Origin of the sequence: Helicobacter cinaedi CCUG 18818 = ATCC BAA-847, from assembly GCF_000155475.1 — a bacterium.
GTDB lineage: Bacteria > Campylobacterota > Campylobacteria > Campylobacterales > Helicobacteraceae > Helicobacter_C > Helicobacter_C cinaedi.
On the sequence record NZ_DS990394.1, the window covers coordinates 49031 to 106701 of the forward strand.

At 38.5% G+C, this 57671-nt stretch carries 61 protein-coding genes and 3 tRNA genes (1 of these 64 cut by a window edge); 21 read left to right on the forward strand and 43 right to left on the reverse strand.

Annotated elements, in window-relative coordinates:
- The 9 genes from HCCG_RS12650 to HCCG_RS10170 all read left to right on the forward strand — a co-directional run.
- Nucleotides 1-280, forward strand: a 280-nt coding sequence (locus HCCG_RS12650; protein ID WP_230197946.1) for a hypothetical protein, incomplete at its 5' end; no start/stop codon positions are given.
- 127 nt (nt 281-407) lie between these two features.
- Nucleotides 408-995: a hypothetical protein gene (locus HCCG_RS10135; protein ID WP_015453602.1), complete on the forward strand. Its 588-nt coding sequence runs from the start codon at nt 408-410 to the stop codon at nt 993-995.
- Nucleotides 996-1076: 81 nt separating this feature from the next.
- Entirely contained in the window at nt 1077-1268 is a 192-nt protein-coding gene (locus HCCG_RS10140) for a hypothetical protein (protein WP_002957448.1), read from the forward strand.
- A 50-nt stretch (nt 1269-1318) separates the two neighbouring features.
- Nucleotides 1319-1693 carry a hypothetical protein gene (locus HCCG_RS12275; protein WP_133247171.1) on the forward strand — a complete coding sequence of 125 codons (375 nt, stop codon included), beginning with the start codon at nt 1319-1321 and terminating at the stop codon, nt 1691-1693.
- Nucleotides 1671-1850 carry a hypothetical protein gene (locus HCCG_RS10150; protein ID WP_230197947.1) on the forward strand — a complete coding sequence of 60 codons (180 nt, stop codon included), beginning with the start codon at nt 1671-1673 and terminating at the stop codon, nt 1848-1850. Before HCCG_RS12275 ends, HCCG_RS10150 begins: the two co-directional genes overlap by 23 nt.
- Nucleotides 1851-1911: 61 nt before the next feature.
- Nucleotides 1912-2172 (forward strand): hypothetical protein, encoded by a 261-nt coding sequence (locus tag HCCG_RS10155; RefSeq protein WP_002957451.1) that lies wholly within the window; start codon nt 1912-1914, stop codon nt 2170-2172.
- Nucleotides 2162-2470 (forward strand): hypothetical protein, encoded by a 309-nt coding sequence (locus HCCG_RS10160; protein WP_015453598.1) that lies wholly within the window; start codon nt 2162-2164, stop codon nt 2468-2470. Before HCCG_RS10155 ends, HCCG_RS10160 begins: the two co-directional genes overlap by 11 nt.
- A 265-nt stretch (nt 2471-2735) precedes the next feature.
- Nucleotides 2736-3230 carry a hypothetical protein gene (locus tag HCCG_RS10165; protein ID WP_133247170.1) on the forward strand — a complete coding sequence of 165 codons (495 nt, stop codon included), beginning with the start codon at nt 2736-2738 and terminating at the stop codon, nt 3228-3230.
- Nucleotides 3220-3954, forward strand: a complete 735-nt coding sequence (locus HCCG_RS10170) for a DEAD/DEAH box helicase (protein WP_015453596.1) — start codon at nt 3220-3222, stop codon at nt 3952-3954. Before HCCG_RS10165 ends, HCCG_RS10170 begins: the two co-directional genes overlap by 11 nt.
- Before the next feature lie 283 nt (nt 3955-4237).
- On the opposite strand, the gene HCCG_RS10175 is transcribed toward HCCG_RS10170, so the two are convergent.
- The 8 genes from HCCG_RS10175 to HCCG_RS10210 all read right to left on the reverse strand — a co-directional run bounded on the left by HCCG_RS10175 (nt 4238) and on the right by HCCG_RS10210 (nt 11171).
- Nucleotides 4238-5149 carry a glycosyltransferase family 4 protein gene (locus HCCG_RS10175; RefSeq protein ID WP_230197948.1) on the reverse strand — a complete coding sequence of 304 codons (912 nt, stop codon included), beginning with the start codon at nt 5147-5149 and terminating at the stop codon, nt 4238-4240.
- A gap of 361 nt (nt 5150-5510) precedes the next feature.
- Nucleotides 5511-6659, reverse strand: a complete 1149-nt coding sequence (locus HCCG_RS10180) for a glycosyltransferase family protein (protein ID WP_230197949.1) — start codon at nt 6657-6659, stop codon at nt 5511-5513.
- Complete coding sequence (locus HCCG_RS10185) at nt 6656-7405, reverse strand: class I SAM-dependent DNA methyltransferase (protein ID WP_034548514.1); 750 nt, start codon at nt 7403-7405, stop codon at nt 6656-6658. The genes HCCG_RS10180 and HCCG_RS10185 overlap by 4 nt, the downstream gene beginning before the upstream one ends.
- 62 nt (nt 7406-7467) lie before the next feature.
- A complete protein-coding gene (locus tag HCCG_RS10190; protein WP_015453593.1) occupies nt 7468-7809 on the reverse strand; it encodes a hypothetical protein in 342 nt (113 codons plus the stop codon).
- A 162-nt stretch (nt 7810-7971) separates the two neighbouring features.
- Nucleotides 7972-8241: a hypothetical protein gene (locus tag HCCG_RS10195; RefSeq protein ID WP_015453592.1), complete on the reverse strand. Its 270-nt coding sequence runs from the start codon at nt 8239-8241 to the stop codon at nt 7972-7974.
- Between the two features lie 179 nt (nt 8242-8420).
- Nucleotides 8421-9227: a sulfite exporter TauE/SafE family protein gene (locus HCCG_RS10200; protein WP_002957462.1), complete on the reverse strand. Its 807-nt coding sequence runs from the start codon at nt 9225-9227 to the stop codon at nt 8421-8423.
- A gap of 35 nt (nt 9228-9262) precedes the next feature.
- Entirely contained in the window at nt 9263-10192 is a 930-nt protein-coding gene (locus HCCG_RS10205; protein WP_002957463.1) for a ribose-phosphate pyrophosphokinase, read from the reverse strand.
- 52 nt (nt 10193-10244) lie between these two features.
- Complete coding sequence (locus HCCG_RS10210) at nt 10245-11171, reverse strand: hypothetical protein (RefSeq protein ID WP_014666529.1); 927 nt, start codon at nt 11169-11171, stop codon at nt 10245-10247.
- Between the two features lie 90 nt (nt 11172-11261).
- Here HCCG_RS10210 and der point away from each other — a divergent pair, with 90 nt between their 5' ends.
- Both der and HCCG_RS10220 read left to right on the forward strand, forming a co-directional pair.
- Complete coding sequence (gene der, locus HCCG_RS10215) at nt 11262-12845, forward strand: ribosome biogenesis GTPase Der (protein WP_002957465.1); 1584 nt, start codon at nt 11262-11264, stop codon at nt 12843-12845.
- Between the two features lie 141 nt (nt 12846-12986).
- Nucleotides 12987-13892, forward strand: coding sequence for a PDC sensor domain-containing protein (locus HCCG_RS10220; RefSeq protein WP_014666531.1), 906 nt, complete (start codon nt 12987-12989; stop codon nt 13890-13892).
- Between the two features lie 38 nt (nt 13893-13930).
- On the opposite strand, the gene HCCG_RS10225 is transcribed toward HCCG_RS10220, so the two are convergent.
- From HCCG_RS10225 to HCCG_RS10250, 6 genes are all read right to left on the reverse strand, one after another.
- Nucleotides 13931-14620, reverse strand: coding sequence for a DUF2393 domain-containing protein (locus HCCG_RS10225; RefSeq protein ID WP_002957467.1), 690 nt, complete (start codon nt 14618-14620; stop codon nt 13931-13933).
- Nucleotides 14621-14628: 8 nt separating this feature from the next.
- The gene (gene hisIE, locus HCCG_RS10230; protein ID WP_034548517.1) at nt 14629-15372 is read right to left on the reverse strand and encodes a bifunctional phosphoribosyl-AMP cyclohydrolase/phosphoribosyl-ATP diphosphatase HisIE; all 744 of its coding nucleotides are present in this window, start codon (nt 15370-15372) and stop codon (nt 14629-14631) included.
- Nucleotides 15373-15375: 3 nt separating this feature from the next.
- Entirely contained in the window at nt 15376-16506 is a 1131-nt protein-coding gene (locus HCCG_RS10235) for an SPFH domain-containing protein (RefSeq protein ID WP_002957469.1), read from the reverse strand.
- Between the two features lie 9 nt (nt 16507-16515).
- Entirely contained in the window at nt 16516-17439 is a 924-nt protein-coding gene (locus HCCG_RS10240) for a branched-chain amino acid transaminase (RefSeq protein WP_002957471.1), read from the reverse strand.
- A 72-nt stretch (nt 17440-17511) separates the two neighbouring features.
- Nucleotides 17512-19512, reverse strand: a complete 2001-nt coding sequence (locus HCCG_RS10245) for an ABC-F family ATP-binding cassette domain-containing protein (protein ID WP_444542559.1) — start codon at nt 19510-19512, stop codon at nt 17512-17514.
- Nucleotides 19502-20974 carry a hypothetical protein gene (locus HCCG_RS10250; RefSeq protein WP_002957476.1) on the reverse strand — a complete coding sequence of 491 codons (1473 nt, stop codon included), beginning with the start codon at nt 20972-20974 and terminating at the stop codon, nt 19502-19504. The genes HCCG_RS10245 and HCCG_RS10250 overlap by 11 nt, the downstream gene beginning before the upstream one ends.
- 350 nt (nt 20975-21324) lie before the next feature.
- Here HCCG_RS10250 and HCCG_RS10255 point away from each other — a divergent pair, with 350 nt between their 5' ends.
- From HCCG_RS10255 to HCCG_RS10270, 4 genes are all read left to right on the forward strand, one after another.
- Nucleotides 21325-24555 carry a DNA translocase FtsK gene (locus HCCG_RS10255; protein ID WP_034548520.1) on the forward strand — a complete coding sequence of 1077 codons (3231 nt, stop codon included), beginning with the start codon at nt 21325-21327 and terminating at the stop codon, nt 24553-24555.
- A 77-nt stretch (nt 24556-24632) separates the two neighbouring features.
- A complete protein-coding gene (locus tag HCCG_RS10260) occupies nt 24633-26078 on the forward strand; it encodes a Do family serine endopeptidase (RefSeq protein WP_002957478.1) in 1446 nt (481 codons plus the stop codon).
- Between the two features lie 21 nt (nt 26079-26099).
- Complete coding sequence (locus HCCG_RS10265) at nt 26100-26930, forward strand: CheR family methyltransferase (RefSeq protein ID WP_230197953.1); 831 nt, start codon at nt 26100-26102, stop codon at nt 26928-26930.
- Between the two features lie 2 nt (nt 26931-26932).
- A complete protein-coding gene (locus tag HCCG_RS10270; RefSeq protein WP_002957480.1) occupies nt 26933-27625 on the forward strand; it encodes a CheB methylesterase domain-containing protein in 693 nt (230 codons plus the stop codon).
- Between the two features lie 103 nt (nt 27626-27728).
- Here the strand turns inward: HCCG_RS10270 and HCCG_RS10275 are convergent, their stop codons facing one another.
- Nucleotides 27729-28967, reverse strand: a complete 1239-nt coding sequence (locus HCCG_RS10275; RefSeq protein WP_002957481.1) for a GNAT family N-acetyltransferase — start codon at nt 28965-28967, stop codon at nt 27729-27731.
- Nucleotides 28968-29126: 159 nt separating this feature from the next.
- Between HCCG_RS10275 and HCCG_RS10280 the strand changes: the two genes are divergently transcribed.
- Nucleotides 29127-29201 (forward strand) — tRNA-Asn (locus HCCG_RS10280).
- A 445-nt stretch (nt 29202-29646) separates the two neighbouring features.
- Here the strand turns inward: HCCG_RS10280 and HCCG_RS10285 are convergent.
- The 7 genes from HCCG_RS10285 to tatB all read right to left on the reverse strand — a co-directional run bounded on the left by HCCG_RS10285 (nt 29647) and on the right by tatB (nt 33470).
- Nucleotides 29647-29734: transfer RNA gene (locus tag HCCG_RS10285), tRNA-Ser, on the reverse strand.
- A 27-nt stretch (nt 29735-29761) separates the two neighbouring features.
- Nucleotides 29762-30163, reverse strand: a complete 402-nt coding sequence (locus HCCG_RS10290) for a hypothetical protein (RefSeq protein WP_002957483.1) — start codon at nt 30161-30163, stop codon at nt 29762-29764.
- Nucleotides 30160-30366 carry a PP0621 family protein gene (locus tag HCCG_RS10295; RefSeq protein ID WP_002957486.1) on the reverse strand — a complete coding sequence of 69 codons (207 nt, stop codon included), beginning with the start codon at nt 30364-30366 and terminating at the stop codon, nt 30160-30162. Before HCCG_RS10295 ends, HCCG_RS10290 begins: the two co-directional genes overlap by 4 nt.
- A gap of 22 nt (nt 30367-30388) precedes the next feature.
- On the reverse strand, nt 30389-30985 hold the full coding sequence (rsmG, locus tag HCCG_RS10300) for a 16S rRNA (guanine(527)-N(7))-methyltransferase RsmG (RefSeq protein WP_014666540.1): 597 nt from the start codon (nt 30983-30985) through the stop codon (nt 30389-30391).
- Nucleotides 30982-32103: a tRNA preQ1(34) S-adenosylmethionine ribosyltransferase-isomerase QueA gene (queA, locus tag HCCG_RS10305; protein ID WP_002957489.1), complete on the reverse strand. Its 1122-nt coding sequence runs from the start codon at nt 32101-32103 to the stop codon at nt 30982-30984. Before queA ends, rsmG begins: the two co-directional genes overlap by 4 nt.
- 2 nt (nt 32104-32105) lie before the next feature.
- A complete protein-coding gene (tatC, locus tag HCCG_RS10310) occupies nt 32106-32900 on the reverse strand; it encodes a twin-arginine translocase subunit TatC (protein ID WP_002957491.1) in 795 nt (264 codons plus the stop codon).
- 3 nt (nt 32901-32903) lie between these two features.
- Nucleotides 32904-33470 (reverse strand): Sec-independent protein translocase protein TatB, encoded by a 567-nt coding sequence (gene tatB, locus HCCG_RS10315; RefSeq protein WP_002957492.1) that lies wholly within the window; start codon nt 33468-33470, stop codon nt 32904-32906.
- 519 nt (nt 33471-33989) lie between these two features.
- Between tatB and serS the strand changes: the two genes are divergently transcribed.
- Both serS and HCCG_RS10325 read left to right on the forward strand, forming a co-directional pair.
- Complete coding sequence (serS, locus tag HCCG_RS10320; RefSeq protein ID WP_002957493.1) at nt 33990-35267, forward strand: serine--tRNA ligase; 1278 nt, start codon at nt 33990-33992, stop codon at nt 35265-35267.
- Between the two features lie 32 nt (nt 35268-35299).
- A complete protein-coding gene (locus tag HCCG_RS10325; protein WP_034548524.1) occupies nt 35300-37783 on the forward strand; it encodes a tetratricopeptide repeat protein in 2484 nt (827 codons plus the stop codon).
- 44 nt (nt 37784-37827) lie between these two features.
- Here HCCG_RS10325 and HCCG_RS10330 read toward each other — a convergent pair whose 3' ends face one another.
- The 7 genes from HCCG_RS10330 to secG form a co-directional block, all read right to left on the reverse strand.
- Nucleotides 37828-38985, reverse strand: coding sequence for a metallophosphoesterase (locus HCCG_RS10330; protein WP_034548526.1), 1158 nt, complete (start codon nt 38983-38985; stop codon nt 37828-37830).
- Between the two features lie 235 nt (nt 38986-39220).
- Nucleotides 39221-39574, reverse strand: coding sequence for a 50S ribosomal protein L20 (gene rplT, locus HCCG_RS10335; RefSeq protein ID WP_002957497.1), 354 nt, complete (start codon nt 39572-39574; stop codon nt 39221-39223).
- Between the two features lie 81 nt (nt 39575-39655).
- A complete protein-coding gene (gene rpmI, locus HCCG_RS10340; RefSeq protein ID WP_002957498.1) occupies nt 39656-39850 on the reverse strand; it encodes a 50S ribosomal protein L35 in 195 nt (64 codons plus the stop codon).
- A gap of 21 nt (nt 39851-39871) precedes the next feature.
- Nucleotides 39872-40396 carry a translation initiation factor IF-3 gene (gene infC, locus HCCG_RS10345; protein ID WP_002957499.1) on the reverse strand — a complete coding sequence of 175 codons (525 nt, stop codon included), beginning with the start codon at nt 40394-40396 and terminating at the stop codon, nt 39872-39874.
- On the reverse strand, nt 40393-42204 hold the full coding sequence (gene thrS, locus HCCG_RS10350) for a threonine--tRNA ligase (RefSeq protein WP_002957500.1): 1812 nt from the start codon (nt 42202-42204) through the stop codon (nt 40393-40395). The genes infC and thrS overlap by 4 nt, the downstream gene beginning before the upstream one ends.
- A 2-nt stretch (nt 42205-42206) precedes the next feature.
- On the reverse strand, nt 42207-42764 hold the full coding sequence (gene frr / locus HCCG_RS10355) for a ribosome recycling factor (protein ID WP_002957501.1): 558 nt from the start codon (nt 42762-42764) through the stop codon (nt 42207-42209).
- Between the two features lie 3 nt (nt 42765-42767).
- Nucleotides 42768-43163: a preprotein translocase subunit SecG gene (gene secG / locus HCCG_RS10360; protein WP_002957502.1), complete on the reverse strand. Its 396-nt coding sequence runs from the start codon at nt 43161-43163 to the stop codon at nt 42768-42770.
- A 369-nt stretch (nt 43164-43532) separates the two neighbouring features.
- Between secG and HCCG_RS10365 the strand changes: the two genes are divergently transcribed.
- From HCCG_RS10365 to HCCG_RS10375, 3 genes are read left to right on the forward strand one after another with little or no spacing between them, the layout of a single operon-like run.
- Nucleotides 43533-44753 (forward strand): glycosyltransferase, encoded by a 1221-nt coding sequence (locus tag HCCG_RS10365; protein WP_015453583.1) that lies wholly within the window; start codon nt 43533-43535, stop codon nt 44751-44753.
- A 26-nt stretch (nt 44754-44779) separates the two neighbouring features.
- Complete coding sequence (locus tag HCCG_RS10370) at nt 44780-45406, forward strand: GtrA family protein (protein WP_230197950.1); 627 nt, start codon at nt 44780-44782, stop codon at nt 45404-45406.
- Complete coding sequence (locus tag HCCG_RS10375) at nt 45403-47499, forward strand: hypothetical protein (protein WP_015453581.1); 2097 nt, start codon at nt 45403-45405, stop codon at nt 47497-47499. Before HCCG_RS10370 ends, HCCG_RS10375 begins: the two co-directional genes overlap by 4 nt.
- Nucleotide 47500: 1 nt before the next feature.
- On the opposite strand, the gene HCCG_RS10380 is transcribed toward HCCG_RS10375, so the two are convergent.
- From HCCG_RS10380 to atpA, 14 genes are all read right to left on the reverse strand, one after another.
- Entirely contained in the window at nt 47501-48292 is a 792-nt protein-coding gene (locus HCCG_RS10380; protein ID WP_002957506.1) for a UDP-N-acetylmuramate dehydrogenase, read from the reverse strand.
- 18 nt (nt 48293-48310) lie between these two features.
- Nucleotides 48311-48577 carry a flagellar biosynthesis protein FliQ gene (fliQ, locus tag HCCG_RS10385; protein WP_002957507.1) on the reverse strand — a complete coding sequence of 89 codons (267 nt, stop codon included), beginning with the start codon at nt 48575-48577 and terminating at the stop codon, nt 48311-48313.
- A gap of 34 nt (nt 48578-48611) precedes the next feature.
- Nucleotides 48612-48710: transfer RNA gene (locus HCCG_RS12040), tRNA-Sec, on the reverse strand.
- Nucleotides 48711-48746: 36 nt separating this feature from the next.
- Nucleotides 48747-49307: an FKBP-type peptidyl-prolyl cis-trans isomerase gene (locus tag HCCG_RS10390; protein ID WP_002957508.1), complete on the reverse strand. Its 561-nt coding sequence runs from the start codon at nt 49305-49307 to the stop codon at nt 48747-48749.
- Nucleotides 49304-50149: a tetratricopeptide repeat protein gene (locus tag HCCG_RS10395; protein WP_002957509.1), complete on the reverse strand. Its 846-nt coding sequence runs from the start codon at nt 50147-50149 to the stop codon at nt 49304-49306. Before HCCG_RS10395 ends, HCCG_RS10390 begins: the two co-directional genes overlap by 4 nt.
- A gap of 20 nt (nt 50150-50169) precedes the next feature.
- A complete protein-coding gene (locus HCCG_RS10400; RefSeq protein ID WP_002957510.1) occupies nt 50170-50643 on the reverse strand; it encodes an OmpA family protein in 474 nt (157 codons plus the stop codon).
- 61 nt (nt 50644-50704) lie between these two features.
- Nucleotides 50705-51958, reverse strand: coding sequence for a Tol-Pal system protein TolB (gene tolB, locus HCCG_RS10405; protein WP_002957511.1), 1254 nt, complete (start codon nt 51956-51958; stop codon nt 50705-50707).
- Nucleotides 51959-51967: 9 nt separating this feature from the next.
- Nucleotides 51968-52660, reverse strand: a complete 693-nt coding sequence (locus HCCG_RS10410) for an energy transducer TonB (protein WP_002957512.1) — start codon at nt 52658-52660, stop codon at nt 51968-51970.
- 1 nt (nt 52661) lies between these two features.
- A complete protein-coding gene (locus tag HCCG_RS10415) occupies nt 52662-53063 on the reverse strand; it encodes an ExbD/TolR family protein (protein WP_002957513.1) in 402 nt (133 codons plus the stop codon).
- A 5-nt stretch (nt 53064-53068) separates the two neighbouring features.
- Nucleotides 53069-53632 carry a MotA/TolQ/ExbB proton channel family protein gene (locus HCCG_RS10420; protein ID WP_002957514.1) on the reverse strand — a complete coding sequence of 188 codons (564 nt, stop codon included), beginning with the start codon at nt 53630-53632 and terminating at the stop codon, nt 53069-53071.
- A gap of 3 nt (nt 53633-53635) precedes the next feature.
- Nucleotides 53636-54028 carry an ATP synthase F1 subunit epsilon gene (gene atpC / locus HCCG_RS10425; protein WP_002957515.1) on the reverse strand — a complete coding sequence of 131 codons (393 nt, stop codon included), beginning with the start codon at nt 54026-54028 and terminating at the stop codon, nt 53636-53638.
- A gap of 12 nt (nt 54029-54040) precedes the next feature.
- Nucleotides 54041-55441: a F0F1 ATP synthase subunit beta gene (atpD, locus tag HCCG_RS10430; RefSeq protein ID WP_002957516.1), complete on the reverse strand. Its 1401-nt coding sequence runs from the start codon at nt 55439-55441 to the stop codon at nt 54041-54043.
- Between the two features lie 20 nt (nt 55442-55461).
- Nucleotides 55462-56355 (reverse strand): ATP synthase F1 subunit gamma, encoded by an 894-nt coding sequence (atpG, locus tag HCCG_RS10435; RefSeq protein WP_002957517.1) that lies wholly within the window; start codon nt 56353-56355, stop codon nt 55462-55464.
- Nucleotides 56356-56367: 12 nt separating this feature from the next.
- Nucleotides 56368-57671, reverse strand: partial view of a F0F1 ATP synthase subunit alpha gene (gene atpA, locus HCCG_RS10440; protein ID WP_002957518.1) — the 3' portion only. Its footprint extends 211 nt past the window's final position; the window shows 1304 of its 1515 coding nt (coding positions 212-1515); its start codon lies off the right edge, out of view — the gene reads right to left on this strand; it ends in the stop codon at nt 56368-56370.

A 57671-nucleotide genomic window follows, 5' to 3' on the forward strand; every position in this document is an offset into this window, starting at 1 on the left:
GGCTTGGGATAAGGCTTTTAAGGAAAAAGTGATTGAGAGGTTGTCGAGCGGAGAGAGAATACACGCCTCCATATATCCAGATATTGTTAGCAAGAGATGGGTAGAACTTATCACTTCAGGAGAGATCAAGCTCATTGCCAATATAAATACCCCCGATACCTTGCGATATATTTGGACAAATATGGAGTGTGAATATGCACAGAGAGATGGCTATAAAGAGTTTTATAAAAAAGATGTTGAACCGTGCCTTAACAATAGCTCCTTTAGGATTGTTTCTTAAAATGTTGTGAGGATTAATTCTTGTGTATAAAAGTGCTATATTATAACTAAAAGCAAGGTGATTTTTTTTGTGCTTTAAGTGAAAGTTTGCTATATTCCCGCCCTAATTTAAAAAAGGAATGTGGAATATGAGAGAGAATATAAAGGAGCTTTTTAGATACTATGATTACCTACTAAAGGTTGAGCATCTGTTTGATATTGATTTTGGAGCAAATTTGGAATGGCATAAATTTGAGAGCAAAAATGCCAACGACACATTTGTTTATCGACTAGACAAAGAGGGTTTTGATGAATTTGTGAGTGGAGTTAATAGGTTTATTGACAGTAAAAAGAAAAATGAGGATTTCGCATATAGTTTTGCGATTTTGGGTGGAAAAGCTCGGGATATTGAAAATGAAAATAACAAAAAGGAAAAATATTTCCCGATTTTTGTAGCCCAGTTGGCAGATGTAGGTGATTTAGATATTGGTCTAGAGAACAAAAATCAAAAAGAATCTCAAAAGAAAAAAATCAAACATACCTTATTAAATTTGGAGTTTCTTGTAGGAAATGGTGGGACATGTCCAATGGAAATGCCTTTTATATTTCTTTCTCCAAAAATTATTCAACACATAGATGATGAACAAATTACCCAAAACACAGACAATGATGCTTTGTCTGCTCCTCAACTTCAGGATGGAGAAATAAGCGGTATCGAGAGAGGATATTGCCTTTAAAGACATTTTAAGTAGCAGACTTGAAAACTTTTTGCAAAAAGTGGGCTAGATGCGGCTTGTGGGCAAGATTGGTATATCTGTATGTATAAAAGCTCATTTACTGCTGGATTGCGTAAAATTTATAAATATTTGCTTAAAGAAGAGAAAGACGAGAAAAGTAGGGATATTGGGCTGCTCGATGAGTATTTTAGTTTCAAATACCCAAAGACCCAAAAAAGCCTTTTTGGCATTAAGCAAGAACTTGAATATTATAAAGACATTTGGGAAGCCTAGATGCAAAATATCTCCTTATGCCATCACAAAGGATAGCTGTTTATACCTTTTTGGATGAAAAACTCAATATTGCTCCGATTAATGGCGGACCCGGGACAGGAAAAACTTCTGTTTTGCGAGCAATGTTTGCCGATTTTGTTGTAAAAACAGCAATGGATTCAGCAAATCGTTTTCTTAAGAATGGGCAAATCCCAAACACCGCCCCCTTCGTCTGTACATCAACAAACAATCAAGCTCTAATCAATATCAATGAGGGCGTTGCAAGTCAGTTTCCAGACAACGCCCTACACAACAACGGCGATTTGCTGTATGAAAGATGGATTTCCGACAAAGACCCAAAAGAGAAGCAGGAGATTCTTGACAACAAGTCCTTTTTGGTTCCAAACCTTAAGACCAAAATTGATGAGAAAAAAAGGTGTGGATAAAAGCAATAAGTCTATCAATGATATTGTTAATGCGGCAAATAGAGTCAAAGACAATGAGACATACTATATAGAGAAATGCGAGACCTTTTTGGGCATAAAATACGAAACCCATATTCCCATAGAATTTTATAAGATAGTATTTAAAAAGCTTTCTTGATAAGATTCGTGCAAACAAAGAGCGAATCTGTGCCGATTTTGACAAAGTAACAGCAGATGAGTTGGAGCAGATTGAAAGCTTTGAACAAGAGATTCTTAAACTTGTAGATAATAATCAAAAACACGCATTGAATCTCCGCACATTTCTTAGAAAATTTAGGGAAAATCCAGCTAAGTTATCCCATTTTAATGGGTGGAAAACAAAACGCCACGAGATTGAGAAATCTATTAAAGATGATAGAGAAAAGATTACCAAAAAAGCAAATAGGCTGGGAGAGCAGAATAGAGAGCTTACCAAAACGCTAAGGAAGCTTGAGATATAAAGACAAATTGCCCAAGACACTATTCCAAAAAATTCTTATTAAGCTTTGCTATTGTTTTATCCAAAAAATATGTATCCCAAAACTGGAAAAGAAAAAGGCTTTTAGAGAAGAGATTATAAACAAAATAGAGCAAGAACAAAGGGTGCTACAAAAGAAAATAGATACTCTAAAGCACATTGACAGAAAATTGGTTGAGCTCATTAAGCTCCACGAGGAGAACTGGCTCGGTAAATTTTCACCAGAAGCTCGAGCCAAGCTTGAGGCAATAAAAGACAAAAAAGGAGCAAACATTTTTTGATAAAGGCAATGGGTTTGCCAAGGCTTACAAAAATGCCATAGATGAGCTCAAGGAAAGAGAAAAACTCGATACAAAAGAAAGGGTTGAAAACTTTTATTACTCGTTACATATACTAGAAGGGCTATTTTTTGTAAAAGATAAACTTTCTGCAAACAGAGAATGTGAGTATGCGTTTTATTGTCCATGTTGCATTGATTCCAAAATGAATAAAAAGCAATCGGAAAAATCTAGCGAAGATTGTTTTGTATGCCATTCATGTGAGCACATGTTAGCTTTTGCAAATTTAAAAAGAAATTCTAAAACAGAGCAACTTACCGACAACGAGGATTTGCTTAGGAAATTGTTGCTAGATTCTGTGGTTGAATGCCCAGAGGGAGGATATTTTACTCTTGAAGCCACAGAGGACTTTCTAAATGTACAATATAGGGACAAAAAGGAATATGCGGATATAGTCTCATCAAATCTGCTTCTTACACAAATATTTCCAATATTCCCTATCATTAGCGTTACATGTAATAGCTTTGGCTCTATTATTAAACCACGAAGAGACTTTTTGAAGTATTTATTGGTGGATGAGGTTGGCACAATACCACCAAGCAAAGCTGTTGTTTTATATAGTGCAAAAAAGGCAATATTCTTTGGCGATACAAAGCAGCTAAAACCAGTGTTTAGCATTACTCACACAATGGAGCAAGATTTGTTGCGCCCATTTATCAAGAATGAAGACTTACTTTGGCTGTGGAGATTATTTGGGCGATAAGCAATATAAAGCTAAAGAAGCAGATAATGGAGTGCGAACTGACGCTGGTTATGATAAGGAAAGGTTTGCAAATAATGTGATGCATATTGCAAACAATGCTGCCCCTCAAATTGTCTTGCCATATAACCCTAGCAAACTTAGGGGTGATATTTGGCTAAAAGAGCACTTTGGGTGTGGCAAGCCTATCGCAGATATTGCCAATAAGATGACTTACAATGAGGAAATGATTATCAAAACGCCACATGAGTGGTCTGTCATTTGGGTAGAAAATGTTGGTGAAAAAAGAGGAACGAGCAATGAAGAAGAAATCAAACAGATTCGTGATTATCTTTTGAGAGAGCTTAATGAGCTTAGAAAAAGAGTTGGAGCATCTCCTGATCTTGATAATGCTGATTTCTGCGAAAAACATATTGGCATCATTACGCCTTTTGCAGAGCAAGGCAGAAAAATAAAGGATGAATTTGAAAGTGATAAGCGGCTCTCTCATATCAAAATAGGAACTGTCCACACTTTTCAGGGCAGTGAAAGGGACATTATCGTGTTTTCCACGGTTTATGGGAAAAATGCCGGAGATCCAAAAAACTTCTTTTTTAACAGAGGGGAAACGGACCTGCTTAATGTGGCAGTTACACGGACTAAGAAAGTTTTAATTATACTTGGCAACAAAAATCTGTTAGGGCAGAATGGCTGCCACTCAAAGTATCTTTGCGATGCGGTCAAATAATATTCTTTGTCGCTTTAATGGCAACAAAGCATCAATATTGCTTTGTTGAGCTAAAGAGAACTGTCAAAATAACAAGAAATATCATCACGCTTTTTTTAGGATGGAAAATTAGTCACTCCTCCTGTTACTCCCCCTCCAGCACCTCCAAGTGGTGTTTGAGCTTCTCCCTTTAAGAATCTTTCAAATTGTGTCAACCTATTTGGAGACATATTACCAAGCTCTCTTCTAGGCATCACTTTTTATTCTTGTGTTCTTTTATATAAAGATGCCAAGAAAATTGGCTTTATTCCCAGCACTTGCGTTTTATGCGAAAATCTTCAAGGATTACAGAGAGAATGTCCGTTATGCTTGTGGCATTGAGCTTCTTTAGCTGCTCTCTTCCTTTTTGTGCAAGATCTGCTCGCAAATGCTGATTATCAAGAAGTAGCTTGATTTGTTGCGCTAGGTTTGTGGGGTCGCACAAATCGCATAGTAAAGCCGCATCGCCTACTTGCTCTTTTAAATCGGGTAGGTCAGAGTAGATTACTGGCACCCCTAAGCTAAAGGCTTCAAGTGGGGGGATATTGGTTGGTCCAAAATAAGTTGGCATAACTAATGCTAGAGATTGTGTATAGAGAGATTTAATTTCATTATTTGGTGCAAAGCCAATATAATGGACAAGGTCTTCAAGCCCCATTGCTTTAGCCATTTCAAGGATATATTCAAGGTTACCCCTATTAGACCCACTAAAAATAGCATTGATACAAATTCCTTCATTTTTAAGAACCTGCAAGGCTTCTAATATGTAGATATGATTTTTATGCGACCAAAATTGCGCAGGATAGTAGATGTAGTCACCGGATATATTGTATTTTTCTTTGATATTTATATTAGAGGGGATATTTTCATCTGTTGTATTGATAGATGGAGCAAAGTGGCAGGCATAGATTCTATGTGGTGAAGCGTTATAGTAGGTTATGGCATTATGACGCCCATATTCAGAATCAGTGATAACAGCTACGGCTTTGTGGATAGCATTGCGATAGAGAAATTCTCTGTTGTTAAACTCATTATTGTGATAAACTTCTGGAAATTCTACAAAATCTCTATGTGATAGATCCCAAATTGTAAAAATGAAATGGTGTTGAGACAGGCTAAGGCACTGACTTGATGGAGTAAGAAAGTAGCAAATATCTATATTTTGTGCAAAAAGCACTTTTTCTAATGCGCTTAGTATTCTTATGCGATGTAGAAAATATTTAATTATCGAATGCCTAATAAAAAGCTCTTTTATCCTAGATAATAACCCCCTGTGACAAAGGATGGATTCTATATTAAGAGTATGGAGTATTTGTTGATTTTGTTTGGAAAATACAATTGGTATGCAATCAAAATTACAATTATGATAAATCTCTTTTAGCACACTCAAAGGCTGCTGGAAGCCACCGCCAACAGTTAGCTCTCCCTCAAATACACAGGCAACCCGCAGCTTTTTGCCAATCATGCCGCATTTCCCAAGTGATCATAGGAGAAGTTGCAATGATAACTCTCGCTTACAAAAGATAGGGTATCGGCGATTATTGGTTTATATTGCCCCCCCCCCCTAGAGCATTTTCTATACGCCTCATAAGTTCATCTTTACAAGTTTCAAATGATAAAAATTTGTCAAAAAAATCGAGGCAATTTTGTCTATACTCTTCTTTTTTGAAGCTTGTTAGGTTAATCGATCGCAAATCAGTCGTCCCAATACCAAGTTTGTATTGCTGTGTGAGCTTGGCAAGATATGATGGGTAGATAGCTAAAACAGGCAAGCCGTGCTGTAAATAAGTGTTGAATTTGCCAGACGATAAGCCAATATAGCCAATGTTTTTACCGCGATATACATCCATAAAATCTGGATAATAACATACTAGCCCCAAATCAGCACTATATAAAAGCTTGGAAAAGTCGTGATAAGTAGGAAGATGGATTTCAGAGTAATACACTTTCTTTAACTCAAAATTCGGCTTACTTTTAGCTATGCCCGGGTGTTTAAAATGTATAACAAATACCCAATCATCTGGAAGCATAGATTCTAGGATATAAAACAATGCCGGAAATCCGCTCCAGCCATCAATCCCTCCAGCATAAAGCAAAATCTTCTTATCCCTAGAAATATGCAAACGATCGTGCAAAAAGTATGTGTTTGGGTGGGGCTTTGCTATTCCAGCAGCCACAGGCATAAGCATAACTTTCTCTTTAGGAATATGGTTTTGCTCACACAAATGCACTCTGCACAGCTCATCTTGCACTATAGCAAACGATATGTTTTGACACGCTTTTCGCTCTTTTTGCTTAAACTTAGCACTTGTCTCATCTTCAAAAAATATCTCATACGAAAGCAACGCATAAGGTGTTTTGGTCATTTTAGAGAGGATAGAGGCTTGGATGATAGATTCTCTATCCACACCTATGATAAGGTCATACTTTCTCCTACCAAAAAGGTAAATATTAAGAAAAATATAACGCAGTATATTGGAGTCAAGGTATTTAAATAATCTTCTCCAGCCACGGAAGTAGTAAATGATATGGCGACCAAACTCATCATTATGTTTATTTTTTCCACCCTTGTAGGCTATCGTGAGAATGGTTACTTTATAAGATTTTCTTAAAAATTCAACCATTTCATAGAAATTATGGTTGTCATAAATATTGCCATCTGGATGAATAATGAGCAGGGATTTCATTCTGGTTTTCTTAAGCAATATCCCCCCCCCCAGCTGTTAAAATTAAGCTTTTTCCCGCTAAGAAATTCTTCGCTAGATTCTAGTTTAAAGCCACTTCGCCTTGCCAAAAGATCAATCTCCGGGGTAAAAAAATAACGCATCTTGTGAGTTTCATTGAATGTTTGCGTGAGCTTGTTTGGTGTATTTATGATGATTTCATAATTGACATCAACGATATTTTCATCAGGGTGTAAAGTAGGTTCAGCCAAACGCACAATAGAGACCCGCCCATCACTTACACGCTTGATTCTCACACTTGGCTTCTCGTGTAGAACAGCAGGACCATACCAGCAGTCAAATAAAAACACTCCTTTGGGCTTAAGGTGTTTAAAAATATTGGCAAATGAAGCACATAAAGATTCGTTACTGCATTGATAGCTCATAACGTGAAAGAATGAGATGATGGCATCAAATTTTTCATCTAGGGTAAAGTCTGTGATATTTGCCACTTTGAAAGGAATTTGTGGATATTTTTTTTGTGCTATGTCAATCATTGATGAAGATAAGTCTAAGCCACACATATCATAACCATACTTCGCAAGAATAGAAGTGTATTTCCCACTCCCACACCCAAGCTCTAGAATCCTTTGAGCCTTTGGGGCAAATCGCTGGATCAAATTGTGGATATAGGCAGCTTCTTTTTCATAATCTTTGTCATTATAAAGCAGATCATAATACCTAGCGTACTCTTGATTAAACGAACCCATAAAACTTTCCCTTTGTGTTTGCAACCAACTTTTACGGAATACTAACACAAAAGATTAACAAATTAGCCTATCTGAACAAACTCCATATTTTCTATAAGCTTGAAACGCTCTTGATGTGGCATTCTAAACTTTCTAAGCTCATAGAAGTTTTCTTGATACTCCAATCCTTTAATATTGTCTAGAAATGATTGCTCAAATCTATCCATCTTGACAAAAAACGCATTAACCCCACGACTATCGCAAGTGATGAATTTATATCCATACTTACTTAAAAGCCTTTTCCACGCTTCTATTGAAACACCATAGTAAAGCATTGTTGGATGGGCGAGAGAATAAGAGAAGTCATCACGATATTTGATTGTTATGGATTTATCTGCTCCATAGGTTGAGTTATATTCTGCCACAATGTATAGATGGGCTAAAGCCAGAATCTAAAAATAACTTCATCATATAATAATCATTCCCATCAATATCAATACAAAACACGTCCATATCTTTATAAAGACACATTTCAAGGAGTTCGTGGATATTGTTTTTGTCAATAAATTTCTCTACGACTTCTACGCCTAGGCTAAAGAGATTTGAGAGGTGGATTCCCCCCCCCCTTCTATAATCTCACTTTCTTCCAGCATATAGAATCCGTGCCCTCCAAAGGCGAGCAATATCACATCACCTTGCTCAAGTATGGAGCTTTTAAGATAGTTTTGCTTATCATCATAAAAATCCACACGCACCTTGCCACTTTTGATAAATAGCACTTCTTTTGTGTAGAGCACTTCTCTAGGCACAGCATTATGTATATGTGGCGGGATAAGATAGTCCTTGGGGCGTTTCATATAGGCCAGTTGCTGTGAAAAATCATTGGGAGTGAAAAACTCTATCCCATCTTTATGAAAATTATGCCTAATGATAATTGATAGGATTTAATCATTGTGTGTGATATGTTGCAACATTGCAATCCTTCATAAATCAGTAAATTCATATTTTGAAAAGGGCGTATTCTAACATTAAATATTTATGAAATCAAGAAAAAATACCCAAGTGATTTATAGACTTCATAACAACCAAAGATTATCATACCAAACGCACCGAGGCGTAAAAAGAGAAGGCGTTTGTTTTGCAGGGCTGCACTTAAGATTCCAAGTGTGAATAGTGGCGGAATGGTTGTAGCTCCAAAAAGAATCATTACAATCGCTCCATTTAGCCCATTCCCAGCGATTGTAGCTGTAAGTAAAAAATAATACACAATGCCACAAGGCAGTAAGCCATTGAGCAAACCGAGTATGTATATACGCCAAAGTGAAGGCTTAAGTAAAAAAGGACGAGTGAGAGTAATGAGCTTTTGCAGGGGCTTTGGCGTGAGAGAGCTAAAAAGGGCATTAAGCCTAGTAAAATTAAAGCTAGAAAGTCCAAAAAGCACAAGCAAGATTCCCACTATAAGTAAGATAATAGCCTTAATCTGCTCGTTTAAGCTAAGAAAATGTCCTAAACTTCCAGCGATAAAACCAAGTGTGGCGTAAGTAGTGATTTTGCCAATGTGATAGCTTAGGTGCAGGGGGATTTGAGTGAAAAATTGCGTGAATAGTGATGAGAATTTAGAATCTTGTAAATTTTGCCCTTGTGTCTGTATAGTGGCATTTAAGGAATCTTTGCTAGATTCTAAAGAGTGAGTTTTAGCGTTCTTATGGGTTTTATGGGGGGTTCTATGGGCTTGATACAAGCTTGTATAAGCTACCACAATGCCCCCACACATTCCCACGCAATGCCCTAAAGAAGCAAAAAAAGCAATGCTTAAAAGCGTGGCAATTTCTATATGCTCCATTGATAGAATCCTGCACTTGAGCTTAGAATCTAGCCTTAGATAAAGAGTGAATTGACACTTTCATTGTGATAGATTCTGCGTATGACTTCGGCAAAAAGCGGTGCTACGCTTAAGACTTTGATTTTGGGGTGGGCTAGTCGCAAGGGGATAGAGTTTGTTACCACAACTTCATCAAGTGAGCTTTTAGCAATGCGTTCAATGGCTGGTCCGCTTAGCACGGGGTGTGTGCCTAGAGCCATTACACTATTTGCCCCACGCGATTTTAGCACATCAGCAGCCTTACACATAGTCCCCGCAGTATCAATCATATCATCTACTAAAATCACATCTTTCCCGCTCACATCGCCGATGATATTCATCACTTCACTTTCATTTGCCCTTTCACGCTTTTTATCCACAATCACTAAGTCCATTCCCATTCTATCGGCAAAATACCTAGCCCTTGCCACACCACCAATATCAGGTGAAGCGATAATGGGATTTTTAAACGGCTTTTGTCGCAAGTAATCAGCAAATACGATTGAGCCATAAAGATTATCCACAGGTATATCAAAAAAGCCCTGAATCTGCCCGGCGTGCAAGTCCATCGTAATCATCCTATCAATACCGCTTTGCTCAATGAGATTTGCCACAAGCTTGGCACTTATTGGCACGCGAGGGGCAGCCTTCCTATCCTGCCTTGCATAGCCAAAGTAGGGAATGACGGCATTAATGCTATTTGCCCCACTGCGTTTTAACGCATCTGTCATAATAAGAAGCTCCATAAGATTATCATTTGTTGGAGCACAAGTGGGCTGAATGATAAAAATATCCTTGCCACGCACAGATTCGCCGATTTGGATATTGATTTCGCCATCACTAAAACGATTGATTGTTGCTTTTGAGAGAGATATATCAAGATATTCGGCAAGTTCATTGCTAAAAAGTGTGTGGGCTGACCCACTAAAAATTTTAAAACCACGCATAAAAATAGCCTTTGGAATGAGATTTTTGCATTATAACAAACTCCTTTTACATTTAGCTAAAAATGTCTTCATTTTCAGTGATACTGCATTCTAAAAATAGCTCTAGTTTCCCTTCGCTTAGCAATCGCGGATTGATTTTTCTATCAAGGTTGATTAGCATTTCACTTTTATTTCTATCACGGATAAACTGCCGTGTTTGCACGATATGACAGGGCGAGTTTAGAATATTCTCATCAAATTGCGTAATAGCATAAACTTGCTTAATCTCTTTTGGCTCTTTATTTGGCTCACTTAGCTCTTCAAGTATGAGTTTGAAGCGTTTTGGGGCGATTTTGTCATAAAGGCTTGAGCCTTTCTTGCTTGAGTAGTAAAAGAGTATATCTTTGCCTTGATTATAGATTTGTGTCGTGCTAGAGCTTGATTTGAGTGTGCGGACATTGAGCTTAGAATCTTGCTGATTAAGGAATGAAAGCAGGGCTTTAGATTGTGGCACAAGCACATAGGTGTTGCCATAGAGTAAAATCTCCGCATCTTTATCCTGCAAAGGGAAGATTCCACCCTCATTCACAAATATTTCATTTTCCAAAGAAGCAGAATCCGCTTGTGTTTGGGGTTTTGAATCTTGCTGGGATTCTAAACTCACACTTTGTAAAGAATCTGCCAACACAGAATCAAGGGTGGAATCTACAAAAAGTGCTGGGGATTGCTCTTGTGAATTAGATTCTAAACTTATAGATTCTGGATTTTGAGCTTCTGTATTTTCTGTTATATTTTGTGAATCTTGCAGGGCTTCATCACTTGTATGAACTTGATTTGCGTGAGTTTGAGATTCTGTATCTTTTTGAGAATCTAGCTTTGTTTCTACTTCATTAAAATCAGCGATGATAGAAAATGTGCTGTTTGGCGATGTGGTGTCTAAATCTTTTGCAATCCCAAAAGAAAGCCAACATATCCCAACACATATAAAAAACTTCCGCATTTTTAGAATCCTTTTATGAAGTTTTATTAAGAAAAAACACAACTTTAGCTAACATATCGTTAGAAAAAGATTTTATTTAAGAGTAGTGTAATGAAAACAATAGCGATTTTAGGCAAACCAAATGTCGGCAAAAGCTCCCTTTTTAATCGCCTTATCAAGCAACATTTGGCTATTACTTCAAATGTGAGTGGCACAACGCGTGATGTGAAAAAGGCGTGTTTTGAGATTAGCGGTGTTGATGTGGAGCTTATTGACACAGGTGGGCTTGACAAAGCTCAAGGGCTATTTGCTAAAGTGAGTGAAAACTCACTCAAAGCTGGGGCAGAGGCGGATTTAGTGCTGTATATGGTAGATGGAAGCCTTTTGCCACAAGATGATGATATAGCTTATTTTCGTAAGATTCAGCGTTTGCAAAAGCCCTTGATACTTGTAGTCAATAAAGTGGATAATGATAAGATAAAGCAAAGGGCGTGGGATTTTAGCTCCTTTGGTGCCAAAGATATGAGCTTTATCTCCGTGCAGCATAATCGTGGCTTAAGCCTTTTGCTGGAGATGATGTTTGAGCTTTTGGATTTAGCAAAGGAGCAGAATCTTAATGCTATACTGAAGTCTCAATTTGAAAATGATACAGAATCTAACGATGAGAGCTTGGAGGAGTTTTTAGATACGCTAGATTCTAAGGAGCAGGATAAAGATAGTGAAGAGTGCATTGCCGTTGGGATTATTGGGCGTGTGAATGTCGGCAAAAGCTCACTGCTGAATGCCTTGCTTGGCAAGGAAAGAAGTGTGGTGAGTGAAGTGGCGGGGACGACTATTGATCCTGTTGATGAAACGGGGGAGATTTTAGGACAAAAGGTGCGTTTTGTAGATACGGCTGGAATCCGCCGCTCTAGCAAGATTCTAGGGATTGAAAAGTTTGCCCTTGATCGCACAAATAAGGCTTTGGCTCAAAGTCATATTGCCATTTTAGTCCTTGATGCGAGTGAGCCTTTTGTAGAGCTTGATGAAAAGATTAGCTCTCTTATCCCCAAACACGCACTAGGCGTGATTGTGGTGCTAAATAAATGGGATAAACGGCATAAGGAATTTAAGGAGATTATGGCGGAGTTCAAACATAGATTTGGCTTTTTATCCTTTGTGCCGGTGATGACTTTATCTGCGTTAAATGGGCGGAATATTGAGAAGCTAAAAAGCGAGATTCTAAAGGTATATGAGCGATTTTCATATAGAATCCCAACGAGTGTATTAAATGAATGTGTAGAAAAGGCGACACAAGCTCATCATATCCCAAGTGATCACGGCAAGATTGTGAAAATCTACTATGCTACGCAATATGCCACACACCCGCCACAAATTGCCCTTGTGAGTAATCGCCCACAGAGTTTGCACTTTAGCTACAAGCGATATATCATTAATGTATTAAGAGAGCATTTTGACTTTCAAGGTGTGCCTTTGCTGCTTAGTGTGCGGGGGAAAAACAATAAGGCTGAAGTGGAAAATGAAAATACAGAATCTCAAAAAATAGAGCCAACAAAACAAAAAGACGCAAAATTTGGTAAGAAGCGAGATGTGAAACAGACTAAGAATGTTAAAGGTGCTAAAAAGGATTCTAAAGATTCTAAAAAAGACAAAGAAGCAAAAACAACAAAAAGTAAAAATACGCGTTTTGTGTGAGTATGCTTATGTATTGAAACACAGGGGCAAAATAAAAGAATTTGCCAAAGTTTTACACAAGGACATACAAGGCTGTAAGGAATACATTATAAAATCAAGCTAGAATCTGCCCTAAGATTCTCAAATCAAAAAGGAGTGAAAATGCTATCAAAAGATATTGTTACCTATGCGAAGATGCGTTATGAATTACGTGCGTATCTTACCTTTCTTTTTACGCAGAATATTAAAAATTTTATGCCGGAGCCTAGCTTTGAAGTCGTGCTAAGTGGGCTAAAACGCATAAAAGATGAGATTAAAGTTTTTGATGCGATGTATATTTTGGATAAGAATGGAATGCAGATTAGCGATGTGTTTCAAAGCAATGGGATTATTGAAAATGCGGGGGCGAACTTCTCAAATCGTGCGTATTACTATGAGGCATTGGACGAGCAGCGGTGTATTATCACAAATCCTTATCCTTCAAAGATTGATGGGAATCTTGTCGTAACGGCTGCCTATCCTGTGTATAATCAAAATCACGAGTTGCTATTTGTGGTGTGTATTGACATTCATCTGCGCGATGCGTTAAAAATCAGCTCGCCTAATCGCTTTTTTCATATTTTTTCAATGTTAAGTGTGGGAATGTATTGCGTGCTTTCACTCGCCTTAAGTTTTATCGCAGTTTTGCTTATGGTGGAAGGGGTAGTGCGGTTTTGGTCAGAGGATATTTTGCGTTTTCAAAGCTTTGATATTAAAGATATTTTTGAATCTACGATTTTGCTAACCCTTGCTCTAGCGATTTTTGATTTAGTCAAAGCGATTTTTGAAGAAGAGGTTTTAGGCAAAAATGTCGGCAGAAGCTACACGGTGCATAAGACGATGATACGCTTTCTTGGCTCCATCATCATAGCCCTTGCCATTGAAGCTTTGATGCTTGTATTTAAATTCACCTTTTCAGCCCCGGAGCAGCTTTTATATGCGGTGTATCTCATCGGCGGCGTGGCATTTTTGCTCATCGCTTTGGCTATATATGTGAAGTTTGCCTATGGGGTGGGTAAGAAGGTGTAGAAATAAGCAATTTATGCCGACTTGGCATTTTGAGTGGCTTACTGATAGTTTGTGTCTTTTGCCTGTTCGCCAATATTTCCTTGAGTTTCTGTTTCTATGGAATCTTGAGTTGTGATTTGTAGGCTTGGCTCTTTGGGAGTGATAATATCTTTGCTAGGTGCTTTTTTCTTCTGCATTTTTTGGGCAAATTTATTTGATAGATAGCAATCCACATATACCCTAAACAACAAAGGCTCTTGTGCTTCAAAATTTGGCACAATCACAGAAAAATCAGCATTATTATCAGGCTCAATATCAATGTCAATACTCGTGCTTAGGGAACTTTTTGGAAAAATACTATTAAAATATCTCATAAATTTGCTATCTTTTTCATCACGCACAGAATCTACGCTAATCAAACATTCATTGATGGGTGCTCTGCCTTTATTTGTAATATTTCCTGCGACAAAGAAACCTTTTGTATATTGCATAGGATACGCACTCATCAAAGTAACATCTATCTTATACAGCACATTTTTCATCACAAAATGCAAAACAAAAGGTGCGGCAAGAATGGTGATAATAGACAAGAAAAAGAAAAACCTTGCAATGAATCTCCGCCCACGCAAAAGCAGCCCTAAAGTAAAAAGCATAATAAAAATAAAAAAACCAATAAGGATTAAGCCAATCTCATAAACGGATAAATAAGACACCATTTGGATAAGCAAAATCTTTAGCCTTTCAAACATCATATATCCTAATGCGTTTGACGCGAAGCTTTCTCTTCTATGCCACTTTGCCCTTTGCGTCTTTGAAGCTCCTGCAACACACGCTCAGGGTTGATATGCTCTAAGGCTAAGCCCACCAAAATATGATAGAGCAAATCCGCACATTCATAGATAATTTCAGATTCCTGCCTATCTTTAATCGCAAAGCACAGCTCCCCCGCTTCTTCAACAATCTTTTTACAAATGCCATTTGCTCCTTTTGCAAACAAAGACGCACTATAAGAAGTTTTGGGATTTTCGTGTTTTTTTTGCTCTATGATATGATATAGCTCATCAAGGATATGATAGATTCCACAAGGGCTTTGAATTTTTGTGCTTACCTGACTTGCACCCTTGGATTCAGCAGTTTCACTTTTACATTCATCTTTATATTCACTTTTCATTTCGCTTGGGATAATGCGTTGAAAAAAGCAACTTTTTTCTCCCGTATGACAAGCCACACCCTTTTGCTCCACGAGAAAAATCAAACTATCATTATCACAATCAAGTCGCACTTCTTTGATTTTTTGTGTATTGCCACTTTGCTCACCTTTTTGCCAGATTCTCTGCTTTGAGCGAGAAAAATAATGTGCCAACCCACTTTGTAAAGAAAGCTCTAAAGATTGTTTAGAAGAATACGCAAACATTAAAATTTCATTGCTCCCCCACTCTTGAGTAATCGTAGGGATTAGCTCATATCGCTCCCAATCAATCTTTTCTAGCACATCACGCATATATTACTGCCCTACGACACTGCTTTTTTGCTTATTTTTAGAATCTACCCAAATATTTGGCACAGCCCCACCGGGAGTTAGGAATATTTGTGCGTTTGTGTTTTCTTTTAACGCCTCATTAAACTTGCCCTGCGTTTCAATTTGCCGTAATTCAAGCAATCGTTGAGAGAGGCTTTCATTCACAAGGCGGTTTGCTTCACTCTGTCCCTTTGCTTCAATCTCTAGTGCATCTGCCTTACCCTTTGCCCTTTCACGCAAGGCATTTGCCTCTTCTTTTGCCTTTTGTGCATCTCTCTTGGCAAGTTCCACACCTTCAATTCTCGTTTTCACTTGCTCTGGCAGCACAATCTCACGCAACTGGATAGATACAAGCTTTACAGGCTGATTTGGCGTTGTATCAAGTTTGCCTTTAAAACCATTATAGATAAGATTTGCTACTTCATCGCGTTTTGTCGGTAGCTCCTCTGTGGGGTAATTCCCAACCGCACTTCTTACCACATCACGAATGACGGGATTGATGATTTTTTGCTCCCACGCCATACCATACTCTGCAATAGTCGCAGGGACTTTTTCACGCTCAAGCTGATACTGCACGGTAAGTTCAATTGAGATTGTCATACCGCTTGTATCCATAACATTAATCGCATCATTACGCAAAATGCTTGATTCTCGCCCTACATTTCCCATATCCTCACTACGAGAGAAGTTAATAGTCCTTACCTTTGTATCCACTAAAATCACATCTTGGATAATAGGCATAAAAAAGTGAAGTCCGGGATCAAGCGGCTTAGGATCATACTGCCCCGTAGTTACTTTAATGCCAACCTCTCCCGCATTGACAATCACAAAAGGACGCGCAACGATAAAAATCACAATCAATAAAACAACGATAATAATCACGCCAAGCGACTTGCCACTAGGCATTGAGGGCATAGGCATATCAAGGTTAAATCCACCGCCACCGCGATTGCTATTATTATTTGGGCGATTATTTCCACCATTATTACCACCACCATTATTACGATTGCCACCACCACTATTTTGGTTTCTTGGTTGCTGATTATCACTAGAGCCTTTTTTTTCATCAAGCTCGGCTCGTTTTTTCTTCAAATGCTCGTTTAAATCAATAGGCATTGCTACTCCTTAGTCTATATAAGTTAAATAATGAGAATATTTTGGATTTTCACCATTGACAACATCAAAATACGCTTGTTGCAATTTCTTTGTCAAATCCCCAGCCTTGCCATTACCGATAATCCTTGCATCAAGCTCACGCACAGGCGTAATCTCCGCTGCGGTTCCCGTAAAAAAAGCTTCATCAGCGATATATACTTCATCTCGTGTAATGCGTCTTTGCTCTACGCTTAAGCCCATATCTTTAGCTATCTCAATGGTTGTGGCTTGTGTGATAGATTCTAGTGTGTTATCATAAGGGGGCGTGATGAGTTTGCCATTCCTTACGATAAAAAAGCACTCGCCACTACCTTCTGCCACAAAGCCATTATCATCAAGTAATAATGCCTCATCGCACCCACAAGCTAATGCTTCGTGCTTTGCCATTTGTGAGTTAAGATAATTTGCTGCCGCCTTTGCCTTACCCATAAATGACTTTGTAGGATTCCGCACAAAGGAGCTTGTTTTGACTTTGATTCCATTATTTAAGCCATCTTCACCAAGATACGCTCCCCACTCCCACGCAGCAATCGCAACATTTACCGGTGCGTTAATGTGATTTAGCCCCATAACACCATAGCCAAGATAAATAATAGGGCGGATATACACATTGCCCTTATATTCATCTTTATTTGCCCTCAAAACCTCTATATGAGCCTTTTCTAGCTCATCTTGCGTAAAGGGCGATTTAATACAAACGATCTTAGCTGAATCTAAAAGCCTTTTTGTATGCTCTTTTAGACGAAAAATCGCCAAACCCTTTTTTGTCATATACGCCCTTGTACCTTCAAAAACAGCATTTCCATAATGCAAAGTATGGCTTAAAATATGCGTGGTCGCATCTGCCCACGGGATAAGCTTACCATCTTTCCAAATATATTTTGCTTCTTTCATTGTGGATACTCTCCTTATTTTTGAATCTAAAACAATGTCGTGGATTGTAGCAAAAGTTTTATAATATTTTAACTATGCTAAATCGCTATTTTTCTGCTCTAATTCCAAATATTGCGTGATTTTAGAATCTAGCTCCTTTTCCACTTCTGCTAACTCTGCTGCTAAGACACTAATGCCTTGCTGCTGATAGGTTTGTGGGTTGCTAAGGGCAGTTTGCAGGGCTTTTTGCCTAGATTCTAGCACTTCAATCTCTTGGGGCAGAATCTGCAATGCCCTTTGCTCGTTGTAGCTTAATTTTTTTGCTTTTTTCACAGGGGCAGATTCTATGGGAACAGATTCTGTATGCTGTGATTGAATCTTGGGCTTAGAATCTGCACTCAAAGATTCTAATCTCTCAAGTTCCAGCAAATTTTCATTCATCTCCAAATACTCACTATAAAGCATATGCGTTTGCACCACTTTGCCGCCCCCTTCAAAGACAAGCAGTTTTTGGGCGAGTTTATCCACAAAATACCTATCGTGGCTCACAAATACAACCGCACAATTCAAGCTCAAAAGATATTCCTCCACAATATTAATCGTTTGTATATCTAAATCATTTGTTGGCTCATCAAGGATAAATACATCAACTTCCTTGGTAAAAAGCAAGGCTAGGGCTACGCGGTTTTTCTCCCCACCGCTTAGAGAGCTAATTTTTTGCGTTAAAAACTCTTTTGGAAATAAAAAGTTTTTCAAATACCCATATATATGCAAATGCTTTCCACGCACTTCAATATATTCCCCACCATTTGGACAAAAAGTCTCTAGCAAATCCTTATCATCTTCAAGCAAAGCCGTGTGCTGGTCAAAATAGCCTATGCGTATATCACCCACCTTTACTACACCAGAATCTGCCCTGTCTTGCCCGAGTAAAATTTTTAAAAAGCTTGACTTGCCCGAGCCATTTTTACCAACAATGGCGATTTTATCATTCCGCAAGATTCTTAAATTTAAATCTTTTATTAGAATCTTGCCGCCTATATTTTTACACAAATGCTCTATCTCAAAAAGGCATTTTTGATTATTTACATTTTCAGTTTTATTAAAGCTTTTCTGCTCTCTTTCAAGCTCAAGCCGCATTTTGCGTATCACAGATGGATTATGCTTTGCCTCTTCACGCATAGCTAAGATTCTATTTTTTCGCCCCTCATTGCGTTTGAGCCTTGCTTTTACACCTTGCCGTAGCCATTGCTCTTCACTTTTTAGAATCTTAAGAAGTTTTTGATGAGCTTGACTTAAATGCCTTAAAATCTCCTCCTTTTTAGCCAAATAATCCAAATATCCGCCTTCAAAGCTTGTAAGATGAGCAGAATCAATCTCAATAATGCGTGTAGCTACCCTATCAATAAAATATCTATCGTGGCTAATGAATACAAGTGTAAAACGGGACTTTAAAATAAAATCCTCCAAAAATGCCACCATTTGCGTATCAAGGTGGTTTGTAGGCTCATCAAGCAATAAAATATCACAAGGTTGCAATAAAATACTTGCCAATGCGATTTTTTTCTGCTCCCCTCCACTTAGGGAATTTGCAAGTCTATCTCTAAAAGCCTGTAAGCCAAAATGCTCTAAAATCTCTTCTGCCCTTTTCTGTAAATCCCAGCCATTATTGTCATCTAAAAAGGCACTAAGCCTTGCGTATTCATTTAACATCTCTTTACGCGTTAGGGAATCTTTAATAGAATCTTGTATCATTGAAAGCTTGTTGTTTATCTCTTGCAGGGCGTTATGAGCTTTTGTTATCTCACTCATAGATTCTATAAGCACATCTTGCACACTTGCATTTGCCTTAAAGATAGGCTTTTGCTCTAAGGATAGAATCTTAAGATTTTTGATACCTATCCTTTCACCGCCATCTATCTCTAGCCCTCCGGCAATAATCTGCAATAAGCTTGACTTGCCCGAGCCATTTTGACCAATAACCGCAATGCGTTCATATTGAGAGATATTAAGATTTGCCTGTTTGAGAATGATCTTATGATCGTATTGCTTATGTATGTCTTGGAGCGATAAAAGATTCATCTCAAAATTCAAAAGTTTTGATTTGTGCGAGTGATAAAAGGGCGAAATTTGTTTGCTTATTTTTCTTAGATTCTTTACCAATTTTTATGATAGAGGCTGGTTTTTGGAGTTTCAGTTCAGAATCTATGTAGATAAGCTCAAAAGTCTGGCGATTTACCGCACTAAAATATTCAATCTCTTTGTGGTAAATCACAACATTATGAAACTTACTCGCTGACATAATCTTAATTTTCAAATCCAAGCTAAAAGCGGGATTATCCGAAAAAATCAAAAAATTCTTAGCATTTTTTGCCATATACTTGTTGTAATATTGATAAACTTGATATTCATTATCGCGTAATTTACCCTTATCAAGCATTTTAGTGTGATTGCCCAAAAATGTCATTGCACAAAATGGGCTATTGATATTATGCTTAAAAAAGACATTTTTAATCGCTAAAGATGACATACCTAGCTTCCATAGCTTATTGTCAATATGTGTGGCACAAATATCCATTGCATCTTTTGTTTTATTGATAAGTATCTCATACATCTTATTAAACACGCCCTCAAACTTTGTGAGATTTTCTTTCTTAAAATTCTCCGCAAGAGCTTTTAGTCTATCAATAGTCGCACTGATAATTTTAATATCAGATTCGGCTTTTGTAATCACCGCTCTTGTTCTCACCTTACGCTCTTCTAGCGCCTTTGGATCGCCCCTTTTAGCATCAAGCTTGGCTTGGATTGAACGCAATTCCATTGAGCCTACACGAATCTTATTTTGCACAGAGAGCTTTTTTTCATTAAATGTTTCAATCGCCCTTATCACACCCTTATAATGATACTGCACATCAAGGAAGCATTCTTGGTAAATTTTATCAGGCGTCAAGTTAGTGTTTGTTTGAAACTGCCTATAAGAATACTCTAATTTTTTAAGCACCTGCATATCATCAGCAAAATTATCAATCGTAATATGTCTATCATTAAACACAAGATAATCAATCGCCTTTGAAAGATAGGGCTTAACAATGATATAATTTATCTTCGTCTGCGGGTCCTGCCCCTCTTCTTCCATACCAGAAATAGCGGTAAGTGCGTGAAACTCTTCTTGAAAATAGTCTTTTATCGTTTCAGGGATTGGTGTGCTTAGCTGAATGCTATTGAGTTTAAGGTAATTTGTCTCGGCAAAAATCTGCTTAGCAATGGCAGCCTTTGCATCTGCCTCTTTACTTTTTAGCTCATCATCAGTATTTGTCCGCCAAAAATCAATCTCGCGTATCAGCCCATTCTCTGGGAAACTTTGATACCTAGAAGCCTTGCAATCCGTAATGACATATCCATTATCATCAAGGCGAAATTCCACAAGCATTCCCGCACTTGGCATCATTCTTTGATCGTGCCAACTTGTATTGCGTAGCTCAAAAATCTTCTTAGAAGCATTCACAACAACGCCATTTTTGGTTTGATTAGAATATCTCAATATCTTGCCGTGCATATATATTCCTTAACAAAACGAATCTTTAAAACTTTATCCCACAAAAAAAACACAAAGCCCATATTCTAGCCAAATAAAAATAAAAAACTCATTAGTAAAAATCTCAAATTCTTTATGATATAATGCCAAATTTTTTAGCCCAATGCGTGAAACTCCGTGAATCTCATAGAGCAATCTTAAGAAATATAAGAAGAACTTAAATGAATTTTAAATTTTTCTTATATTTCTTTAAGGAGTCTCAAAGATTCCAAGGCTCATTCAAAGCATTCTTGTAGGCTAATTAACCAGCATTATTGAATACTAAAGGATAACTCATCAAAAAACTATACTTATATATCGCATTAAATATTGTGCTTATTTTTCTCTCCACCGCCACGCTTATTGGCGATTTTGGGCTTGTTGGCGATTTTGGAATGCGTTTTGCCACCCTAAACATAGGCATTTTTGGATATGTGGCATATATCTTTTTACCTTTTTTGCTCTATCCGCTTTTTTGTTTGTATAAAAATCATCATCTTACTTTTAGGCGATTAGAGCTTATTATCTCTTTTTCTCTCTTTTTTATCGCACTTTTGATTTTTCAATCTCTAAGCCTTGAAAAAGGCTCATTTGGCAACTCTCTTGTGTTTTTTCTTAAAGATTACATCGGCTATTTTGGATTATGGGTGCTTGATATTTTTCTTTTTATTTTTTCTTGGCTTATCTCCACAAAACGCAATATTGATCTGCTTTTAAAACAGCTTAAGCACAAACTTCTTGTAGCTTATGATTTTATAAAACTTATTTTATCTATCCTTTATGCTCGTATCAAGGCATTTGTCAAACGCTTGATTGAAGCGATAAAGCCAAAGATTCAAAATCTTTTTGCCAAAAAAACACAAGATATTCTTGATTTGCAAAATGCCAAGCAGGAGACAACCACACAGGCACATTATGATTTTAAAGATGTTTTTATAGACAAAGCCTTTGATGAAATGCCACAGAGACCCACCACAGAGCAGAATCTACCACAAAATTCGCAACCAATTTTACACAAAGATTCATATCCAGCACAGAATCTACAAGCCCAAGTCCAAGAAAGTCAAGATGAAAATCAAGATTCTCCCATTTCCATTTCAACACCACATTTGACACCACAAGAGCCAAATACACCCAAACAGCCCCATTTAGAAGTCGTGCCAAGATCGCAAGATGATTTAAAGCTTGAAGAGTTTTTAAGAATCCAAGCTGAAAAATACCGCAACGCATTTGCAAAAAATGTCCAACACACAGCCTTAAGTGATCCAGCCATTAAGCCAAGACAAGATTCTATCCAGCTTGTAAATCAGCCAAGCACTCCCCAATCAGCCAAGCACTCGCAATCTCCAGCAGATTCTATCCAGCAAACAACATCACAACCCACAGCACCATCACAAACCAGTCCAGAATCTTTGCTAGATTCACAATCTCACACAAGCCTATCAAAAGAGATTCCTACACCTCCATCGCGTCCAATTAACCCTAATGTCTTTTTAAAGCCAAAGGAAACAAAAAAGCCTTTAGACACACAAAATCCACATCAAGAAATAAAAATAGATTCTATCTCTACACAAAACACGCATTTACCTTTGCAGGAGACATATTCACAGCACCTAGCACAAACACAAGAAGCTTTTATACAAGAATCCACACAACAAAGCCTAGCACAAACCCACGCACTACAGCATACACCAACACCCAAAAAAATTACGCAAGATGAAATTACACAAGATTCTATCCATACACACACGCCACAAGCCCAGCAAAGCCAAATGCTACAAACACCAAACTTCCCACAGCAAGAATCTACACTTCCCCAAACACCTATAAACACCACTTCACACGCCACATCACAAAATACACAAGCCCCACTTACACCACAAATGCTAGATCTTGAGATTAAAGAGATTACGCCTAATCACACTAGAGAACAAGCCCCACAAAATGCAAATTGGGCAGATTCTATCGTGCAAGAGATTATCCCAGAATCTCCACTGCCAAGCACAGCCATACAGCCAACGCATACGCCACAAGCACAGCCATACAGCCAAAATTTTCATAGCATTCAAGATTCAAAGCCCATTTACACACGCGTAACCGAGCTTGATGAGAATAAAGCCCTGCTGAATAATTTAGATTATGGCGATGTGGCTAAGCCTTTGCATTTTAAGCTCCCTACAACAAGTTTGCTTAATCAGCCACTAACAGAAAAAACTGAAATTGATGAAAGCGAGATAGATCGCAAGATTGAAGATTTATTAGCTAAACTTAGGACATTCCGCGTTGAAGGCGATATTGCGCGCACTTATTCAGGTCCCATTGTTACAACCTTTGAGTTCCGCCCAGCCCCGGGCATTAAAGTAAGTAAGATTCTTACATTAGAAGATGACTTAGCAATGGCTTTGCGTGCAAGATCTATCCGCATTCAAGCGCCAATCCCGGGTAAAGATGTTGTAGGGATTGAGATTCCAAATAACACTACACAGACGATTTATCTGCGTGAAGTGCTAGAATCTGATTTGTTTAAAACTTCCACTTCACCACTCACCTTAGCCCTTGGTAAAGACATCGTGGGCAATCCTTTCATCACGGATTTAAAGCGACTTCCGCATTTACTTATCGCTGGGACAACAGGTAGCGGTAAAAGTGTGGGGCTAAATGCGATGATTCTCTCACTCCTTTACAAAAACTCACCGGATAATTTAAAGCTTTTGATGATTGATCCCAAAAAGGTGGAATTTAGTATTTATGCAGATATTCCCCATCTCATTACGCCCATTATCACACAACCTAAAAAGGCGATTGTAGGGCTAAATAGTGCGGTAGCGGAAATGGATAGGCGGTATGATTTAATGAGTGAGCTACGCACAAAAGACATTGATAGCTATAATCGCAAAGCGGGGGCTGAAGGAATGGAGAAATTCCCATATCTTGTGATTATTATTGATGAACTAGCAGATTTAATGATGACAGGGGGTAAGGAAGTGGAATTTGCCCTAGCGAGAATTGCTCAAATGGGTCGTGCCTCTGGGATTCACATTATCGTGGCTACACAGCGACCAAGTGTAGATGTCGTTACAGGACTGATTAAGACAAATCTCCCCTCACGCATTAGCTACAAGGTAGGAAGCAAAATAGATTCTAAAGTGATCCTTGATACCTTTGGGGCAGAATCTTTGCTTGGCAAAGGCGATATGCTTTTCACACCGCCGGGTGTTGGGGGCGTTACACGGCTTCACGCTCCGTGGAACACTGAAGAAGAGATTGAAAGAGTGGCAGAGTTTATCAAATCCCAACAAGCAGTGGTGTATGATAAAAACTTTATGCTTGATGAGAGAGACAATCTTGTGAGCGAGAATCTAAGTGAGAGTGGAGAAAATAGTGACCTTATCAGCGAGGCAAAAAAAATCATTCTCCAAGATAAAAAAACTTCAGCAAGTTACCTGCAAAGGCGTTTAAACATAGGCTACAACAAGGCAGCAAATCTCGTTGAGCAATTAGAGAGAGATGGCTTTTTATCCGCACCCAATGTGAAGGGTGTGAGAGAAATTTTAGGGAGCTAAACTCGCTTTGCCTAGCATTTAATTTAAGCTAATAGAATCTCCTACTTAAAACAAACACTATTTTTAAGGAGTATTCTATGAAATACACACAATATGTTTTCAGCAGTATCATTTTTTTTATTTTGACTTTAAGCAGTGCGTTTGCCATAGATTTTAAAGAAGCACCAAAGATTCAAAAACGCATTAATCCACAAGAAGGCAATAATGCCGTATATTCTTTTAATTCCTCCATTGAACAGGCAAAAAAATCTGTCGTTAATATCTCTACACAAAAAAATGTAAGCAATCAATTTGCTAATCACCCTATGTTTAATGACCCATTCTTTCAGCAGTTTTTTGGCGATATTTATGGGCAAGTGCCAAAAGAACGCGTGGAGCGAAGCCTTGGCAGTGGCGTTATCATCTCAAGTGATGGCTACATTATCACAAATAATCACGTGATTGAAGATGCCTCTAAGGTGCTTGTCTCGCTCTCTGATAGCTCAAAAGAATATGTCGCAAAAGTCATCGGCACAGATTCTAGAAGCGATTTAGCAGTCATTAAAATAGAGAAAAATAATCTCCCTCCCATCAGCTTTGCTCAAAGCTCAAATGTGCTTATTGGCGATGTTGTCTTTGCCATTGGGAATCCTTTTGGTGTGGGAGAGACAATCACACAAGGCATTGTTTCAGCACTTAATAAAAGTGGTATTGGCATTAATGATTATGAAAACTTTATCCAAACTGACGCGTCAATCAATCCGGGCAATTCCGGTGGGGCGTTGGTAGATTCACGCGGGGCGTTGATAGGCATTAATACTGCCATTTTATCTCGCACGGGTGGGAATCACGGCGTAGGCTTTGCCATTCCCTCAGATATGGTCAAAAAAATCGCTAAAGAGCTTATTGAAAAAGGCAGTATTAAACGCGGATTTTTGGGCGTTGGGATTCAGGATATTAATGAAGATTTGAAAGAAAGTTATGGCGATAATAGCGGTGCAGTTGTCATTAGCCTTGAGCCACAATCTCCAGCCGCAAAAGCAGGACTTATGGTGTGGGATCTTATCACGCATATTAATGGCAAAAGAGTTTCAAACGCAGCGGAGCTAAAAAATCTCGTTGGTATGCTTTCGCCAAATGAAAAGGTAATTGTAAAATTTATCCGCGATAAGCAGGAGCGTGTCGCACAAATCACTCTAGCAGAATTGCCCGATTCTAATAAAGATACAAAAGCAAATCCTTCTTCAAATGCTCAAGGTTCAAGTGCGACCATTGAAGGCTTAAGCGTTGAAGAGCTTAGCTCAAATATACGCCAACGCTATGGGATTCCAAACAATATTAATGGCGTTGTAGTAACGCGTGTCAATGCAAACTCAAAAGCCGCTCAAGCGGGATTTGAAGTGGGCGATATTATCGCACAGGTTGAAAATATCGCTATTAAAACTCCTGCGGATTTAAACAATGCCTTTACAAGATTCAAAGGCAAAAATAAAAGAGTGCTTGTGTATAGCTCAAGTGGTACAAAAACAATACTTATCAAATAAAGGGGGAAACCATAAGTGGTAATGCTAGACAACAAACAGCTTTCGCTTATACAAGAGCGTTTGTATAAGTATTGCGGTATTTTTTTGAGCGATTCAAAGCTTACAATGATAAAAAATAGAATCTACCGCCTTATGCGTGATACACATATTGATAACATAGACACGCTACTTGCAAGTATTGAAAGTAACCCTAAGATTCAACAACAATTTATCAATAGCTTTACAACAAACAAAACAGATTTTTTTCGTGAAGACTTTCACTTCCAAGATATGATTGATCGTGCTTTGCCCTTACTTTTCAAACGCAATAAGCCTATTAAAATTTACTGCTGTGCGAGTTCCACGGGGCAAGAGCCTTATTCTATCGCAATGAGTGTGCTGTATGCTAAAAAGCTCTATGGTGCAAGCACACCGGTGAGTATTATTGCCACAGATATTGATACTGGTGTCCTACAAGAAGCAAAAGAGGGTATTTATACGATTGATTTTAAGATAGAGAAATTCCCAAATTGGTTTGAAATGGAGGAATATTTTACCCCACTTGATGATGGTAAAAACCCAAATGTGCGACTACTCAAAGCCAAAGACAAGCTTAAATCAATGATCACTTTTAAGCAAATGAATCTCTTTGATAAACGCTATCCATTTATGCGTGAAGAGTTTGATATGCTCTTTTGCCGTAATGTGCTGATTTATTTTAAGCAAGAAGATCAACAGGAGATTCTATCCTGTCTCATTGACACACTAAGAATTGATGGCACTTTTTACTTAGGGCATAGTGAAAGTCTCTACCACTTAACTGAAAAATTTGAAAAGCTCGGTAACAAAACTTTTGTTAAGATAAAGGCGTAATTATGTTAATGGAAACGACAAAACACCACCCAGATACCATTCTCAAAAGTAACCCTTGCAAAATCACGCGAAGCAAGCTTGTTGTTATCGGTGCTTCCACAGGGGGTGTTGATGCACTCTCTTATATCTTTTCACGCCTACCTGCACAGCTCCCACCCATTGCCGTTGTGCAACATATCCCACCGACTTTTGGCTCATCTTTTATTAAACGCTTAAACACACTCTCTGAACTAACGATCTGTGAGGTTACAGACAAAACTCCTCTTAAAGACAATCATGTCTATGTAGCAGGGGGTGATAAACATATGACAATTGATTTTGCTATGGGTTCATATTATGCCAACTCTTTAAATGAAGAGAGACGCATTTCAAGGCATAAACCAAGTGTTGATATTTTATTCCGCAGTGCCAATAATGCCGCTGGACGCTCCGCTCTTGGGGTGATTCTTACAGGAATGGGCGATGATGGTTGCATAGGACTAAAAGAAATGCACGATAATGGAGCGCACACTTTGGCTGAAAATGAAGAGGATTGCGTGGTGTTTGGTATGCCTAAAAAAGCCATTGAAATGGGTGCGGTGAGTGAGATTTTAAGCCTTGATATGATAATCCATAGAATCATAGACTACGCCAAAAAGCCAATCAAAGCCCTAGCAAAAGATAGCAACGACCCAGCCATTTTTCCTGATGAGTAGGATAGACTAGAATCTAAGTGAGATTCTAGCATTTGCTTAGATTTTCAACTCTCTTAGATTCTAGCACTCTGTTCTGTTTTTATATCTCACACCACAAACTAAATCAAAAATAATCACTAAAATACGCCTTGCCCTCTGGCAGAATCTCTTCTAACTTATCAATACTCTCATCGTTTGCTTTCAGGCGATTAATACTGCGTAAATATAGCGGACGCTTATAGCCTAAAAGCATTGTTGCAAGCGTTTGTATATCAAGCTTGATGTAATATTCCCCCAGTTTCTGCTTTTTTTCACTCGCCACAACTTGCAAAGCCAACTCTCCATCTTTAAAATGTAAAATAAAATCCCTATTATTCCATTCCAAAAGTGGATCGCTCACACTGAATCTTAAGCACATATTTGACTTAACAAACTCAAAAGGATATTGTGTCAAAAACTGCTCCACATCAACGATACGCGCCATAATATAAGGCTGAATGCTTTCTTTGATATGCCCATCTTCAAGCAAAAAAGCAAGATTATGATTACTAAAATTTGCCCCTTCAATACTATCAAACATTGACTGATGGGCGTTTATGTAGCCCCACAGCCCATATCGTGCCTCTTCATTCAAATAAATCATCTCTTTAATCTTAAAAATATCATTTTCCAAAAGATAGACAATATAGCCCGTTGGCTTATCGCATTCATCATAATAAATCGCTACAATCGTATCCTCCACATCCCAACGCCAATACTCATTCCACGCTAGAATATCACGCACCAAGCAGCCGTGCGTCTTTGCTGCAAACTCATTATGCAGGGCTTTTAAATCGGGGTGATCTTCTGTAACCCTTTGCATCATACCGCCAACTTGAGGGGGCTTTGGAAATTGATTATCCTTAATGACAAAACTCATCTTATCACTCACTATCTCCCACCCACGCGAACGATAATAAGGAATAGAATACGGATAGAGACAAGAAATGCTCTGCCCCTTTTCTCGCATCATTTTTAGAATCTCACGCATTAAATCCGCCATAAGCCCAATGCCAGAATACTCCGGGTAAGTCGCCACCCCTGTAATCCCACCCATAGCATAGATTCTATTATAAATATTCATCTGCATAGGATAGAGTGCGATTTGTGAGATAAGCTTTTGTCTATCAAACCAGCCTAGCACGATTGCATTTTGTAAAATAGGGTATTTGGAGCGTTTAATCTCTTCATTATTCCAACCAAACTCTAGCAAATCACTATCAGTTACTTGAAAGGCATAACGCAAAAGCTCATTAAACTGCTCAATATGGCTAATATCAAGCTGTTGCATAGTAAGCCGTTCTCGTATTTGTGTTTTTTTCATCTTTTGCCCCTTTGTGTGGAATCTTTAGGAAATCTTGCTTCGCGGAGTATAGCAAAAAGTGGCAATATCAGGCAAATATAGGCATTTGTGCTTAGGCTAAAAGGGGTAAAACCCTTGACAATAGGAATAATTTTATATATAATCTCGCTCTTTGTTTATTCCGGATTAGCTCAGCGGTAGAGTAGGTGGCTGTTAACCACTTGGTCGCAGGTTCGAATCCTGCATCCGGAGCCACTCCTTAGCAGAAGATCATAGATTTTAAACCATAAAGCAAGTGGGCATTTTGCTCTTAAGGACTTTTGATTCAATTAATTTTTGTGGCTTTTGTTTATTCTTTAGGATTTTTATATGCAGAAAGAACCCTGAAAGTTTATAGGGGGCTTGTTACCACACTCTTTCCATATCATTAGTCTCTATCTTTGTAGGTGTTTTAGTGGTGTTGTAACCTTGAGTGTTTGTTATGTCTTTCATTTGATTTGTATTGCCGTCTCCTGTCAGTAATGATTGAGCTGTATAGAGTTTTGTAACATTTATTTAGATTATCAAATAAAGCAGTTTAAAAAGTATGGGTCATTATTATGGGTGTAGGGTAAAATAGGTTCATCTTGTGGGTAAAAAGTTTAAGGTTTTTTTGAGATAGGACTATTGAGTCTTGTTCAAATTGACTCTTAAGAATAAATGGCAGAGGGGAAGGGATTCGAACCCTCGAAAGTTTGCACTTTACACGCGTTCCAGGCGTGCTCCTTCAACCACTCGGACACCCCTCTTTAAAAATAACAAGGGCGAAATCTTACCTAAACTCTTTCTAAAACTTGCTTAAAAATCACGCCATCAATGCCAAGTTGTGCGATTTTTGCGATTTGCTTTTGGGATTTAATGACGCAAAGCAGTTTGCAATCAAGCAAATAATGTTCAACAATCTTTTGAAAAGCCTTTGCCTTATCAAGCTGATCAAGCAGTAAAAATTGCGGCATAAGACTAGCAAACAGCACAAGCTCTTCTAAAGAATATATTTTCACAGCATATCTAACCTGAAAGTTATAGCAATGCTTGGCAATCTCAAAAGCATTCTCTTGTTTCAAAGCAGATGTGTCAAACCACACGACAGATTCAGTTCCAACCTTGGCAATATCTTCAATGCTTTTCACTTCCACAAATGGAGCAAAGTCAATGGCATAATGCCCGATAATAATCATCTCGCCCCCTTTTGCAGACATTCTTTAGAGCAAAAACACTTTCCATTTGAGAGAAAAGATTCATTGACAGAGACATACACGCCGCAACACGCACATTCCTGCATTTCTTCAATGCCATTGGGGGTTTTGTTTGTCTTAAGCAATGGGCGTAAGATAAGATAAGCTAACGCTAAAAGTGCGAGTAAAATAACAAAAAACTTCATATATTTCCTTTAAGACTAAGATTTATAAATCGCGACTATGTTTGTAATAGTAGATTCTATTTTCCCGCACGAAGCACTCTTCCACACTCATGCTTGGCATTTCCTGTCTAAAATTTGTGCCTTTGTAAAAGAGAAAATACCCATCGCTTTGCAAAAATTTCCTTGAAAGAGCGATAAGATTCCTAGCGTCCATTAACGCACGAGAAGTAATAAGGGCGATATTATTGACTTCACTGATTGGCACTTCTTCAATCCGCATTGAATGCACCTTTACATTTTTTAGCCCAAGTTGTACGCTGATATTTTGTAAAAATGAAGCCCTTTTAGCACGCGGCTCTATAAGAAAAAATTGCGATTGCGGTTTAGCAATAGCAAGGGGCAGGGCAGGGAATCCCCCACCAGAGCCTATATCCATACAAGATTCAAACTCATCAATAAACTTCAGCGGATACAAAGAATCAAAGATATTTTCAAGCACAGATTCCATACAGCTAGCCCCTGTAAGATTGTGAATCTTATTCCACTCTAAAAGCTCTTTGCCAAAGGTTTGAAACTGCTTAAAACACTCATCTCCTAGCATAATGCGGTGTTGTTGTAATTTATCTTGTAAATCTATCATAGTATCAATATCCCATCTCCATAAGAGTAAAATTTATAGCCTTTTTCCAAGGCAATATTATAGAGTTCAAGGCATTTTTCTCTCCCCACCATCGCACTTACTAGCATAATCAATGTGCTTTTTGGGAGATGAAAATTTGTCAGCAGATAATCTACCCGCTTAAACTCAACGCCCGGATATAAGAAAATATCGCACTCTCCGCATAAAACTTTATATCTCATCATATATTCCACGCAACGTGCACTTGTCGTGCCGACACATAGCACCTTTTTAGCGTGAGTGATAGCCTTAGCACTTGAGCTTGAGATTGAAAAATATTCTTTATGTATAGCGTGATTGCGGATATCTTCACTCTCCACATTTATAAATGTCCCAGCCCCGATATGCAGGGTAACAAAGCAGGTTTGAAAAGATTTTTGCAAGGATTCTAAACTTTGTTTGCTAAAATGCAAAGACGCCGTAGGAGCTGCCACAGAGCCTAGCTCCTTTGCAAACACACTTTGATAAAACACGCTATCTTCTTGTAGATTTTGATTAGCTTCATCGCGTTTGATATAGGGCGGTAACGGGATATAGCCGTGATTATTAAAAAGCTCAAACACTTCTTTGTCATTTAAGATTCTATTTTCTTGCGAACTATGAGTTTTTGTAGATTCCATAAACTCCACAATCCGCATACCATCCTCACAGCATTCAAGCACTTGGGCGATAATGGGGCGTGTGAAAGCCTTGTGAGATTCTAAAATCAGCCTATCACCGCTTTTAACCCTGCCTTTAATTTGGACTAAAAATCTAAAAGAATCTAGCGCTTTGTGGAAAAATATCTCCATACGCTTTGGGTTAGGTTTGGCTTGTGAGTTGAGCTTATGAGCGTAGATTCTAGCATTTATGACTTTGGTATTATTGAAAACAAGCAATGTGTCTTTGGGGATAAAATCGCTAAAATGATAAAAATCACTATGCGTAATTTTGTCGCTTTTTCTTTCATACACAAGCAGTTTTGCACTCTCTCTAGGAATGCTTGGGCTTTGTGCTATGGCACTTTGTGGCAGAGCATAATCATAGCTTGAAAGCAAAAAATCTTCAGAATCTTTAGAATGGGCGTTGTGGTGGGGCATTGCTATTCTTTATTAGAATCTTGCGTTGTAGGTGTGGTAGGCGAGGTTTCATCGCTATCATCTATCTCAAAATCAGCAAGTTTTGAAGCGGGATTCACAAATTTTAAAATCACAATAGAAATCCCATAGAGCATAACAAGCGGAATAGCCAAAAGCACTTGTGAAATCACATCAGGCGGGGCGATAATAGCAGCGATGATAAAGATAATCACCACAGCGTATTTAAAAAATCCTTTTAAACTCTCATCAGTGATAAGCCCCACTTTGCCAAGGAAAAAGCATAGCACAGGCAGTTCAAAGGCTATGCCAAAGCCGATAATCAAGCGGATAAAAAAGGCAAAATAATTCTCTGCTGTAATGTAGGCTTCAAACTGATCATTACCAAAAAGCAAAACATTTTTAATAATAAAAGGCAAAACGCCAAAGTAAGAAAATGCAACGCCAAGGGCGAACATAAATGTGCCAAAAAACACAAAAGGAATGACGATTTTTTTCTCGTGTTTATATAAGCCCGGAGCGACAAAAATCCAAATCTGCCAAAAAATCACAGGCATAGCGATAATGAGTGCAGCAAAAAGAGCGGATTTCATCGCGATAAACACGCCCTCTATCATACCCGAAGCGATGAATTTCCCCCTAATCTCACTGCCTAGCACATCTACAAGGGGTAGCTTAATGTAGTGAAATATTTGCTCCCAAAAGCCCAAACACACGCCAAAAGCCCCCAAAAGCACAAGAATACTGATAATAAGGCGTTCGCGTAAGTCTTGGATATGGGGTTTTAAATCTTCTAGCATTGTTTATCCTATGTGTTGGGGGGTGGAATCTTGCGACTTTGAGCTTGTAGCATTTTTGTATGTAAGGGTAGAATCTTGCGTAGCAATAGAAGTTTGAGCAGATTCTGCAGATTCTAGGTTTTGAGCTGTGGCGTGTGGCATATTAGACTCTGCATTTTTAGAATCTAGGCTTTCATAGCTAAGCTCTGTATTAAGGCTTTTAAGTGTGCTGTGCAAGGCATTGGCTTCTTTGTCAAGCTCCTTTTTTGTGTCTGTCAGGCTCTCTTGCAGGGGTTTAAGGCTATCGCTTAAATCATTGATGTTAAGCTCTCTCAACTCATCAAGCTTCATATCTTGGGTGAGTTTATCCACTTCATTTGAAATGGTATTTTTGTATTTGAGTGCTTCCTGTTTGATTTCACTAAGCTCTATCTCTTTGTCAAAGCTCTCTTTTGCTTCCGCCATAGTTTTTCTTACCGCACGGAAAAACTTGACAATATCAATGATAGTTTGGGGGAGTTTGTTAGGACCAAGGGCGATAATCGCCACAATCAAAATTACAAGCAACTCAAAAATACCAATGCCAAACATACCCTGCCTTTTTGCCTTATCTTAGAATTAAAAAAAGCGTATTTTATACTAAGTTTAGTAATTTTATTTCATTCCTAGATAAAAAACATTTTTGTTTTTCATATTGAAGCCAATTTGATGAAACAAAGCTAAAAGTTAAGTAGCTAAGCGTTAAGTAAGAGAGTAGAGTAAGACTAGCCTACCCCCTTAACGACCAAAGGCTTTATAAGGTAGGCTATGGATTATCTTAGTAGCACTTGACTATTATTATACATAGCAGTATAATGCCGACTAAGATTCTTGTGCAAATCTTACTCATCGTAACCTCCTTTTTATGAAGTAGGCTACGCCAAGAGAGGCTCCACTTTCTTGGGCAACCTCTAATCACAATTCTACCACATTAACTACAAACTTTCCAACTCGTTTCTTAAGACTTAAATCACTCTTTGACTTTGGGCTTTTTAGGGAATAAAAAATGCTTTTTTAGGCTAAAATACGGCTGAAATTGTTTGCAAATTTAAGAAAACTAAGGATAGGGATATGATTGACACAAAGGCTTTGATAAATGATTTTGATAGGGTGAGTGAGCTACTTTGTATAAAAAAAGTGAGTGAAGATACACTCAAAGCACTAAAAGATCTTGCCATTGCGTATAAAAGCACAAAGCAGGAGCTTGAATCTCTCCAAGCCTTTCAAAATAAAGGCTCTCAAAAGCTTGGGCTATGGTTTAGAAGTGATGGGTGTCAAGATTTGATTGATGATTTAAAGTCACAACTTGATGAAAATAAGAAAAAAATGAATAATGTAGAATCTAGGCTTAAGACTATTGAAGCAGAGCTTGAAAACCTTGCCTATACTATTCCAAACTTGCCCGATTCTGCTACGCCAAAGGGCGAAGATGAGAGTGATAATATTGAGCTAAAAAAGGTACTAGAGCCTAGAATCTTTGACTTTACCCCAAAGGAGCATTGGGAGCTAGGTGTGGATAATGGCTGGATTGACTTTGAATCTGGGGTGAAGCTTGCTAAAAGTCGCTTTTCTGTCCTGCGTGGAATGGGGGCAAAACTCAATCGCGCGTTAATTAACTTTATGCTTGATTATAATGAAAGGCAGGGCTTTGAATCCGTGGTAACGCCTGTGATTGCTAATGCTAGGACGCTTTTTGGCACCGGGCAGTTGCCGAAGTTTGAAAATGATATGTTTAAGGTGGATTCTCATTTTGATGAAGAGGGGAGCGAACACGATTTATACCTTATCTCTACTTCGGAAATCACGCTTACAAATCTCTATCAAGACAGCATTATCCCAAGTGAGAACTTGCCTATAATGCTGACTTCTCACACACCTTGTTTTCGCAAAGAGGCTGGTAGTGCGGGGCGAGATACACGCGGTATGATACGCCAACATCAATTTGACAAAGTGGAGCTTGTGGCGATTACTCATCCAAGCCAAAGTGAAGCTATGCAGGAAAAAATGCTAAAAACAGCAAGCGGGATTCTAAGTGAGCTAGGACTCCCGCACCGCTTTATGCGGCTTTGTGGGGGGGATTTGGGCTTTAGTGCGAGTAATACTATTGATATTGAAGTGTGGCTACCCGGGCAGAACTGCTACCGCGAGATAAGCTCTATTTCAAATACGCGGGACTTTCAAGCACGAAGGGCAAAAATCCGCTATAAAGAAAATGGTAAAAACGCGTTAGTGCATACGCTCAATGGCTCATCATTAGCAGTAGGCAGGACACTCATTGCCATTATGGAAAATTACCAAAGGGCTGATGGGAGCATAGAAATCCCAAAAGTGCTAGAAAAATATCTATAAAGAAAATATCGCAAAAAGGCTAAGGGGAGAGTATGGCAGAAGAAGTAATAAATCTTGATGAAAATCTAGAGATTGAAGATTCTGCAACACCACCACAAGAGGGTGCAAAAGAAAGCGATGAGCAAAAGCCAAGTGAAGCTACCGAATCTAAAGAGAGTAAGCTGCAAAAGATTCTAGCTCCCTTGAAAGCAAGAATTAACGCTTTTCTAGCAGCTTTAAAGGAAAATAAGATTCTAATGATTAGCACGATTGCCATTGCGGTGCTTGTGCTTGTTTTTTTAGTGCTGATTGTGATTTTAATCTTTAGTGGTGGCAAGGAAGAGCAAAAAACAGAATCTGCCCCCATTTCACGAAAGATTATCCAGCCAGCTCCTATTTTAAGTAGCTCAAAGCGTCCTGAAATAGATGATACAGAGCTTGGTAATATGATACGCAAGGCAAATATTCTTTACACACAGGGCGATAAAATGGAGGCTTTGGATTTGTTTAATAATATTGCTGCATATTCTCAATCCCTTGCTGCGTATAATTTGGGCGTGATTAAGATAAATGAGAGTGAGTATAAAAAAGCTATCAGCTCCTTTGATAGTGCCATTTATTCTGGGGAAGATATAAGTGTGAGTGCATTTAATGCCGCATATAGTGCGTATATGCTGGGTGATATGAATCTGTATGAGTATTATTTAGGCATTAGCTCAAGCTATCTGTATTATACGGCAAATCAGCCGTTGTATTCTTATCTATATGGGTTGTTGCAATATTATAAAGGTTTTTATTTTGAATCGCTCTCTCCCTTTCTTAATCCCTCTTCGCCAGATTATACCAAAGAGAGTAAAAAATTTGCTGCGGAAGTGTTTTTGATTTTTAACGATGAGTATAATGCGTTAGCTCAACTCAAGCAAGTAGCAGATAAAGAGGATAATCTCTCCATTGGCTTACTGCACGCAAGGCTTGGGGAATACACACAAGCAAAACAATATTTGTATGAATATCTTGGGAGCAATGTGGGCGATCCACAGGCTTTAATGGCATTGCAACTGATTGAGACAAAAAGTGGGAATTTTAAAGAAAGTGCTTTGATTCTTGAGCGATTAAATGCTGCAGAAGAGACACAAAAGGTCTTTGATGAATATCCTATCAAGGCAAAATTGCGTGATGATTTGTTTGATGTGAATCTCGCACAGGAAAATTTCTGGAATCGCCGATTTGAGCATAATAAAATACTGGGCTATAAGATTCTTTTCTATTACGCACCTTTTTTGGTTTTTGATGCAAAAAATGCTTTGGTGATTATTGATGATGGAAATTTAAATGCTCATATAAATAACATTGAGAGTGCGAAAAACACGCTGCAAGAGGGGCAAAAAGTTTCACAAGTCAATCGCTCAATCGCACAGAATCTGCGTTACTTGATAGCAAATCAAGATATACGCGAAGCGGTTAAATCTATGGAGCAGTCTCTTGCGACTTACCCAAATCACTCTGTTTTGCATTATAATGTCGGGCTTTTGTATGCGCAAATGAATGACTTTGATAATGGATATTTGCATTTTATCCGTGCTTATCATTTGGATAATAACAACACAATGGCTGGAATCTTCGCCCTTATGTGTGCAGAGCTGACTTATCGCGACACTTCTCGCTTGAGTAATACTATCTCTACTGATTTGGCAGAGATGAATTTTACTAATAAGCTAGAGCACGATTTTTTACTTTCTTTATTCCGCTACACAAGCGATTCGCCCACAGATTCTCTTTCTTGGTTTGATACGCTAAAACAGCGACCATCTTATGAGCGGAAGCCCATTTATTATGCGTTAAGTGCGGTGTATGGAATCTATGCGGCTAATGGAGTGCAAATAGCAAATGCTTTTGAATCTTTAAAGGGCTTTTATCCAAAAGATGCGGTTACGCATACGATGTTTGAGCTTGGCAAGAGATTTGGGAGTAATTTGAAGGATTTTGCCTTACAGATGAATATTATTTATAAAGAAAAGAATCTTGATATGCGTTCAATCTACTATGGACCCTCTTTGGCAAGGGAATTATATGTGTATGTGGGTTTTGTAACAGGCTCGTTGCGATCAGTCCAAGAAGAGTTAGAGGCAAAGCTTGTTGTTGAGACGCACACAAGCAATGGAATCTTGCAGGCTTTGGCACTTTCAAATATATACAGCAATGATTTTGAAGAGGCTTTTGCGATATATAACTCTCTGCTTGATGATTTAGGGGAAGGGGATTCACAAACGCGATTTTTGGCGGCTATTGCGGCTATGGGAGCTAATCGCCACGAGAATGCCGTAGCTCTTTTGCAACTTGCCAAGATAGAATCTGCTACAAACTTTGAGGCTAAATATGCCCTTGGGCTACTCTACCAAGAGGGTAAAAATATAAAAGCTGCTATCCAACATTATGATCAAATCTCACACACAGGCTTTGAATCTGAATTTTTTGACTTTGAGATTGACACGAGTGAGCTACTCAACCCACAAAAAGATGACAAAAAAGAGAGATAGAGTCTAAAGCCACATAGTGATGTGGCATATATTCTCTTGCTTGATTATTTTGGAGGTAGGAGTTCAAGGAGAGTGATCTCTCGCTCACTGCCTATCCGCATAGGTGGTCCCCAGAATCCTGCACCTTGGGAAACATACACTTGTGTTTTACTTAAATTTTCAAGTGTGTGGAGTCCGGAGATATAGGGCTGTTGCAAGAGCATTGCTAGGGAAAATGGGAAAATCTGCCCCCCGTGTGTGTGTCCGCTCACAACAAGGCTGACTTTATCATAAGGTGGAGTGAGATAATGTATCACTTTTGGTTGATGAGAAAGTAAGATAATAGGCAAGGCAGAATCTACGCTTTCAAAAGTCTGCTTGATGTTAGGCTCAAGATAGCCTACACGCCACCCCATAAAATCCGCTATTCCAGCAATATTAATGGTATTATCAAGCACATAATTTTGATTAATAAGAATATGGAATCCTAGAGTTTCTAGTTTTTCAAGGATATTTTCAACATCGTGAAAATACTCATGATTACCTAATACATAAAACACACCCTGTGTTGCCTGAAGATTCTTAAGTTCATCTACACTGCTTTCAACATCTTTTAATCTTGCATCTACAATATCGCCCACAAGAAAAATTACATCGGCATTAAGGGCATTTGTCATCTCTACAATTTGCCTTGTTTTGCTCTGCTCCATAAGCCCACCGATGTGAATATCACTTAGCACCACTGCCCTAAGAGGTGTGCTAAGCCCTTCAATCTCAAGGCTAAGCTGGATAATATCTGGCTTCTTTGTGCCATTGTAAGTGGCAAACACAAGCATTACAAGGCTAAGGCAAAATATTCCTACCTTTGCTCTATGTCGCCACCTACTGCGCGCAGATTTTGTGCGGAGTGTCATAATAAAAAGTGAGCAGATTTGATACATCAAAGCCGCCATAACAAAGAAAAAAGTAATACCAAGACAAAGTGAAAGTAAAAAGTAATACACCTGCGGCACATTGGCATTATCACGCAAGAAGAGATATGCTACACAATGCAAGGCATTAATGATGGTAAAAATTTTCCACACTAGACGAATAAAAGGCTTGGTGCTAAGGGATTTTAACAATGCTTTGTAGATATAAATATGGAGAATAATAAAAAGCAAAGAACCCATAAAGGGAAAAATGGCACTTTGCATTTGGGCAAATTCAGGCACATCTTGCATAAAAATCCTTGTTGAAGTGGTTTGAAAGCTTTAATAAATCCTTGTTGCGTGGTAATTTACAAAGCTTATGGGTTGATTTCTAGGGGAGTATTGTAAGATAGTAATACTCAAAAGTCCATTAAGGCTATCATTTTTTTGTGGAAAAACACTTTGTTTAAAGAGATTGTTGAAAATTGATTGAAGTTAAGTAGATTCTACAATGTGGCATAAGCTCTAAATGTAGAATCTAAAATCCTTATTTAATCCTATCCTTGACACTCGCGACAATAGTGTTAAATGTCTGTATGTCATTCATCGCCATATCAGCAAGAATCTTCCTATCAAGGTCAATATTGGCAAGTTTCAAAGCGTGGATAAAGCGAGAATAGCTTATCCCATTCATCTTACAAGCCGCATTAATACGCGTAATCCATAGCTTTCTAAAATCACGCTTTTTTTGCTTCCTATCGCGGAAAGCATAGCACATACTGCGTTCTAGCTGCTCTTTTGCCTTTCTAAAATGTTTGCGGCGTCCGCTGTAAAAGCCTCGCGCAAGTTTTAGAATCTTTTTATGTCTTCTTCTTCGGACAACGCCTGTTTTTACTCTCATTTTTTCTCCTTTACCTTTTTAGGTGTAAGCTTTTTTGCTTCTCTTTCCCATAATGCTTGGCATAGTGGGGAGTTTAGATTCTTAAGCCATACAAAGCAGACTTTTTATAGAATCAACATTTGTGCTGTGAACATATTTTGGTGCATTCAAATTTGCCTTACGCTTATGCGATTTTTTTGTTAAGATATGGCTTTTAAACGCACTTCCGCGTTTAATGGCGTTTTTCTTTAGCTTAAAGCGTTTGGCTGCACCGCGATTTGTTTTCATCTTTGGCATTATCTCTCTCCTTTCATAAGATTAATGTTTGTCTTTTTTCTTTGGCACATAAAGCACATTCAAATATTTGCCCTCAAGCTTTGGCTCTTTGTCGGCAACAGCAATATCTTCAAGCATTGCTGCAACTTTGTGAAGTGTATCCATACCCGCTTGTGGGATACTTAGCTCTCGTTGTTTGAGAAACACCTTAAACTTCACGTGCTTACCAGATTCTAAAAATTCAATAGCGTGTTTGACTTTGTAGTTAATATCGTTTTGTGCAATTTGCGTTGAAAGCTTTATCTCTTTAATTTCAATTTGCTTTTGCTTTTTGCGTGCTTCTTTTTGCTTTTTTTCAGCTTGATAGCGAAACTTGCCATAGTCCATAATCTTACACACCGGCGGCTTGGCATTGGGCGAAATCAGCACAAGATCAAGTCCGGCTTGATTGGCTAGATTCAAAGCTTCTTTGGAGGAGATAATCCCATACACCTCTCCATTATCGCCTACACAACGCACTTCTTTAAAGTTTATCTCTTCATTGAGTAATGTTTCTTCTCTGCTCAAAAGCGAATCTCTCCTATTTTTGTTTTTAGTGTCGTAATAAATTCAGCTTGAGAAAGCCCATATTGAGCCTTCTCTCGCCTATCGCGGATTGCTAAAATCTTCCTTTCCACTTCCTTTGCTCCAATCACCACAATCAGAGGGACTTTTTGTTTTTCTGCAAGTCTAATTTTTTTATTAAGACTTTCATTTTTGTCCATAATCTCCGCATATCCACCTATTTTAATAATCTCATTACGCAACTCCCTTGCATAGCCTAGCTGTGCATCCCCTATAGGGATAAGTATCACTTGTGTAGGGGCTATAAATAATGGAAACTCACCGGCAAAATGCTCTGTCAAAATCGCCACAAAGCGTTCAAACGAGCCAAGAATCGCACGATGTATCATAACAGGCTGCACTTGGGCGTTATTCTCATCTGTGTAGCTAAGAGCAAAGCGTTCTGGGAGATTCATATCTACTTGAATCGTCCCACACTGCCATTTGCGTTTGAGTGCGTCTGTAATTTTAATATCAATCTTTGGTCCATAAAATGCCCCACCGCCCTCATCAATTTGATAGGCGATTTTATTTTCTTCCAAAGCATTTTTAAGTGCATTTGTAGCCGATTCCCATACTCCATCATTACCGATAGATTTATCCGGTCGTGTGGATAGCTCCATTTCATACGCAAAATTAAAGGCATCTAAAATGCTTTTGGTAAAGCTTATGATGTGATTGACTTCATCTTTAATTTGGTTTGTTTGGCAGAAAATATGTGCATCATCTTGGGTAAATTCTCTCACACGCAAAAGTCCGTGTAAAACTCCGCTTTTCTCGTGTCTATGGACGATTCCATATTCATAAAAACGCAATGGTAACTCTCTATAACTTCGTGGCGAACTTTGATAGACTTTAATATGCCCTACGCAATTCATAGGTTTAATGCCATATTCCTGCTCATCAATGGTTGTAAAATACATATTTTCTTTATAGTTATCATAATGTCCGCTTTTTTTCCACACATCACTTTTGAGAATCTCAGGTCCCCTAACAGGCTCGTAGCCTCTTTCATTTAAGGCAATAGTGAGCAGTCGCTCAAGATTCTGTCGTAGTCTCGCACCTTTGGGCAACCAAATGGGTAGTCCCGCTCCAATTTCTTCATCAAAGGTAAAAAGTCCCATTTCCTGCCCAAGTTTGCGATGGTCTCGCTTTTTGGCTTCTTCAATGGCAAAAAGATAATCTTTGAGTGATTGTTTATCAGCAAAGGCAATGCCATAAATGCGGATAAGCATTTGAGCCTTTTCATCTCCACCAAGGTAAGCTCCGGCGATTTTAGTGAGCTTAAAATGCTGTAAAAGCTTTGTATTTGGCAAATGTGGTCCACGACACAAATCTTCAAAATCTCCTTGCGTATAAACACTTAGCTTGTCATCAGGGATTTTACTCATCACAGCTTGTTTGAGCTCATCATTAGCAAACTTTGCTTCCGCATCTTTGCGTAAAAGTGTGGATTTGACAATAGGGTAGGCTTTTTTAGCAATCTCTAGCATTTTAGATTCAATGCTTGGCAGATCTTCTTCACTGATTTTAGAATCTACTTTAAAATCATAGTAAAAGCCCTCATTTACTACAGGTCCCACAAAAAACTTCGCCTCTGGATAGAGTGATTTAATTGCTTGAGCCATAAGGTGTGCACAAGAGTGGCGGATAATCTCTAAAGATTCATGAGAGTTATCAAAATGTATATTTTCCCCATTGATATGTAGCTCATCTGCGGTGCAGAGATCATAAATTTGTTGATTATGTTTAATGCCTATAACTTCACTCATTTTTATACTTTCATTACCTCTTCTTCTTTGTGTCTTACCATATCATCGCATTTTTTGACAAACTCATCAGTGTATTTTTGAATCTCATCAAGCCCCTTTTTGCCCTCATCTTCGGTAATGTCTTTATCTTTTTCAAGCTTTTTAATGCCATTGTTAGAATCTTGGCGGATATTGCGGATAGCTACCTTTGCCTTTTCTCCCATTGATTTGGCTTGTTTGGCAATTTCCTTGCGTTGCTCCTGTGTCATTGGGGGAAAAAAGAGTTTCACACATTCGCTATCGCTGTTTGGATTTACACCGATGTTTGCCTCTTGAATAGCCTTTTCAATATCTTTGAGTAAAGGTTTTTCCCAAGGTGTGATAATGATAGTTGTAGCATCTTGAGCAATGACGGAGCCTACTTGATTAAGCGGTGTGGGTGTGCCATAGTAATCTATGCGGATATTATCTAAAATGCTAATGCTCACTTTCCCACTACGCAATGTGCTAAAGTCCCTGCGGAGAGATTCTATGGTCTTTTCCATATGGGATTTGGCGTTGTTATAAATATCATTTAACATAACTTATTCCTTTGGTTGATTGTTTTGGCTTGAATCTAAAGGTGCTACAAGTGGTGCGGTTGGAGCGGCATTTTCATCTACGATAAAGGCATTTGGATTTGTAGCTGTATCCGCTGTTTGTGGTGTAGTAGGTGCTTGTGTGCTAGGCAATGAATCAAGGATGCTTTTTTCCGTTTGCTTGTTGTATGAGTAGCTAAGAGCAATCGTGTTAAGAACAAAAAGCAGTCCCAAAAACATTGTAAATTTCGCCAAAAATCCAGCAGGACCTTTGGCGCCAAATACAGATTCATTACTTCCGCTATATGCCCCAAGTCCTATGCTTGAGCTTTTTTGCAAAAGCACCATAATGGTGATAAATATAGCCAATACAATTTGCACGACAAAAAGGGTGGTTGTCATCTAAAACTCCAAAGATTTAAAAATTAAGTCAAAATTAAGTTAAAACAAATATTTGAAAACAAATGGCGGATTATAGCAAAAAATCCTTAAACGAAGTCAAAGGCTTAATGAAAATGTAATGAATTTTGAGCTACAATCCCAACTCTTTAACATTTGGCAAACTTTTTTGTAAAAGGCGGTTGTAACAAAAATGATGAAAAATACTGATGTAGAATCATATACTTCGCATATAGATATTGGAAATAGACAATTATTAGATTCGTCTCGGGGGGGGGGGTATCTCCTAAACAGAATCAATTAAATTCCATTAATCAAACTCCCAAATCCAAATCGGATAATTACCAAAGCAACACACAAGCAAGGGTGGCTGTGATACTTCCCTGCTACAATGAGGAAAAGACTATCGCTCAAGTTATTGATGAAGTCTTTGCTGTCCTGCCAAACGCACATATTTATGTGTTTGATAATAATTCAAGTGATAATTCAAGAAATATTATTAAAGCAAAAATTGATGAGATAAAATCTTTAGATTGTCATATTGAGCGTAGCGAAATATCCAATATGGAATCTAAAAAAGATTTTTCGTGCTTATACACTCAAAATAACAAGACTGCAGAATCTTACAATTTTGCACCCCTACGCCCTGCACCCACACATTTGGATAAGAATCTAGATCCTAAAAATTACGCCCTAAACCCCGTAGCCCACCCAAATTTAGCACAGAATCTAGATTCTATAAAAATGCACCCCAAACCCTGCACCCACACCGAATTGGTAGAGAATCTAGACTCTAAAACCCCCGCAAAATCCCTCACACTCCATAGTGTTAGCACGCAAGGTAAGGGGGCGGTTATGCGTGAGGCATTTGCCTTGATTGAGGCAGATTTCTACATAATGATTGATGCAGATACTGAACACGATGCTTCTATCTTACCACAAGCACTAGCGTATTTTAGCACTCACAAACTTGATATGCTAAATATTGCAAGAGAGGCAGACTCTAGCACATATCGCAAGGGGCATAGCTTTGGCAATAAGCTGTTTTCAAAAAGCACACAAATGCTTTTTGGCACAAAAATTAACGATATGCTAAGTGGTTATAGAATCTTTTCTCGCCCTTTTGTGAAGAGCTTCCCAGCCTATAGCAATGGCTTTGAGATAGAGACTGAACTTACCATTTATGCCCTAGAGCAAAGGCTTCGCACCGATGAGATAAAAGCCCCTTATAAATCCCGTCCAGAAGGCAGCTTCTCTAAACTTTCAACCTTTAAAGATGGCTTTAAAATATCGCTTATGATTCTAAATCTCTTGTTTAGTGAGCGTCCTTTGCTTGTCTTTAGTGTGCTAAGCTCTATATGCTTTTTACTCTCTCTATTCTTTGGTGTGCCTGTCTTTTTGGAGTTTTTGGAGACTTCTAAGGTGGCGAGATTTCCTACACTTTTTGTGTGCGTTGGGCTTATGGTGATTGCTGTGGTGCTTTTTATCGCAGGGCTTTTAGCCCATCTTATTACAAAAAGCATTAAAGAATCTCGCTATTTAGCCTATTTGCAAAGCAAAAGGGAAAGCTATAAGGGCATATATGGCGAGTGATATTGTATCTTGTAGAAAAGATTCTAATGAGATGGAATCTAGTGCGGATTATAAGGAAGGCTTGTTGTGTTAAGCGAAGTGAAATATATTGTCATACTGAAGCCTTTGAGGGCGAAGTATCCAATGTAGAATCTAAACAAGATTTTTCGCCTATGGCTCAAAATGACAAGACTCTAGATTCTAAAACACATAAAAGCTTAAAACAACTCATAGTATTTTTTTGTATCGGTGGGGGTATTACTCTTTTAGAGCTTTTAGGATTCTATATCCTATATAAAATTTTTGGGGTGCATTATATTCTTGCTTCGCTTATTATGTTTGTGCTAGCTAGTGGGATTGGTGTGTGGCTGTATCGGCGGTTTGTATTTGGTGGGACGCATTTGCATAGAGGCTTAGAAGTTGGGCTAACCTATCTTATCAACACCATAGGCATAGGACTAAATACGCTTATTTTGTGGCTATGTGTGGAGTTTTTGGGATTTGAAGCGATTGTGGCAAAGATTCTAGCTTCTTTGCTTGTGGCATTTTATGGCTTTTATGCGAGAAAGCTTGTCATTTATAGAAAAGAACCTAAATTCTATTTTTACACAAAAAGCCCTGCACCAGCCCATAAAGGTGTAGATTCTAAATTTATCAAAAAGGAGTGTCAATGATTGAAATTCTAAAATCTGTGCGATTAAGCAAAGGGAGTAAAATCGCCATTAGCGTGTGGTTTATTCTGCTTATGCTTGTGGTGATTATCTTTCTAGCTTTGCGTTTTATGAGTAAGGATAGGATAGATTATGCGGATATGATTGTGGAGAGTGAAGCTTCCCCACAAGTGATAGCGTGCAAGGAAAAATGTAAGGAAATTGGCAATATTGATAGAAATAACCTTGCGGAGTTTAATGCTTGTGAAAAGGCGTGTGAAGCTATTGTCCCTACGATATTTTCCTATAATGTGCGATTGAAATTTGAAAATCCTATTTTTCGGGCACAGAAGCATTTTGTGGAAATCACACCTCTTGGTGTAGAGTGGAGTGATGTGGCAAAGAGTCTAAATCTTGGTGGGATAGAGCGGGTAGTCCAAGATTCTAAAGATAGTCATTTTGTTGTCATTACACTAGATTCACCGCTTGATATTGGGCAAAATCTCGGCGTGTTAAGTTATAAAAGCAAGATTTTAAGCAATACTTTGAAGTATTCTATTAAACAGCTTATTCTTATTTTGGTTATAGGCATTGGGCTTTGGGTGCTGCCTGTGTCTTGCAGGGCGTATTTTGCTACATTTGATAGAAAATATCCCAAAATCACACAAGATTCTATGCTTTTTAGCTTTTCTTTCAAAGATAAGACTTTTCTTAGCTTGAGTGCTGTTGTAATTCTTGGGCTTTTTGTGTTTCATTTTTGGCTTGGATACCCGGGCTTTCACATTAGTGGCGATACTTATAATTCCATTGGTTTGGCTAAAAATAACGCCCATCCTGTGTTTATTGCTTATGTGATGCAGTTTTTGTATTTTATCTTTGGGAAGCATTTGTATTATTTATTTTTGTTTAATCTCGTGCCTTTTTATGCTGGGCTGTTGTTTTTGGTATGGGGCTTTTATATTCGCTTTAGAAGTGTTTTTGCAATTTTGTTGTTATTTCCTATTTTTATAGGCAATATTTATTTTCAAAATTTTATACAATACCATAGTTTTGCCCTACCTATGCTGCTGTTTTGCGGTTATGCTATGGTGCTTTTTATGCTGCTTGTGCCTTTGTCTGCAAGAAAAACTAAGATAATGTGGTGGCTTATTGGTATAGTATTCTTCTGTGCGATTTTATGGCGGCATAATGCGATTTTTAGCGTATTTCCTGTGAGTTTTGTGTTTGTGTATATGTGGCTTTGCAATCGCGGTATAAATACTAAAGAATTTGTAAAAAAATATATAAATGGTGTCATAGCCTGTGCGATACTCTGTCTTTGCGTGGTAATTATTGTGCCTAGGGCATTGACTGTTGGCGGATCATATCCTGCTAATCACCCATTTTTACATCAAATTGCTGGGGCTTGTGTGCCTGCCGATGATAGCAGTTGTTTTAAAGATGAGTGGTATTATCCACATAAGGGGTGGGAGGATATTAAGGCGTTGTATGAAAAATATCCGCTCAATGCTGATCCTTTTAATGTCGGCTGGGGATATGATGAATATCGTCCTATCCCACCCGGTAAAATTGATAAGCTTTATAGTCAATGGTTGAAAGCTATTTTAAAGTATCCTATAAATTTTGCACAGCACGAGTGGAGATTTTTACAAGCTATGTGGATTCAAAATCCGGGCTGGATATTTGATAGCAAGGCTTTGCAGGGCAAGGCGTGGCATCCGTGGCATATTTCACTACTGAGTGGTTTTCCGGAATCTGAACGAAGTGTCATATTTACGCCCGCACAAGAAAAGATTTATGACTTTTTATATGAGCATCGTTTGCTTTTAAATCATTTCTGGGGTGTGGTGTTAAGCTTTGGAGTGATGATACTCTCTCTTATTTTATGGCTAGTTAAGAGAGATTTACGCAATGGTTTGCTTATGTTTAGCTTTGGTGTGGGCTTTGCAGGATTTTTTAGTGCATTATTTATTGTGCTTTTTACCCCTGTAACAGAATCTCGCTATATGTCGCCAATACTTCCTTTAGGACTTTTAGCGATCATTGGTTTTATAGCATTTATGCTTGATTGTAAGGCAAGGCATAGGGCGGATTCTGTGGTTGATGTGGGAGGCTGACTTAATACAGAATCTGCACTTCGCATTCTAGCTGAATGCCGCTTTGCTCAAACACACGCTTTTTGGCAAGCTCTATAAGGGTAATAGCATCTTCAAAGCTTGCTTTGCCTTTATTGACGAGAAAATTGGCGTGTTGCTCACTAAAAGCAATGTCATTTATCCTATATCCTTTGAGTTCCGCAGATTCTAAAAGGCGTCCTGCATAATCGCCCTTTGGGTTTTTAAAGCAGCTTCCACAGCTTGGCTCCTTTGGGTGGTGTTTGCGCAAGGCATTGCATTGTTGATGAAGAGCTATGTCAAAGCCCTCTTTTTTATAGAATCTTGCCGCTAAAATGATGCCTGTAATGTCACTATCGCGGTAATTCATAGGGAATACGCTAACATCGTGCCACTCTCCATTGACATTGATAGAATGCAGGATTGATTTTATCTCATATTGTTTCATACCTGCATTCATTTTGACTAGGCCCCCAAGGCTTCCGGGCAGGGCTTGGAGAAACTCTAAGCCACCCAGATTGTGAGATTTAAAGTAGCTAAAGATTCTCCCAGAGGGGTATGCCCCGCCAACTTCAATATATTCCCCACAATCAGTGATATATGAAAATGTTTTATCAAGTAGAGCGAGATTTGTAGCCTTTGGAGAGACAAGTAGGTTGTTCGCTTTGCCGATAATTTGCATATTTTGAGAGAGTGCGAGTTTAGAATCTTGTGGCGTTTGGATAAGATTGACTTCAAGGGGCGTGCCAATTTTTAGGCTAGAATAGGTAGAAAAGTCAATAATTTTTGTTTGCATTAGCTTGTGATTATATTCTTAGAAATTAATGCTAGAAATCATCGTAAAAAGCATACGCGTATAATCAGTAATCATATTAATCATCCACGGCATTGCAAAGATAATCACAGCCACAACGGCAAGAATCTTTGGCACGAAAGTGAGTGTCATTTCATTGATTTGTGTTGTTGCCTGAAAAATACTGATAAGTAGCCCCACAATAAGCCCAGCTAAAAGCATAGGGAGCGATAGAATCAAGGTGAGCTTGTAGGTTTGAATAGCTAGAGCCATAAGTTGAGCTTCCATAGAAATCCTTTACCTAGTGATTAAAAGTTAAATTTGGCAGGAAGGCGAGAGAATCGAACTCCCCAAGGATTAGACACCTAACCCTTCAATGGGTTTGAAGCCCACGACGCCCACCAGAGACGCTTGCCCTCCATTTAGAATCTAAGACTTTGCCTTAGATTCTAAAACTTTAGTGGCTACAGCCACAACCTCCACCGCCGTGGCTATGTCCGCCACCACCACAGCAACCTCCACCGCCGTGTCCACCACCACTTCCACAGCCACAACCTCCACCAACACCACCTTGGAGAATTTCCGCCTCCGTTGCTTCACGCACATCAAGGATTGTTACATCAAAGCTAAGCGTTTTACCCGCAAGTGGGTGATTATAATCCACCATAACAGCCTTGTCGTTAAAATCTTTTACAATCACTTGCACGGTTTGCCCATCTTCGCTTTGTCCAAAAAGTGTCATTCCAGCTTTTAGGTCAATGCCCTCAAATTGTTCGCGTGGAACTTCGTGGATAAAATCACTATTGTAGATTCCATAAGCATCTTCTGGCTTGATTGTGGCTTTAATGTTTTCGCCAACTTTTGCACCCATAAGGGCATCTTCAAGTCCGCTTATCACCTGTCCGGAACCAACGAGAAACTCTAATGGAGAACCTCTCTTGTTTGAATCAAGCAGGGTATTATCCTCTTGATTGAATACTTCGTATTCTATGCTAACAACTTTATTTTGTGCAATCATTTTTTATCCTTTTTTTCTTTAAGTTTTTTTGCATTTTGGGCTTCCTTGCTCATAGGGTAGTTACTTATCAAGGAATCCAAAAACTTATTATAGTTTTTTGTATCTTTGATAGCGTTGAAAGATTGAGCAGTATGGAGTAAAAGTGTAGGCATATATTTCGCCTTGTCATTTGCCAACGCACTCTGCTTGTAGTTGTAGATAGCATCATTGTAGGCTTTGCTGGTAAAGGCAATTTCGCCAAGATAGAAATGACACTCTGCTTTTTTGTATTCAAGGCTAAGTAACCACTCAAACCGAGCTTTTGCAGAATCGTATTCTGTTTTTGTGAATAAGTCTTTGGCTTGAGTAAATATCTCTGCCTTTTTAGTTTTATCCTTTGTGAAAGAAGTTGATGTTTTAGAATCTGCATTGGCGTTATTTGTTTGGTTTGGCTGGTTGCTAAGTTTTTTAAGTTCATCTAGGATTGTTTGATTTAGGGTTTTTAGGCTTGTGTTAAACTCTTCAATTTGTGTTTTAAGTAAGGTAATATTTTGGGTGTTTGTATCAACTTGTTGTTGGAGTTTTTTATACAATTCAGCTTGTGTTTTTAACTCTTCAATATCTTTTGATTGTTGGGTTGTTTGAATAAGCTGTTGTTGAATCTTTGAGTTTTGAGATTCGTGGAGACTTGAGATTCCTTCTTGGGTTTGTTGGATAGTCTCTACTTTTTGTTGAAGTTTTGTAACGACACTTTGTAGAGCCTTTAGATCATTTTTTGTCGCACCGCTTTGCTTTTCAAAAGCGGAAGGCTCACCGAGACAAAAAAGGGGAAAAAGAAGCAAAAAAGAATAAAGCTTTTTCAATTTCTAGTCCCTAAGTTGCGTTATTTAGCGAGTTTGAACTCAACGCGTCTATTTTCTTGGTTACACTCCGGTGTATCTCCACTTGTGCAAGCTGGTTTGCTTTCACCATAGCTTACAGTTTTGATTTGAGAAGCACTAACACCACGAGTTGTGAGGGCATTTTTTACCGCATTTGCTCTTTTTGTGCCAAGGGCGTAGTTGTAAGCATCTGATCCATAAGAATCTGTATGTCCTTCAAGCACGACTTTAGCACCTGTAGATTTAAGCGCAGCCACACTCTTTTCTAATCCATCTTCCATATCTTGGCGGATATCGTATTTGTCAAAATCAAACAGAACTTTCGCATATCCAGCAGCTGTATCTGCTGCCAAATCCACAAAGTTATCCTGACCAGAACTTGCAGCTGTGCCTGATCCAGTATCTGCAGCTTCAGGCTCTGAACAACCAACTGACATAAGAGCAGCTAGAACACCTATTGCAATGTATTTTTTCATTTTGTCTCCTTTGAAAATGGTATCGCTTGATTGTATTTTGTAAAAGTAAATACATAATATTTTACCAGTCAAAAGCTTGAATCTTCATCTTACTAAGTGGAAAAAAGTAATTTGCATTATAATCTACACGGATAATTCCTAACGCACTTTGATTTTTATAATGCTTAAGATACATAATGCTTCCTCCATCGCTTGAGTATTTTGGCATTTGATTTTTGCCATTTGCTGTCAAGCGGCGGATATAGTTTGATCCCGGAGCTAGAGAGATAAGGTAGAGATTAAAGGTATTTCCGCCAAACTCATTGTTTGTCTCACGGCTTGTATAGACGGCATATTTGCCATTTGAGGTTATCGCACTATTGTTTCTTCCGTGTAGCACGACTTGTTCTGTGCCACCGCCATCAAGTCGCATCATAAAGATATTTGGATAACCAAGTCTATCAGACACAAAGATAATTTCCTTTTCATCATTAACAAATTTTCCATCAACATCAATACCCGAATAGTTTGTCAGCCTACGCAAATTTTTGCTTTTGGTATTAAAAATATATAAATCAGAAAGTGCGGTAGGAGAAAGGCTAAGGATAAGATTCTCTCCATTTTTGCTAACATCAGATACGATGGCGACACCCTCACTGCCTACAAGCTGTTCAATCTGCCCTGTGGCAAGGTTGTGTTTAACAATAGTTGGCACTTCAAGATATTTTGTATAATAAATGCTTTCCTGCTTTGAATCTGCCCATTTTGGGAAAATATTTAGCCCACCTTTGACAACGACTTTTTGATAAGTCAAAGTATAATCACAAATGAGAATCTCACTACTACCAGAACCAACATAGCGGGATAGAACAACTAAGCGTTGCATCCACTGAATGCTAGGGGCTTTGATATATGAGTTTATATCAATTGTCATATTGTGAGCCAAAAAAGGAAAGCGTTTTATGTCATTTTCAGTATAGGTTTTAGTGAATATATGCTTTGAAGTGTTGATGTCATAAAGAGAGAGAGTAGCTGTTAGTGTGGAGGATTTAGCGACTTTAATTTGTGCAAGTAAATCCATCTTTTTCTCTGCATAGTCTGCGTAATTTATGTCATTAGACTTATTGACACCGCCATCATCAGCTTGAAAATGTCCGCTTACTTTAAGGTCTGCCACAAGCATTTTTAGCACTTTGGTTCCAAAATCTGCATTTTCAGAATCTAGCCTTTCTACCATAATGTAGGGAATCTTATTGCCATTTTTGACTATCTCCAATGTTGCATCAATGGCAAAAAGTTTTAAGCTAAGTAATAATATTAAACCAATAAATCTCATAGGACTCCTTTAATTTTTAAAAGTAGTAGCGATCTCTTTTGAACCTTTTGGGTGTGGAGGGAAACGCATTTGTTTGCATTCCTCTAGCATTACTTTTAGAGAATCATCAAAGGCTACATTGCCTGAGTATTTTACAATGTTATAGCTAAAATCTCCATTGTTTGCTATGCGAATATAGACTAATGCCTGCATTTTTTCTTCAATGGAAAAAGTTTTTTGCCATTGCCGGAGCATAATTTTTTCAATCTGGGCATACCACTCATCATATTCCCCATCATTTTGGCTTGTGTCTGTGCTAATAGTGAGATTGCTTAGGCTGTTTAATTTGTTTTGCAACTCTTGGGCGGAGGATTGCAATTCTTTGAGCTTATCTTTGGTATTTTGCTCTAGTTTCTCTCTATCATCGCCAATGGGCGAGTTTTGGCTGGGTATATCACTATCTATTTTGCTAAACATATCTTTTATGCCAGAGCCAGTAAGCGGGTTATTTGTGCTTGAATCTTGTTTATTTGGAGCGGGTGTTGGCTTATCATCAATGATGGCTTCAACGCTAATGGCATTGAGTGCTAGGGTAGATTCTAGCAAAGATGAATAATGTGTGGGCTTTTGGTAAAAAAAAGTAAAAACTAAGGCGATAAGAAGCAGACAATAGATACAAAATGAGATAATACCGCTTGTGATAAATAAAAGGGCGTTGTTCATTTTAGCTACTAGTTACAAGAGATACTTTTAAGAAGCCAGATTCTTTTGCAACTTTTAGGATATAGATAATGTCTTCATATTTGAGATTTTTATCAGCACGGATAAAAATGCTCGTGTCTTTATCAAAGTTTTTGCTAAAAAGCACAAAGCTATCAGCAAAGTTTTTAAATTCATAGGTTTTATCGCGGATATGGATTTTTCTATCCGAGCTTACACGGATTTCAATCATAGAATCTTTGGCAATTTTTTTTGATTTTGAACCTTTAGGAAGTGTAATGTCTTCTTGATAGGTGATAGTAGGAGTGCTTACCATAAGGATTGCCAAAAGCACAAGCATAATATCAACAAGGGGTGTGATGTTGAGTTCAGGTTTTTCTTCCCAATCAAATTCACTAAGATTCATTTGGCTTACTTATTTGCAAGGATAAGGTCTATTTGCATTTGAATGCAAGTGATGATGTGATATGCTTTGCGTTTGAGAAGCAAATGAAAAGAGTAGGCAGGAATGGCAACAAGAATCCCGGCCGCAGTAGCCACAAGTGCCTTTGAAATAACAGGTGCGATAACATCGAAAGACACATTGCCTCCACCCAACACACTAAAAGTTTCAAGAATCTCAACTACCGTGCCAAATAGTCCTATAAATGGTGCGGTTGAAGCGATAATGCTTAAAAATACCAACGAAGCAGTCGCCCTTTGCGTGGCTTTAAGCTTCCACACTTGTAAAATCTCTTTTGAGATACGCCCTTCACTTTTTTCAAGCAATGCTGTAATAAAGCTGTTTTTTGGAATCAAAATGCTTTTGGCTATCAGCATATCAAGATGATATTTTTCAGTTGAAAGCCAATCGCCTAGCGTAAAATTCTTATAAAAATATATCCAAAGTGTTAAAAGAAAATATATTGAGAGCCACAAAAGCACAATAATCGTCGTTATCGTGCTTTCTGCGAAGAAGGTTTTGAGAAAATCCATAGGTTAGATTCTGCTCCTTGTTGCATTTTCTATGCGAGAGACTACCGCTCCAATAAGTGCATTATCTGTCGTAGCTTCAGCGAGAAGAGTTCTAGCATTATCAAGTGCTGAAGCGATTTCGGATTCAGCACTTCCACCGATAGCAACTGCACCATCAGCTATGATTTTAACATCAGTAGAAGACACTTCAGCATATCCCCAATTAATAGCGACAAGCTCCCTATTACCCTGTGTATTTTCAAACTCAATCACACCAACTTTAAGAAGGGAAAGAATGTTGCAATGCCCCGGATAAACACCGAATTCCCCTTCGCTCCCGGGCATAATGACATACTTCACTTCGCCATTATAAATACTTCCATAAGGAGTAACAATACTTAATGTAAGATGCTCCATATTCTCTCCTAACTATGCACTTTTAAGTTTTTGTGCTTTTTCCAATGCTTCTTGAATGTTACCCACCATATAAAACGCATTTTCAGGAATATCATCATATTTTCCTTCAAGTATTCCCTTGAAGCCCTCTAGCGTCTCTTCAAGTGTTACATATTTGCCCGGACTGCCTGTGAAGATTTCAGCAACAAAGAAAGGTTGAGAAAGGAATTTTTCAATTTTTCTCGCCCTATCAACAATCTGCTTATCTTCTTCTGAAAGCTCGTCCATACCCAAGATGGCAATAATATCTTGCAAGTCTTTATATTTTTGTAGCACTTGCTGAATCCCAGTAGCTACCTTGTAATGTTCCTCTCCAACAACTTGTGGGTCAAGGATTCTAGAGGTAGAATCAAGTGGATCAACAGCCGGATAAATGCCCTTTTCAGAAATTTTTCTATTAAGCACCGTTGTAGCATCAAGGTGAGAGAAAACAGACGCAGGAGCTGGGTCAGTCAAGTCATCTGCAGGAACATACACGGCTTGAACCGATGTAATAGAACCTTTTTTGGTTGATGTGATTCTTTCTTGCAATTTACCCATTTCTCCTGCAAGTGTTGGTTGATAACCAACCGCAGATGGAATCCGTCCAAGCAACGCAGACATTTCAGATCCAGATTGCGCGTAGCGGAAGATGTTATCAATAAACATCAGCACATCAAGTCCTTTTTCATCACGGAAATATTCCGCCATAGTCAAACCTGTAAAGGCAATACGATTTCTCGCACCAGGTGGCTCATTCATTTGTCCATAGCAGAGTGCGACTTTATCTAAAACACCACCTTCTTTCATTTCGTTATAAAGGTCGTTTCCTTCTCTTGTTCGCTCGCCAACACCCGCAAACACAGAATAGCCACTATGTTTGTAAGCAACATTATGGATAAGCTCCATAATAACAACGGTCTTGCCAACTCCAGCACCACCAAATAATCCAACTTTTCCACCTTTAGAGTAAGGAGCAAGTAAATCAACAACTTTGATACCTGTTTCAAACATTTCTGTTCTTGTGCTTTGGTTTTCAAAGCTTGGTGCTTCTCGGTGAATCGCCCATTTAAGATCGGTAGCAAGTAGCTCACCACCATCAATCACATCGCCTGTAACATTAAAGATTCTCCCTAGCACTGCTTCACCAACAGGCACTTCAATCATTTTGCCACGAGCTTTTACTTCCTGCCCACGCGTCAAACCTTCTGTCATATCCATAGCAATTGTGCGGACACGATTATCGCCAAGATGTGCGGCAACCTCTAGCACAAGTCTGTTTTCTCTGCCTTCAACATCAAATATAACATCAATGGCTTCATTAATCATCGGTAGATAAGATTCAAATTCCACATCTACCACGGGACCCATTACTTGCGTAATTTTACCTTGCATTTGTTCTCCTTTTTATAAGTTTATTTTATTGCTTCTGCACCAGCATTAATCTCAACAAGCTCTGTTGTGATTGCTTCTTGCCGTGCTTTGTTGAGTGAAATGGTAAGACTTTTTACCAAATCCCCAGCATTGTTTGTCGCCGCGTCCATAGCTTGGATTCTCGCACTATGCTCTGCTGCTAATGAATCTACTAAAGCATAATACATATTGTATTGAATGTATTTTTTAGCAAGTTCATCAAGGATAGCATCTTCTTCATCTTCTGGTTCAATATTGAGAATAGAATCTTGCGAATCTTGCTCTACATTGATTGTAAGTGGAAGGATAGCACGAGTTTCTAGCTCTTGGGAAATCATATTTTTAAACCCATTATGGACGATGATAACTTCATCTGTCGCACCATTGAGAAAATCTTCCACAACACTATCAATAAATTCCGCTGCTTTTTCAAAGGTGGGCATAGCACTTAGCCCAACAACCTTATCAAGCACCTCAATATCATTGAAAGCAAAAAATGATATGCCCTTTTTACCGATGCCTCTTAGGCGGACCTTGATATTTTTTTGCTTGTAGCTTTCCATAAGACGAACAACTTCCTTAATAGTTGTCGTGTTAAAGCCACCGCACAAACCCTTATCGGCTGTGATGAAAACAATATCAAGCTTTTTAATCTCTCTATCTTTGGATTTGACAAAAAAGCGACTATTAATGCTATCAAGCCCCCTTAAACGGATTTTTTTCACAACATCATCAAACATTGCGTTAAGCTGATTGGCATATACCTTTGAGCGTCTTGCTAACTCTTCGGCTTTTTTGAGCTTGGAGCTAGAGACAAGCTTCATTGCTTTTGTTGTCTTTTGTGTGTTCTTGACACTCGTTATCTGTTTTCGTATCTCTTTAAGGTTGCCACCCATAATAGCTCCTTATTACGCCCCAAAGCTCATTTTGAATTCTTCAAGGACTTTGCTTAGCTCGGCTTCAATGTCTTTGTCTAACGCCTTTTTCACACTGATTTCTTCAAATATTTTTGGATATTTCGCTTCAAGGAATGGATAAAGCTCAGATTCAAATGCTACAACTCTATTAGCAGAAATACTGTCTAAGAAGCCATTAGCCCCGGCATAAATAATAATCACCTGCTTTTCAATAGCTAAAGGAGAATATGGAGGTTGTTTTAGAATCTCAACCATTCTTTGTCCTCTTTCAAGTTGTTTGCGACTTGATTCATCAAGGTCTGAAGCAAATTGCGAAAATGCTTGAAGCTCTCTATATTGTGCCAAATCAAGACGCAATGTCCCGGCTACTTGTTTGGTTGCCTTAATCTGTGCTGCTCCACCAACACGCGATACGGATAAGCCCACATTAATAGCTGGACGAATACCGGAGTTAAACAAATCTGTCTCAAGGAATATTTGCCCATCTGTGATTGATATAACATTAGTTGGAATGTAAGCGGCTACATCTCCCGCTTGTGTTTCAATGATTGGCAATGCTGTAAGTGAGCCTGCACCCAAATCATCATTAAGCTTTGCAGCTCGTTCAAGCAAACGAGAGTGGAGATAGAATACATCACCCGGGAATGCTTCACGCCCCGGAGGTCTTCTCAAAATAAGAGACATTTCTCGGTATGCCACAGCATGCTTACTCAAATCATCGTAAATGATAAGTGCGTGTCGTGCATTATCTCTAAAATATTCGCCAATAGTTACGCCTGTATAAGGTGCTAGGAACTGCATTGCTGCAGAAAAAGATGCTGGAGCATTAACAACGATTGTATATTCCATAGCCCCGTGTTCTTCAAGCTTTCTTACAACTTGCGCAACCGTAGATTCTTTTTGCCCCACAGCGACATAGATACATACAACATCTTGACCTTTTTGATTGATAATCGTATCCACAGCAACGGTTGTTTTACCTGTTTGCCTATCGCCGATAATAAGCTCTCTTTGCCCTCTACCGATTGGCACGAGTGCGTCAATGGCTTTGATACCGGTTTGAAGCGGTTGATGAACTGATTTTCTAGACATAATGCCCGGTGCTTTTTCTTCCACAAAGCGATATTCACTCGCCTCAATCGCACCTTTACCATCAATAGGTTCTCCAAGTGTATTAATAACGCGTCCAACCACAGCATCGCCAACAGGCACTTTCATAAGTTTCTTTAGTCTTTTGACAGAAGTCCCTTCTTTGATTGTGCGTCCAGAGCCAAGCACAACCACACCCACGCTAC

Excerpts from the sequence above, each read along its gene's own strand:
- HCCG_RS10225 (WP_002957467.1), bottom strand. The coding sequence starts at position 14,620 with ATGTTTGAAAGGCTAAAGATTTTGCTTATCCAAATGGTGTCTTATTTA.
- HCCG_RS10265 (WP_230197953.1), top strand. The coding sequence starts at position 26,100 with ATGCTAGACAACAAACAGCTTTCGCTTATACAAGAGCGTTTGTATAAG.
- HCCG_RS10400 (WP_002957510.1), bottom strand. The coding sequence starts at position 50,643 with ATGAAAAAATACATTGCAATAGGTGTTCTAGCTGCTCTTATGTCAGTT.
- HCCG_RS10375 (WP_015453581.1), top strand. The coding sequence starts at position 45,403 with ATGATTGAAATTCTAAAATCTGTGCGATTAAGCAAAGGGAGTAAAATC.
- HCCG_RS10150 (WP_230197947.1), top strand. The coding sequence starts at position 1,671 with ATGAGAAAAAAAGGTGTGGATAAAAGCAATAAGTCTATCAATGATATT.
- HCCG_RS10180 (WP_230197949.1), bottom strand. The coding sequence starts at position 6,659 with ATGAAATCCCTGCTCATTATTCATCCAGATGGCAATATTTATGACAAC.
- HCCG_RS10200 (WP_002957462.1), bottom strand. The coding sequence starts at position 9,227 with ATGGAGCATATAGAAATTGCCACGCTTTTAAGCATTGCTTTTTTTGCT.
- HCCG_RS10140 (WP_002957448.1), top strand. The coding sequence starts at position 1,077 with ATGTATAAAAGCTCATTTACTGCTGGATTGCGTAAAATTTATAAATAT.
- HCCG_RS10195 (WP_015453592.1), bottom strand. The coding sequence starts at position 8,241 with ATGAAACGCCCCAAGGACTATCTTATCCCGCCACATATACATAATGCT.
- serS (WP_002957493.1), top strand. The coding sequence starts at position 33,990 with ATGATTGACACAAAGGCTTTGATAAATGATTTTGATAGGGTGAGTGAG.
- HCCG_RS10295 (WP_002957486.1), bottom strand. The coding sequence starts at position 30,366 with ATGAAGTTTTTTGTTATTTTACTCGCACTTTTAGCGTTAGCTTATCTT.
- tolB (WP_002957511.1), bottom strand. The coding sequence starts at position 51,958 with ATGAGATTTATTGGTTTAATATTATTACTTAGCTTAAAACTTTTTGCC.
- queA (WP_002957489.1), bottom strand. The coding sequence starts at position 32,103 with ATGCCCCACCACAACGCCCATTCTAAAGATTCTGAAGATTTTTTGCTT.
- atpD (WP_002957516.1), bottom strand. The coding sequence starts at position 55,441 with ATGCAAGGTAAAATTACGCAAGTAATGGGTCCCGTGGTAGATGTGGAA.
- HCCG_RS10220 (WP_014666531.1), top strand. The coding sequence starts at position 12,987 with ATGCTATCAAAAGATATTGTTACCTATGCGAAGATGCGTTATGAATTA.
- HCCG_RS10210 (WP_014666529.1), bottom strand. The coding sequence starts at position 11,171 with ATGCGGAAGTTTTTTATATGTGTTGGGATATGTTGGCTTTCTTTTGGG.
- hisIE (WP_034548517.1), bottom strand. The coding sequence starts at position 15,372 with ATGCGTGATGTGCTAGAAAAGATTGATTGGGAGCGATATGAGCTAATC.
- HCCG_RS10250 (WP_002957476.1), bottom strand. The coding sequence starts at position 20,974 with ATGCACGGCAAGATATTGAGATATTCTAATCAAACCAAAAATGGCGTT.
- atpG (WP_002957517.1), bottom strand. The coding sequence starts at position 56,355 with ATGGGTGGCAACCTTAAAGAGATACGAAAACAGATAACGAGTGTCAAG.
- HCCG_RS10420 (WP_002957514.1), bottom strand. The coding sequence starts at position 53,632 with ATGGATTTTCTCAAAACCTTCTTCGCAGAAAGCACGATAACGACGATT.
- tatC (WP_002957491.1), bottom strand. The coding sequence starts at position 32,900 with ATGCTAGAAGATTTAAAACCCCATATCCAAGACTTACGCGAACGCCTT.
- thrS (WP_002957500.1), bottom strand. The coding sequence starts at position 42,204 with ATGAGTGAAGTTATAGGCATTAAACATAATCAACAAATTTATGATCTC.
- fliQ (WP_002957507.1), bottom strand. The coding sequence starts at position 48,577 with ATGGAAGCTCAACTTATGGCTCTAGCTATTCAAACCTACAAGCTCACC.
- HCCG_RS10325 (WP_034548524.1), top strand. The coding sequence starts at position 35,300 with ATGGCAGAAGAAGTAATAAATCTTGATGAAAATCTAGAGATTGAAGAT.
- HCCG_RS10185 (WP_034548514.1), bottom strand. The coding sequence starts at position 7,405 with ATGGGTTCGTTTAATCAAGAGTACGCTAGGTATTATGATCTGCTTTAT.
- HCCG_RS10235 (WP_002957469.1), bottom strand. The coding sequence starts at position 16,506 with ATGCCTATTGATTTAAACGAGCATTTGAAGAAAAAACGAGCCGAGCTT.
- HCCG_RS10415 (WP_002957513.1), bottom strand. The coding sequence starts at position 53,063 with ATGAATCTTAGTGAATTTGATTGGGAAGAAAAACCTGAACTCAACATC.
- atpC (WP_002957515.1), bottom strand. The coding sequence starts at position 54,028 with ATGGAGCATCTTACATTAAGTATTGTTACTCCTTATGGAAGTATTTAT.
- der (WP_002957465.1), top strand. The coding sequence starts at position 11,262 with ATGAAAACAATAGCGATTTTAGGCAAACCAAATGTCGGCAAAAGCTCC.
- frr (WP_002957501.1), bottom strand. The coding sequence starts at position 42,764 with ATGTTAAATGATATTTATAACAACGCCAAATCCCATATGGAAAAGACC.
- HCCG_RS10370 (WP_230197950.1), top strand. The coding sequence starts at position 44,780 with ATGAGATGGAATCTAGTGCGGATTATAAGGAAGGCTTGTTGTGTTAAG.
- HCCG_RS10410 (WP_002957512.1), bottom strand. The coding sequence starts at position 52,660 with ATGAACAACGCCCTTTTATTTATCACAAGCGGTATTATCTCATTTTGT.
- HCCG_RS10165 (WP_133247170.1), top strand. The coding sequence starts at position 2,736 with ATGTTAGCTTTTGCAAATTTAAAAAGAAATTCTAAAACAGAGCAACTT.
- HCCG_RS10290 (WP_002957483.1), bottom strand. The coding sequence starts at position 30,163 with ATGATTATTATCGGGCATTATGCCATTGACTTTGCTCCATTTGTGGAA.
- rplT (WP_002957497.1), bottom strand. The coding sequence starts at position 39,574 with ATGAGAGTAAAAACAGGCGTTGTCCGAAGAAGAAGACATAAAAAGATT.
- HCCG_RS10380 (WP_002957506.1), bottom strand. The coding sequence starts at position 48,292 with ATGCAAACAAAAATTATTGACTTTTCTACCTATTCTAGCCTAAAAATT.
- HCCG_RS10270 (WP_002957480.1), top strand. The coding sequence starts at position 26,933 with ATGTTAATGGAAACGACAAAACACCACCCAGATACCATTCTCAAAAGT.
- secG (WP_002957502.1), bottom strand. The coding sequence starts at position 43,163 with ATGACAACCACCCTTTTTGTCGTGCAAATTGTATTGGCTATATTTATC.
- HCCG_RS10330 (WP_034548526.1), bottom strand. The coding sequence starts at position 38,985 with ATGCAAGATGTGCCTGAATTTGCCCAAATGCAAAGTGCCATTTTTCCC.
- HCCG_RS10260 (WP_002957478.1), top strand. The coding sequence starts at position 24,633 with ATGAAATACACACAATATGTTTTCAGCAGTATCATTTTTTTTATTTTG.
- HCCG_RS10275 (WP_002957481.1), bottom strand. The coding sequence starts at position 28,967 with ATGAAAAAAACACAAATACGAGAACGGCTTACTATGCAACAGCTTGAT.
- tatB (WP_002957492.1), bottom strand. The coding sequence starts at position 33,470 with ATGTTTGGCATTGGTATTTTTGAGTTGCTTGTAATTTTGATTGTGGCG.
- HCCG_RS10240 (WP_002957471.1), bottom strand. The coding sequence starts at position 17,439 with ATGAAAGAAGCAAAATATATTTGGAAAGATGGTAAGCTTATCCCGTGG.
- HCCG_RS10135 (WP_015453602.1), top strand. The coding sequence starts at position 408 with ATGAGAGAGAATATAAAGGAGCTTTTTAGATACTATGATTACCTACTA.
- rsmG (WP_014666540.1), bottom strand. The coding sequence starts at position 30,985 with ATGATAGATTTACAAGATAAATTACAACAACACCGCATTATGCTAGGA.
- rpmI (WP_002957498.1), bottom strand. The coding sequence starts at position 39,850 with ATGCCAAAGATGAAAACAAATCGCGGTGCAGCCAAACGCTTTAAGCTA.
- HCCG_RS10390 (WP_002957508.1), bottom strand. The coding sequence starts at position 49,307 with ATGATTGCACAAAATAAAGTTGTTAGCATAGAATACGAAGTATTCAAT.
- HCCG_RS10205 (WP_002957463.1), bottom strand. The coding sequence starts at position 10,192 with ATGCGTGGTTTTAAAATTTTTAGTGGGTCAGCCCACACACTTTTTAGC.